57 protein-coding genes are annotated in these 50,055 nt (G+C 30.1%); 19 read left to right on the top strand and 38 right to left on the bottom strand.

The genetic code is table 11. The annotated features are described in order from the left end of the window. Positions 1 to 57 precede the first annotated feature (57 nt). The 5 genes from lgt to mnmA all read right to left on the bottom strand — a co-directional run bounded on the left by lgt (position 58) and on the right by mnmA (position 4,467). The gene (lgt, locus tag HMPREF1984_RS02680) at positions 58 to 936 is read right to left on the bottom strand and encodes a prolipoprotein diacylglyceryl transferase (protein WP_021766342.1); all 879 of its coding nucleotides are present in this window, start codon (positions 934 to 936) and stop codon (positions 58 to 60) included. 8 nt (positions 937 to 944) lie between these two features. Beyond that, on the bottom strand, positions 945 to 2,033 hold the full coding sequence (locus HMPREF1984_RS02675) for an alanine--glyoxylate aminotransferase family protein (RefSeq protein WP_021766341.1): 1,089 nt from the start codon (positions 2,031 to 2,033) through the stop codon (positions 945 to 947). A 21-nt stretch (positions 2,034 to 2,054) separates the two neighbouring features. Next, positions 2,055 to 2,891 (bottom strand): 3-deoxy-8-phosphooctulonate synthase, encoded by an 837-nt coding sequence (kdsA, locus tag HMPREF1984_RS02670; protein WP_021766340.1) that lies wholly within the window; start codon positions 2,889 to 2,891, stop codon positions 2,055 to 2,057. Between the two features lie 75 nt (positions 2,892 to 2,966). Beyond that, entirely contained in the window at positions 2,967 to 3,314 is a 348-nt protein-coding gene (locus tag HMPREF1984_RS02665) for a DUF6176 family protein (protein ID WP_036099519.1), read from the bottom strand. Positions 3,315 to 3,366: 52 nt separating this feature from the next. Next, positions 3,367 to 4,467 carry a tRNA 2-thiouridine(34) synthase MnmA gene (gene mnmA / locus HMPREF1984_RS02660; protein ID WP_021766338.1) on the bottom strand — a complete coding sequence of 367 codons (1,101 nt, stop codon included), beginning with the start codon at positions 4,465 to 4,467 and terminating at the stop codon, positions 3,367 to 3,369. 124 nt (positions 4,468 to 4,591) lie between these two features. On the opposite strand from mnmA, the gene HMPREF1984_RS02655 reads away from it, so the two are divergent. Next, positions 4,592 to 5,173: a TetR/AcrR family transcriptional regulator gene (locus HMPREF1984_RS02655; protein WP_021766337.1), complete on the top strand. Its 582-nt coding sequence runs from the start codon at positions 4,592 to 4,594 to the stop codon at positions 5,171 to 5,173. A gap of 77 nt (positions 5,174 to 5,250) precedes the next feature. Here HMPREF1984_RS02655 and HMPREF1984_RS02650 read toward each other — a convergent pair whose 3' ends face one another. The 9 genes from HMPREF1984_RS02650 to HMPREF1984_RS02610 all read right to left on the bottom strand — a co-directional run bounded on the left by HMPREF1984_RS02650 (position 5,251) and on the right by HMPREF1984_RS02610 (position 12,694). Beyond that, on the bottom strand, positions 5,251 to 5,544 hold the full coding sequence (locus tag HMPREF1984_RS02650) for a hypothetical protein (RefSeq protein WP_021766336.1): 294 nt from the start codon (positions 5,542 to 5,544) through the stop codon (positions 5,251 to 5,253). Then, complete coding sequence (locus HMPREF1984_RS02645; protein ID WP_021766335.1) at positions 5,544 to 5,759, bottom strand: hypothetical protein; 216 nt, start codon at positions 5,757 to 5,759, stop codon at positions 5,544 to 5,546. The genes HMPREF1984_RS02650 and HMPREF1984_RS02645 overlap by 1 nt, the downstream gene beginning before the upstream one ends. A gap of 20 nt (positions 5,760 to 5,779) precedes the next feature. Then, positions 5,780 to 6,784, bottom strand: a complete 1,005-nt coding sequence (locus HMPREF1984_RS02640; protein WP_021766334.1) for a bifunctional oligoribonuclease/PAP phosphatase NrnA — start codon at positions 6,782 to 6,784, stop codon at positions 5,780 to 5,782. Between the two features lies 1 nt (position 6,785). Continuing rightward, positions 6,786 to 7,604 (bottom strand): hypothetical protein, encoded by an 819-nt coding sequence (locus HMPREF1984_RS10870; RefSeq protein ID WP_021766333.1) that lies wholly within the window; start codon positions 7,602 to 7,604, stop codon positions 6,786 to 6,788. Positions 7,605 to 7,694: 90 nt separating this feature from the next. Beyond that, positions 7,695 to 8,372, bottom strand: a complete 678-nt coding sequence (locus HMPREF1984_RS02630; RefSeq protein ID WP_021766332.1) for a 5'-methylthioadenosine/adenosylhomocysteine nucleosidase — start codon at positions 8,370 to 8,372, stop codon at positions 7,695 to 7,697. Positions 8,373 to 8,573: 201 nt separating this feature from the next. Next, positions 8,574 to 8,906, bottom strand: a complete 333-nt coding sequence (locus HMPREF1984_RS02625) for a hypothetical protein (protein ID WP_021766331.1) — start codon at positions 8,904 to 8,906, stop codon at positions 8,574 to 8,576. Positions 8,907 to 9,038: 132 nt separating this feature from the next. Then, a complete protein-coding gene (glmS, locus tag HMPREF1984_RS02620; RefSeq protein WP_021766330.1) occupies positions 9,039 to 10,868 on the bottom strand; it encodes a glutamine--fructose-6-phosphate transaminase (isomerizing) in 1,830 nt (609 codons plus the stop codon). A gap of 425 nt (positions 10,869 to 11,293) precedes the next feature. Next, entirely contained in the window at positions 11,294 to 12,040 is a 747-nt protein-coding gene (locus HMPREF1984_RS02615) for an SH3 domain-containing protein (protein ID WP_021766329.1), read from the bottom strand. Between the two features lie 51 nt (positions 12,041 to 12,091). Next, entirely contained in the window at positions 12,092 to 12,694 is a 603-nt protein-coding gene (locus HMPREF1984_RS02610) for a hypothetical protein (protein WP_021766328.1), read from the bottom strand. Between the two features lie 194 nt (positions 12,695 to 12,888). Between HMPREF1984_RS02610 and HMPREF1984_RS02605 the strand changes: the two genes are divergently transcribed. The 7 genes from HMPREF1984_RS02605 to HMPREF1984_RS02575 all read left to right on the top strand — a co-directional run bounded on the left by HMPREF1984_RS02605 (position 12,889) and on the right by HMPREF1984_RS02575 (position 19,075). After that, positions 12,889 to 14,127: a DUF1576 domain-containing protein gene (locus HMPREF1984_RS02605; protein ID WP_021766327.1), complete on the top strand. Its 1,239-nt coding sequence runs from the start codon at positions 12,889 to 12,891 to the stop codon at positions 14,125 to 14,127. Then, the gene (locus tag HMPREF1984_RS02600; protein ID WP_021766326.1) at positions 14,124 to 14,468 is read left to right on the top strand and encodes a hypothetical protein; all 345 of its coding nucleotides are present in this window, start codon (positions 14,124 to 14,126) and stop codon (positions 14,466 to 14,468) included. Before HMPREF1984_RS02605 ends, HMPREF1984_RS02600 begins: the two co-directional genes overlap by 4 nt. A 236-nt stretch (positions 14,469 to 14,704) precedes the next feature. After that, positions 14,705 to 15,811: an SIMPL domain-containing protein gene (locus HMPREF1984_RS02595; RefSeq protein WP_021766324.1), complete on the top strand. Its 1,107-nt coding sequence runs from the start codon at positions 14,705 to 14,707 to the stop codon at positions 15,809 to 15,811. A 24-nt stretch (positions 15,812 to 15,835) separates the two neighbouring features. Further along, a complete protein-coding gene (locus HMPREF1984_RS02590; protein WP_021766323.1) occupies positions 15,836 to 16,882 on the top strand; it encodes an SIMPL domain-containing protein in 1,047 nt (348 codons plus the stop codon). Positions 16,883 to 16,995: 113 nt separating this feature from the next. After that, positions 16,996 to 17,682: a B3/4 domain-containing protein gene (locus HMPREF1984_RS02585; RefSeq protein ID WP_021766322.1), complete on the top strand. Its 687-nt coding sequence runs from the start codon at positions 16,996 to 16,998 to the stop codon at positions 17,680 to 17,682. 168 nt (positions 17,683 to 17,850) lie between these two features. Continuing rightward, positions 17,851 to 18,417, top strand: coding sequence for an alkyl hydroperoxide reductase subunit C (gene ahpC / locus HMPREF1984_RS02580; RefSeq protein ID WP_021766321.1), 567 nt, complete (start codon positions 17,851 to 17,853; stop codon positions 18,415 to 18,417). A gap of 25 nt (positions 18,418 to 18,442) precedes the next feature. Further along, positions 18,443 to 19,075: a thioredoxin family protein gene (locus HMPREF1984_RS02575; protein ID WP_021766320.1), complete on the top strand. Its 633-nt coding sequence runs from the start codon at positions 18,443 to 18,445 to the stop codon at positions 19,073 to 19,075. 125 nt (positions 19,076 to 19,200) lie between these two features. Here HMPREF1984_RS02575 and HMPREF1984_RS02570 read toward each other — a convergent pair whose 3' ends face one another. Next, positions 19,201 to 19,641 (bottom strand): hypothetical protein, encoded by a 441-nt coding sequence (locus HMPREF1984_RS02570; protein ID WP_051314438.1) that lies wholly within the window; start codon positions 19,639 to 19,641, stop codon positions 19,201 to 19,203. A gap of 187 nt (positions 19,642 to 19,828) precedes the next feature. Here HMPREF1984_RS02570 and HMPREF1984_RS02565 point away from each other — a divergent pair, with 187 nt between their 5' ends. Further along, entirely contained in the window at positions 19,829 to 20,518 is a 690-nt protein-coding gene (locus HMPREF1984_RS02565; RefSeq protein WP_021766318.1) for a response regulator transcription factor, read from the top strand. A 21-nt stretch (positions 20,519 to 20,539) separates the two neighbouring features. Beyond that, positions 20,540 to 22,078, top strand: a complete 1,539-nt coding sequence (locus HMPREF1984_RS02560) for a HAMP domain-containing sensor histidine kinase (RefSeq protein WP_021766317.1) — start codon at positions 20,540 to 20,542, stop codon at positions 22,076 to 22,078. A 228-nt stretch (positions 22,079 to 22,306) separates the two neighbouring features. Here HMPREF1984_RS02560 and HMPREF1984_RS02555 read toward each other — a convergent pair whose 3' ends face one another. Beyond that, complete coding sequence (locus tag HMPREF1984_RS02555; protein WP_021766315.1) at positions 22,307 to 22,762, bottom strand: hypothetical protein; 456 nt, start codon at positions 22,760 to 22,762, stop codon at positions 22,307 to 22,309. Between the two features lie 413 nt (positions 22,763 to 23,175). Here HMPREF1984_RS02555 and HMPREF1984_RS02550 point away from each other — a divergent pair, with 413 nt between their 5' ends. Further along, complete coding sequence (locus tag HMPREF1984_RS02550; RefSeq protein ID WP_021766313.1) at positions 23,176 to 24,171, top strand: family 16 glycosylhydrolase; 996 nt, start codon at positions 23,176 to 23,178, stop codon at positions 24,169 to 24,171. Between the two features lie 94 nt (positions 24,172 to 24,265). On the opposite strand, the gene HMPREF1984_RS02545 is transcribed toward HMPREF1984_RS02550, so the two are convergent. The 13 genes from HMPREF1984_RS02545 to HMPREF1984_RS02485 all read right to left on the bottom strand — a co-directional run bounded on the left by HMPREF1984_RS02545 (position 24,266) and on the right by HMPREF1984_RS02485 (position 33,798). Next, on the bottom strand, positions 24,266 to 24,898 hold the full coding sequence (locus HMPREF1984_RS02545) for a GyrI-like domain-containing protein (protein WP_036099514.1): 633 nt from the start codon (positions 24,896 to 24,898) through the stop codon (positions 24,266 to 24,268). Positions 24,899 to 24,917: 19 nt separating this feature from the next. Beyond that, entirely contained in the window at positions 24,918 to 25,391 is a 474-nt protein-coding gene (locus HMPREF1984_RS02540; protein WP_021766311.1) for a GyrI-like domain-containing protein, read from the bottom strand. A 132-nt stretch (positions 25,392 to 25,523) separates the two neighbouring features. Next, positions 25,524 to 26,000, bottom strand: coding sequence for a hypothetical protein (locus HMPREF1984_RS02535; protein ID WP_156894232.1), 477 nt, complete (start codon positions 25,998 to 26,000; stop codon positions 25,524 to 25,526). A gap of 25 nt (positions 26,001 to 26,025) precedes the next feature. After that, the gene (locus tag HMPREF1984_RS02530; RefSeq protein ID WP_021766309.1) at positions 26,026 to 26,928 is read right to left on the bottom strand and encodes a YafY family protein; all 903 of its coding nucleotides are present in this window, start codon (positions 26,926 to 26,928) and stop codon (positions 26,026 to 26,028) included. Between the two features lie 22 nt (positions 26,929 to 26,950). Next, a complete protein-coding gene (locus tag HMPREF1984_RS02525) occupies positions 26,951 to 27,937 on the bottom strand; it encodes a hypothetical protein (protein WP_036099512.1) in 987 nt (328 codons plus the stop codon). A 220-nt stretch (positions 27,938 to 28,157) separates the two neighbouring features. Next, complete coding sequence (locus HMPREF1984_RS02520; protein ID WP_021766307.1) at positions 28,158 to 28,736, bottom strand: hypothetical protein; 579 nt, start codon at positions 28,734 to 28,736, stop codon at positions 28,158 to 28,160. 18 nt (positions 28,737 to 28,754) lie between these two features. Then, a complete protein-coding gene (locus HMPREF1984_RS02515) occupies positions 28,755 to 29,531 on the bottom strand; it encodes a DUF1963 domain-containing protein (RefSeq protein ID WP_021766306.1) in 777 nt (258 codons plus the stop codon). Positions 29,532 to 29,545: 14 nt separating this feature from the next. Beyond that, positions 29,546 to 29,917 (bottom strand): hypothetical protein, encoded by a 372-nt coding sequence (locus HMPREF1984_RS02510; protein ID WP_021766305.1) that lies wholly within the window; start codon positions 29,915 to 29,917, stop codon positions 29,546 to 29,548. Position 29,918: 1 nt separating this feature from the next. Continuing rightward, on the bottom strand, positions 29,919 to 30,875 hold the full coding sequence (locus tag HMPREF1984_RS02505; RefSeq protein WP_021766304.1) for a hypothetical protein: 957 nt from the start codon (positions 30,873 to 30,875) through the stop codon (positions 29,919 to 29,921). Positions 30,876 to 30,883: 8 nt separating this feature from the next. Continuing rightward, positions 30,884 to 31,357, bottom strand: a complete 474-nt coding sequence (locus tag HMPREF1984_RS02500; RefSeq protein ID WP_036099510.1) for a DUF523 domain-containing protein — start codon at positions 31,355 to 31,357, stop codon at positions 30,884 to 30,886. Between the two features lie 42 nt (positions 31,358 to 31,399). After that, the gene (locus HMPREF1984_RS02495) at positions 31,400 to 31,927 is read right to left on the bottom strand and encodes a DUF3592 domain-containing protein (protein ID WP_036099508.1); all 528 of its coding nucleotides are present in this window, start codon (positions 31,925 to 31,927) and stop codon (positions 31,400 to 31,402) included. Positions 31,928 to 31,971: 44 nt separating this feature from the next. Next, on the bottom strand, positions 31,972 to 33,285 hold the full coding sequence (locus HMPREF1984_RS02490) for a hypothetical protein (RefSeq protein WP_021766301.1): 1,314 nt from the start codon (positions 33,283 to 33,285) through the stop codon (positions 31,972 to 31,974). Between the two features lie 204 nt (positions 33,286 to 33,489). After that, positions 33,490 to 33,798, bottom strand: coding sequence for a hypothetical protein (locus tag HMPREF1984_RS02485; protein WP_036099507.1), 309 nt, complete (start codon positions 33,796 to 33,798; stop codon positions 33,490 to 33,492). 325 nt (positions 33,799 to 34,123) lie between these two features. Here HMPREF1984_RS02485 and HMPREF1984_RS02480 point away from each other — a divergent pair, with 325 nt between their 5' ends. From HMPREF1984_RS02480 to HMPREF1984_RS02465, 4 genes are all read left to right on the top strand, one after another. Then, positions 34,124 to 34,801 carry a response regulator transcription factor gene (locus tag HMPREF1984_RS02480; protein WP_021766299.1) on the top strand — a complete coding sequence of 226 codons (678 nt, stop codon included), beginning with the start codon at positions 34,124 to 34,126 and terminating at the stop codon, positions 34,799 to 34,801. After that, positions 34,794 to 36,158, top strand: a complete 1,365-nt coding sequence (locus tag HMPREF1984_RS02475) for a cell wall metabolism sensor histidine kinase WalK (protein WP_021766298.1) — start codon at positions 34,794 to 34,796, stop codon at positions 36,156 to 36,158. Before HMPREF1984_RS02480 ends, HMPREF1984_RS02475 begins: the two co-directional genes overlap by 8 nt. A gap of 119 nt (positions 36,159 to 36,277) precedes the next feature. Further along, a complete protein-coding gene (locus HMPREF1984_RS02470; RefSeq protein ID WP_021766297.1) occupies positions 36,278 to 36,628 on the top strand; it encodes a PepSY domain-containing protein in 351 nt (116 codons plus the stop codon). A gap of 26 nt (positions 36,629 to 36,654) precedes the next feature. Beyond that, on the top strand, positions 36,655 to 36,990 hold the full coding sequence (locus tag HMPREF1984_RS02465) for a PepSY domain-containing protein (RefSeq protein WP_021766296.1): 336 nt from the start codon (positions 36,655 to 36,657) through the stop codon (positions 36,988 to 36,990). Between the two features lie 257 nt (positions 36,991 to 37,247). On the opposite strand, the gene HMPREF1984_RS02460 is transcribed toward HMPREF1984_RS02465, so the two are convergent. Further along, a complete protein-coding gene (locus HMPREF1984_RS02460) occupies positions 37,248 to 38,165 on the bottom strand; it encodes a DUF4299 family protein (RefSeq protein WP_021766295.1) in 918 nt (305 codons plus the stop codon). A gap of 264 nt (positions 38,166 to 38,429) precedes the next feature. Here HMPREF1984_RS02460 and HMPREF1984_RS02455 point away from each other — a divergent pair, with 264 nt between their 5' ends. Together HMPREF1984_RS02455 and HMPREF1984_RS11705 are read left to right on the top strand one after the other, a co-directional pair. Next, positions 38,430 to 38,837 (top strand): hypothetical protein, encoded by a 408-nt coding sequence (locus tag HMPREF1984_RS02455; RefSeq protein WP_021766294.1) that lies wholly within the window; start codon positions 38,430 to 38,432, stop codon positions 38,835 to 38,837. Positions 38,838 to 38,866: 29 nt separating this feature from the next. Beyond that, a complete protein-coding gene (locus HMPREF1984_RS11705) occupies positions 38,867 to 38,983 on the top strand; it encodes a type II toxin-antitoxin system RelE/ParE family toxin (RefSeq protein ID WP_084408391.1) in 117 nt (38 codons plus the stop codon). A gap of 98 nt (positions 38,984 to 39,081) precedes the next feature. On the opposite strand, the gene HMPREF1984_RS02450 is transcribed toward HMPREF1984_RS11705, so the two are convergent. The 8 genes from HMPREF1984_RS02450 to HMPREF1984_RS02415 all read right to left on the bottom strand — a co-directional run bounded on the left by HMPREF1984_RS02450 (position 39,082) and on the right by HMPREF1984_RS02415 (position 46,950). Beyond that, positions 39,082 to 40,308 (bottom strand): Sapep family Mn(2+)-dependent dipeptidase, encoded by a 1,227-nt coding sequence (locus tag HMPREF1984_RS02450; protein ID WP_021766293.1) that lies wholly within the window; start codon positions 40,306 to 40,308, stop codon positions 39,082 to 39,084. A gap of 13 nt (positions 40,309 to 40,321) precedes the next feature. After that, positions 40,322 to 41,287: a N(4)-(beta-N-acetylglucosaminyl)-L-asparaginase gene (locus tag HMPREF1984_RS02445; protein WP_021766292.1), complete on the bottom strand. Its 966-nt coding sequence runs from the start codon at positions 41,285 to 41,287 to the stop codon at positions 40,322 to 40,324. A 27-nt stretch (positions 41,288 to 41,314) separates the two neighbouring features. After that, positions 41,315 to 42,394: a M42 family metallopeptidase gene (locus HMPREF1984_RS02440; protein WP_021766291.1), complete on the bottom strand. Its 1,080-nt coding sequence runs from the start codon at positions 42,392 to 42,394 to the stop codon at positions 41,315 to 41,317. Between the two features lie 5 nt (positions 42,395 to 42,399). Beyond that, positions 42,400 to 43,389, bottom strand: coding sequence for a M42 glutamyl aminopeptidase (locus tag HMPREF1984_RS02435; protein ID WP_021766290.1), 990 nt, complete (start codon positions 43,387 to 43,389; stop codon positions 42,400 to 42,402). Positions 43,390 to 43,659: 270 nt separating this feature from the next. Continuing rightward, positions 43,660 to 44,181, bottom strand: a complete 522-nt coding sequence (locus tag HMPREF1984_RS02430; RefSeq protein WP_021766289.1) for a GrdB-related putative oxidoreductase — start codon at positions 44,179 to 44,181, stop codon at positions 43,660 to 43,662. A gap of 162 nt (positions 44,182 to 44,343) precedes the next feature. Further along, positions 44,344 to 45,693 (bottom strand): PTS sugar transporter subunit IIC, encoded by a 1,350-nt coding sequence (locus HMPREF1984_RS02425; protein ID WP_021766288.1) that lies wholly within the window; start codon positions 45,691 to 45,693, stop codon positions 44,344 to 44,346. A gap of 1 nt (position 45,694) precedes the next feature. Then, the gene (locus tag HMPREF1984_RS02420; RefSeq protein ID WP_021766287.1) at positions 45,695 to 46,021 is read right to left on the bottom strand and encodes a PTS sugar transporter subunit IIB; all 327 of its coding nucleotides are present in this window, start codon (positions 46,019 to 46,021) and stop codon (positions 45,695 to 45,697) included. Positions 46,022 to 46,053: 32 nt separating this feature from the next. Further along, complete coding sequence (locus HMPREF1984_RS02415) at positions 46,054 to 46,950, bottom strand: PEP phosphonomutase (protein WP_036099501.1); 897 nt, start codon at positions 46,948 to 46,950, stop codon at positions 46,054 to 46,056. Between the two features lie 283 nt (positions 46,951 to 47,233). On the opposite strand from HMPREF1984_RS02415, the gene HMPREF1984_RS02410 reads away from it, so the two are divergent. Both HMPREF1984_RS02410 and HMPREF1984_RS02405 read left to right on the top strand, forming a co-directional pair. After that, a complete protein-coding gene (locus tag HMPREF1984_RS02410) occupies positions 47,234 to 48,463 on the top strand; it encodes a replication initiation protein (RefSeq protein ID WP_021766285.1) in 1,230 nt (409 codons plus the stop codon). A gap of 230 nt (positions 48,464 to 48,693) precedes the next feature. Further along, on the top strand, positions 48,694 to 49,965 hold the full coding sequence (locus HMPREF1984_RS02405) for a dicarboxylate/amino acid:cation symporter (RefSeq protein WP_232219671.1): 1,272 nt from the start codon (positions 48,694 to 48,696) through the stop codon (positions 49,963 to 49,965). The last annotated feature ends 90 nt before the right edge of the window (positions 49,966 to 50,055 follow it).

Genomic DNA, 50,055 nt, shown 5'->3' with positions numbered 1-50,055 from the left:
AATAAATAGAATGTTGTTAAATAATTTGAATTTTATTTCAAATCACATTATTTTTCCTTATTTGTCAGATTTTATTTTTGAAAAATATTTTATTCCTAGTGCTGCCATAATTACCATTATAATACTTATTAAATATGGTGCCCTTATTCCAATTCCAGGAACAATAAGGTCTTCCACTCTGAATGTACTTACAAAAACTCTTATTACTGCATACATTATAAGATAAATCATTGTAAGAATACCTGGATTATACTCTTTCTTTCTAAAGTAAAACCATAATAATATAAATCCTATAAGGTTTAATACTGCTTCATAAAGCATCGCTGGGTGTAATGGATAATTAGGAAACTCCATTCCTGCCGGACTATCTTGTGGAAATACCAGTCCCCATGGAACAAGTTCCTTAAATTTAGACTGTGCCTCTAAACTCATTGATTGATACGCTGTCCACCATTCAGTAAATTTTCCGGAAAATATTACATTCCATGGAGTAAAAGTAGGTACTCCATGTATTTCTCCATTTGCCAAATTTCCAAAACGTCCTAAAAACTGACCAAATAGTAAGGGTCCTACCCCCATATCAGTCAATGTCCATAAACTTATTTTATGCTTTTTTGCATAGAGGTATGAACCTATAAGTCCTCCTATTATTCCCCCATGTATTGCTAGTCCACCTTCCCATACCTTCAGCATAGAAATGGGGTCACCTGCATATTCGTTAAATTTCATTATTACATAATATGCTCTTGCACCTACAAGGCCTGATATCATAGCAAAAAAGGCAAAGTCTTCTATCATTTTTTTATCTTTTATACCTCTTTTTTTAGCAACATCATCCTTTTCAGCGATTTTTATCCCTATAATAAAAGCCAGAATATACATTAGACTGTATATTCTAAGCTCAAAATTTCCTATTTTAAATAAAGTTGGTCTCATTTACTCTCCTAGCCAATCTGTTTTTTCAATTCTTCTTCAAAAATTACAAAGAAATCATCTACCTGTTCTTTTGTAATTTCACCTAAAATTCCTATTCTCATAAGACTTGCCGCATATTTACCTTTTCCACCTGTAACAGTAAATCCTTTTTCTTCCAGTGCATTAATAATATCTTTTATTATTACACCTTCCCTATAAACTGAAATTAAGGTATTTGTTCTATTCTTTTCTTCTTTAACAAGTAAATTGAATCCTAGTTTTTGTGCTTTTTCCTCTATATATTTTCTTAATTCATATTTTTCTTTAATACAATTTTCAATTCCTTTTGCCAATAAATCCTTCAATGAATAATTCAAAGCTATTATCAGTGATATAGCAGGTGTATATGGAGTTTCTGTCATTTCATCAAAATATTTTTCATATTGTTTTATGCTTAAATAATATTTTGGTAAATCAGATTTTTCCATTGCTTTTTTAGCTTTATCACTTGCTGTAACAAATGATAGTCCAGGTGGTATTAAAAATGCTTTCTGGCTTCCTGCAATTGCAACATCCACATGCCATCCATCAAAATCAAAGTCATTTGCCACCAATCCACTTATCGTATCAACTACAAGTAAAATATCTGTGTCTTTTGTAAGTTCACCCAATGCTTTTATATCATTTAATATCCCAACTGATGTTTCACTATGAGTAGCAAGTATCCCCTTCAAGTCCGGATTTTCTGAAAGAATTTTCTTTACATCGTCAAGTTCATATCCATCACCAAATTCATATTTCAGGTTAATAACATCTAAACCGTAAATTTCAGCTATTTTAGCAAATCTTTCTCCAAAATACCCTGTGTTAATTACAAGTACTTTTTCCCCTTTTGAAAAGAAGTTTACTACAGCAGCCTCCATGGCACCTGTACCTGAAGTTGTTAAAGTATACACATCATTTTTTGTTTTGAATACTTTTTTCAGGTTTTCATTGTTTTCTTTTAAAATTCTTCTGAATTCAGGTGTTCTATGATGTATGATATCCTCCCCAAATATTTTCAGATATCTTTCCGGTATATTTGTAGGTCCCGGAGTTAATAATAACTTCGAACTCATAATTTCCTCCTTATAATATATTTAATATTCTTTTGTTAATTTATCATATGCTATCAATTTTTTCAATATTTCTTCAACATCATCAAGTCTCAACATATTCGGACCGTCTGAAAGTCCTTTTTCAGGTTCCGGATGAACTTCAGCAAAAATACCGTCGACTCCAACTGACACTGCAGCTCTTGCAAGAGGGTAAACATATGCTCTGTTTCCTCCTGAAGTTTCTCCTTGACCACCAGGTATCTGTACTGAATGTGTTGCATCAAAGACAACAGGATATCCGAATTTTCTCATTTCAAGTAATCCTCTCATATCTACTACAAGATTGTTATATCCGAAACTTGCTCCACGTTCACACAGCATTATATTAGGATTTCCTATTTCTTCAAATTTCTTCACAACATTTTTCATATCCCAAGGTGCTAAAAATTGACCTTTTTTAATGTTTACAGCTTTTCCTGTTTCTCCTGCAGCTATAAGTAAATCTGTCTGTCTTGAAAGAAACGCAGGTATCTGCAAAATATCTATTACTTTTGCGGCTTCCTTACAGTGCCATGGTTCGTGAATATCAGTGGCAAGTGCTACTCCATATTTCTCTTTTACTCTAGAAAGTATTTCAAGTCCCTTTTCAAGACCAGGTCCCCTAAAAGAACTGATTGAAGATCTGTTTGCCTTATCAAAGGATGCCTTAAATATATACTGAATATTCAGTTTATCTGTTATTTCCTTCATTTTTTCTGCAACTGTCATTACTAAATCTTCAGATTCAATAACACAAGGTCCTCCTATTAAAAAGATTTTCCCATTTCCAACAGTTATATTTTCAGTGATTTTAACTTCTTTTACTTTGTCTATAAGCATTTTCTCATCCTTTCACTGTTTATTTTATTGATTTCTATTCTTATTTTACCATTTATAATATAAGATAGCAAATAATTATTTCATTTTTTCCTGTATTTTTTCAGGTATCATAACTACCTGCACATCTAAATCTTTTGGTTTAAAATCCTTATCTATACATTCTTCCCAATATTCAAGATGACGTGTATCAATCCAGCTTTCTGAATTTTCAACCTCTATGCCCCCTTCTCCCTGAACAGAATACCAGTAAAGATATTCTTCACCGTCAAGTGTTTCACGAAAAATTGTTTCTATATACATTTTTTCACCTTCAAGAGTCAGAAGTACATCCTTCATATTATCATTTAGAAATTTCATCCATTCATCAACTTTTTCACTTTTTCCTTTTATTACTCTAAACCTTGTCAACTCAATATTAATCATAGACATATTTCCCTTTCATGTTTATAAATATAATAACTAACCTGATTGTTTATTACTTTATTATTTCATCAATTACTCCACCACCAAGGCAGACTTCATCTTTATAAGCAACTACTATCTGACCTGGCGTTACTGCTTTCTGAGGTTCATCAAATAAAACTTCATATTTTTCATCTGGAAGCTTTTTTATTACAGCCTTTGAATCAGACTGTCTATATCTAAACTTTACAGTACATTCCAACGGAAATTCCATATCTTCCATATTAATAAAATTAAAATCTGTTGCAATAAGTCCCTTCGAATAAAGTACTGACCTATCTCCCTGAGTTACTATAAGTTCATTCGTTTCAAGATTTTTATCTACTACAAACCACGGTTCCCCTGTACCTTCTTTACTATTTCCAATACCTATTCCTTTTCTCTGTCCAATTGTGTAATACATAAGCCCGTTGTGTTTACCGAGTATTTTTCCTTCTGTATTTACAATGTTTCCACCCTTTGCAGGTAAATATTTTGAAAGAAACTCATTAAAATCCCTTTCTCCAATAAAGCATATCCCTGTACTGTCTTTCTTTTTTGCTGTTGCAAGGTTATACTTTTCTGCAATTTCCCTAATTTGAGGCTTTGTGTATTCCCCTATTGGAAATAACACTTTTTCCAGCTGTTTCTGGCTTAACTGGCATAAAAAGTAGGTCTGGTCTTTATTGTCGTCTATTCCTCTCAACATTACTGATTTTATTTCTCCATCTTTTTCTTCATGAACTATTCTCGCATAATGCCCTGTTGCCACATAATCTGCCCCCAGTTTTATTGCATAATCAAGAAATGCCTTAAATTTTATTTCCTTGTTACACATAACATCAGGATTTGGTGTCCTTCCTTTTTTATATTCATCTAAAAAATATGTAAACACCTTATCCCAGTATTCTTTCACAAAATTTACCGAATAATAGGGAATATCAAGCTGTTCCGCCACAGCAATTACATCTTTATAGTCTTCTTCAGCCATGCAGTTTCCATTGTCATCCTTTTCTTCCCAGTTTTTCATGAAAACTCCTATTACTTCATAGCCCTGTTCTTTTAATAATATTGCCGCAACTGAAGAATCTACACCTCCAGACATTCCTAAAACTACTCTTTTATTTTTTGACATAATGATTTCCTTCCTGATAATAATTGTTTTTATCTATTTGTTTTTTTATTTTCATTAACATATTGACAATATTGTTTTTAAATTATAAAATTAGTTATAATATAATTTTTTAATGAGGTAAAAAATGAATAAAACATATCTAAAAAAGAACAATGTTATTCATCAAAGCGCAAAGCTTTTTTATTACAAAGGTTACAAAAATACTTCTGTAGCCGATATTCTAAATGAATGTAAAATCCCAAAAGGATCATTTTACTATTATTTTAAATCAAAAAACGATTTACTTATGACAGTAATCGATCATCATACAGACAATCTGATACGTTTTTTTAATATAACAGTTGATGATTTATCAATACTCAAATTAAAAATCTTTTTTAAAAATTTTTTTAATAATATTGAACTTAACAAATTTCATGGTGGAAGTCCTTTGGGAAACCTTGCCATTGAACTTTCAGATATTAATGATGAAGCAAGGGATAAACTGCTGGAATCCTATAAAAAAATCGAACAGAGAATCTCGTTTTTCCTTGGTGCATTAAAGCATTTTAACCCGGAAGAATATTCTGAAGTAGAGCCTGAACTGTATGCAAGAATTCTTGTTTCCCTTCTGGAAGGAACTATGCTTAAAATAAAAACTGAAAGAAACAACAGTTCCATAAACGACTTTCTTAATTTTTTCGATAAAATTTTTAAGCTGTCGTGATTTATATAATTATTATTTCTAATATACTAAAAAGGGACTTTCCTTTGGAATTCATCCAAGTCAGTCTCTTTTTATTGTTATTTGTAATCTTCTTTTGAGCTTGAAACTACCTTTCCGTCTTCTGTTACATTGACAATATAATAGTTATCTTTTCCATACATGACTAATTTCCAATTTCTATAACCTCTTTTATATACTCCTATATTTTTTCTGCTGACTTCTTCTCCAAACTTTTCAGATACTTCTTCAACTCCTTTTTCAACTACAGTATTTTTTGATACTACTTCAGACTCTGCAACCGTTCTTTTCCCAAGAGAAGAACAGCTGAATAAAAGTATCATCATTAAAAATAGTAAGTATTTTCTTTTCATTAGCTATTCACAACCTCTATATTAATATCAAACTGAATATTCTTTTTCTCTTTATCTAAATAAGTGACTTTAATTTCCTTTAAAATAGCTCCTGGATTTTTTTCAAGTATAGAATTTATATTTTCATTTGTTTCATCTATTTTTTCAAAATGCTTTGCCAGTTCAGAATTATCAAGTCCTTTTAATTTTAGATAATTAAACATATTAAATTCCATTTTCCCTCCCGTATATTAATTTAAAGTTTTTTGTATATTTTACTAATTATTTCCTCAACAGACAGTTCTGTTTTAAATCCTGCAGCCTTAATATGTCCTCCGCCGTTAAAAATAGAAGCTATTTCATTGACATTATATTTATCGTTACATCTTAGGCTACCTTTTCTTTTACCTTCCTCTTCCCTTAAAAATAGTGATAACTCCATACCTTCTATTTTTAATAGAAATTCCGCTATTCCATCTGTATCATCTTTTGTTACATTCAATTTTTTTATTTTTTCTTCTGATAAGTAATAATAAATAAATCCATATTTATCATCTATGACTTTATTTTCGTATACATCTCCAAACAAGTCCGATTTCTCTTTACTCATTGAAAAGAGAATATTTGCAATTTTATGGTTATTTACTCCTGCTTTTATTAATTTACTGCAAATTTCGAATGTTTTTTCAGTTACATTATCATGTCTAAAATTTCCTGTATCATTTATTATTCCCAAATAAATGTACTCAGCTATTTTCTTATTAAGTTCTATTTTGAATATTTCTAAAAATTTATATATCAGTTCTGCTGTTGAGCATACATCTTCCACATAATTATAATCAGCATGTTCTGTATTACTTACATGATGATCTATATTTATTGAAGTTTTGGATATTTTCTTAAGTTCAACCGTTCTTCCATATCTTTCTTCATTTGCACAATCCAGACTTATGAAAAGGTCATACTCTGAATCGGAAGAAAATCTTTCATATGTTTCAAGAAAAATATTTTCCTGAAATTTCCCAATATACTTAGGAAGCTTGTCATCTATTACAATTTTAACTTTAATAAAGTCTGAGACATTTTTTATATATTTTCTGTTATACTCATCAATCATCAGAAAAAAAGCTAAAACTGAACCAAGTGCATCTCCATCAGGAGAAGTATGCACTGTTAATATTATGCTTTTTGAATTTACAATTTTTTCTACTATTTCTTCAGGAGTTATATTTCCTCTATACTTCTCTACTCTTTCAGTCATATTATTTTCCTGCCGTTCTAACTATATATTTCGATGAAGGTAATTTACTTTTCACCTGATTTTCTAAAGAACTTAACGTTGCCTGGTTATCAGTACTTACTGAAACTATTACATATAATGTTTTTCCTTTTCCTGCAATTTTCTGGTAACTGAAACTTCCACCCAATTTACTTACTGCACTTCTTGCAGCAGCTTCTGAGCTGAGGGTTGCAACCTGAATATATTTTCTTGGAATTTTCTTCACTTCATTATTTTTTTTCTGTGCCTGCTGAGCCAAAGCTTTTTCTTTAGCTTTTTTCTCAGCTTCCCTTGCAGCCGCTTCCTTCTGTTCCTTTGCTTTTTTAGCGGCAGCTATTGCTTCAGCTTCTCTTGCTTTCTTTTCTGCCGCAGCCTTTTTCTGCTGGGCTATCTGATCAACTATTTTTCTTTGAGCTTCTTCTTCTGCTTTTTTCTGTTCCTTTACTTTTTTCAGTGTCTCTGTCTTTTCCTTTTCTACTTTCTGCTGTGTTTCATCTATTTTCTGAGGTTCTTTATTTGCTTCTGAAATTTCTACAGCTACACCTGACTGATCTGTTTCTGTTTTTTTATTACTACTAGTTATAACTGTTATTTCATTTCCAGTATTTAATATTTTTTCTTTTTCCTCCGGTGAATTATAAAAATCTTTTTTACGTATATTTAAGGTTTTTTCAACTTTTCCTGTTTCCTGCGTTTTCTTTTTTCTAAATTCAGAAATTTCAACAAAACCATAAGAAAGTACAACTATTAGCCCCACTAATCTTATTATTTTATAAGGATTTATACGAAAACTCATACTCATCTTGAACCTTATTGAAAATATACTAATACATATTTTCCTCTTCAGGTTCTCTCCTTTCTACAATTTTTCTATCTAGTAAATTATAAATTTTTAATTTATTATCTTTTTCAATATCTTTTTTGAATTTTCTGCAGCAAGTTCTGCAAACTTGTCATATTCCATTGAAGATTCATCCGTAACAGAATCAGAAATGGATCTTATAATGAGAAATTTTACATTCATTAGATAACATACCTGAGCAACTGCCCCACTTTCCATGTCTACACATAACGCTTCAAATTCCTTACCTAAATCCAGCTTTTCTTCTCTTTTATATATGAACTGGTCTCCGGTAAGAATTCTTCCATAATGTAATTTTATTTCATCATCTGATGCTTCCTTAACTTTTTTTATTAAATCCTCATCCCCTTTAAACGACCATACTTCCATTTGAGGTATCTGTCCTTTTCTATAACCAAATGCTTCAACAGCAAAATCATGCTGAACTACATCATCAGCTATTACAATATCCCCTATTCCCACTACTTTATCAAGTGCACCTGCAACTCCTGAAAATATTACTTCATCAATATCATATTTTTCTATCAGAAGTGTAGCAGTAACTGCCGCATTTACCTTTCCTATACCTGATTGGACAAAAACAATATCTTTATCATTAAATTTTCCTTCAAAAAATGTGATTCTGCCTATTTTATTTTCCTTGATATCCTCTATTTCATTGATTATTGCTTTCATTTCTGTTTCTGTGGCACATATTATTCCAGTCATTTACTCTTGTATAGATAAATACATAAAGTATCTATCTGTACAATCTCCTTTCATAATTTATTTTATTTATAACACTTTTTTTCTAAAGTTATATAATAAATTATATTATATTATCTTTTAATTTTCAATAACTTTTTTCTTTATCCCTGTTTTTTATATAACGAAATAAAAAGCCCATTTTCAGGGCTTTCCACTATACTATTATTTTTTAAATTTATCTGTTACCTTATCTGCTAAATCTTTTGCTCCATCTACTGTTTTGCTAAGGGCATCTTCTGCTCCTTTTTTTATATCCTGAGCTACTTTACTGTCTCCTAATTTTTTTGCTTCGTCAACAGCTTTACCGGCTAAGTCTTTTGCTCCATCCACTGTTTTGTTAAGGGCGTCTTCTGCTCCTTTTTTTATATCCTGAGCTACTTTACTGTCTCCTAATTTTTTTGCTTCGTCAACAGCTTTATCCGCTAAATCTTTTGCACCTTCTACAGTCTTGTTTAGTGCTTCTTCTGCTCCTTTTTTTAAATCATTAAAGTTCATAGCATTCCTCCCAGTTTTTATTTCATTTTTATGTGCTAATATTATACCTCATTTTTCTATTTTTTTAAACATATTTTTTAAATAATGCTATAAATTCATTATTTTTTTAAATTAGATATATTCTTTTTTGAATTATTCCACTGTTACTGACTTAGCAAGATTTCTTGGTTTATCAACATCATTTCCTTTAAGCTTTGATAAATGATATGCCAATAGCTGATGAATTATTATTGAAAGGAATCCAGTATAGTCATCTTCCACGTTAGGAATGTAGAAAACTTCATCAGCCACTTCTTCAGCAAGTGTATTTCCTTCCTTAGCAATAGCAATTACATAAGCTCCTCTTGCAGCAACTTCCTTTATGTTTGATATTGACTTTTCAAACAGATCCGACTGAGTAACATTAATTACTACAGGTATACCTTCCTCAATCAATGCAATAGTTCCATGCTTTAATTCCCCAGATGCAAAGGCTTCTGAGTGAATATATGAAATTTCCTTTGATTTCAGGGCTCCTTCAACTGCTATAACATAATCAAGTCCTCTTCCAAGATAGAACATACTTGTCTGATCCTTAATTTTATCAGCCACTTTTTCTATTCTGTCAGAATATTCAAGCATTTTCTTTATATCTGTCTTTAATCTATAAAGGGATTTTATATCCTTTTCATAATCTTCCCTATTAATTTTTCCAAACTTATAAGCCATATCAGTGGCAAGCAAATAAAGAATTACCATCTGTGTAGTATACGCCTTTGTTGAAGCAACTGCAATTTCAGGCCCTGCCCAAGTATAAATTACATGGTCAGCTTCCCTTGCTATAGATGAACCTACAACATTTGTTATAGCCACAACTCTTGCCCCGTTTCTCTTTGCTTCCTTCATTGCTTCAAGAGTATCCAGAGTTTCTCCTGACTGACTTAAAACTATTACAAGTGTCTTGTCATCAATTACAGGATTTCTGTATCTGAATTCAGAAGCAATATCCACATCCACTTTTACTCTTGTTTTCTTTTCAATAATAAATTTACCTACTAATCCTGCATGATATGCAGTTCCACAGGCAACAATGTAAATACTGTTTACCCCTTCCAAATATTCCTTAGTAAGTCCGGCATTGTCAAAATTTATATTATTATCTTCATCTACTCTACTATTTAATGTTTCAATTAATACTTCAGGCTGTTCGTGAATTTCCTTTTCCATGAAATACTCATATCCACCTTTGGAAGCAGCTTCCATATCCCATTCAACATGTGTAACTTCCCTCTTTATTTCTTTTCCTTCTGTATCCATAACCTTAACTGAATCTTTTTTCACTTCAACTATTTCGTTATTTTCAATCAGATATACATCTCTTGTATATTTAAGTATTGCAGGTATATCAGAAGCTATATAATTTTCTCCTTTTCCCAACCCGATTATAAGAGGACTTTCCTTTCTTACAGCTATTATTCTGTCAGGCTCATTTACAGCCATAATTCCAAGTGCATATGCACCTTTTATAATCTTGATAAGTTTTTTTGTTGCTTCAAGCAAATCACCTTCATACAGTTCATCCAGCAAATGAGTTACAACTTCAGTATCTGTTTCAGAGTTGAATTTATAGCCTTTTGCAATAAGTTCCTTTTTTAATTCAAGATAGTTTTCAATAATTCCATTATGAACAACTACCAATGTTTCATCCTTATTAAAATGTGGATGGGAGTTTTCATCAGAAGGCTTTCCATGAGTTGCCCATCTAGTATGACCTATTGCCATTGTTCCTTTTAATGGCTCCTTTTCCAGTATATCAGCCAGATTTTTCAACCTTCCAACTTTTTTCACAATATGAAACTTGTCTTCTCCAGTATTTACAGCTATACCTGCTGAATCATAACCTCTGTATTCCAGTTTTTCTAATCCATCCAATACAAAATCTTGGGCGTTTTGCGACCCAATATAACCTACTATTCCGCACATATCTATTCTCCTCGTAATATTATTTTCAGGGAATAATCACTACAGTACTTTTGTTCCCGCAATTACTTACGATTTTGTATACTGTTCAGGTTGTGATCACCTAAAGGGCATCCGCCGAAAATTCGATAACCCTTTTTCCTCGTCATCTTTAAGATTTAAATATATATGAAAGTTTAGGGAAATATAAAATTATATTTAAACCTAAAGATTCAGGCGCTTTTTAATTTTTTATTCTCTGATTTGAATGAATTATACCAAATTTATTTTTATTTTTCAATTTTTATTTTTGTTTTTTTGAAAAAAATTCATATTATAAAAACATGTATCTTCTAAACCTTCTAATTTATCAAGTTTCTAATACATGTTTTATAATTTTTTATTTTTCTAATTTGTATAATTTTCATTATATCTGTCTAGTTTTTATTTTATTTCTTTTTTATTTGTGAAACATGAACAAATCCTTCTTTTGTCTGATTATTGACTGTGTAGGATACACGATACCATTTTCCTTCTTTTCCGATAAATTTCAGAACTACTCCATCAGGCAGTTCATCCTGAAGCGAGCTATTTTTTGAAGAAGTTTTTCTTATATTTACAGGACCTTTAGTTGATTTCGTATAATATTCTGTTCCTTTTTTGATTTCCTCTTCCGGTTTAGCCTGTTGATTTCCCTGTGCTGCTGCATCTGAAACTGGAGTTTGAGGAATTACCACATTAGGATCTGACGTATTTTGCCCTGTCCCCTGCGTAGCAGTTCCTGGTGCTTGAGGTGTGCTCACCACTACCTCTATATCACTTTTCTGATTATCCTCTTTTTCTGTTTTTTCTTCCTGAGACTGTACATTTTCTATTTTTTCAGCTATCTTCTTACTTTCCTTATTTATTCTAAAAACAGTAATTCCGATAATTATAATCATGACCACTGCCAGTGCTGATAATACCACTGTCAGCATTCCTTTCATTTTCCCATTGTCTTCTTCTGAATCATCATCTTCCCTGTTGTCACTTTGAATACTATTTGCAGTAGGATTACTGTATTTACCATTATTGTCAGCCTTAAGCTTTTCCCTAAGCTCATCTCTTTCTTTTCTTAATCTTTCCAGTTCAACCTGTTCCTTCAACTTTTCTATTTCTCTTTCCAGTTCTTCTTTCTGGTTATTTTTTTCTTCCATGTTCCCTCCATTTTTACAATACCTAAAAAATATAAAAATTTTCCCCCATTTTTAAAATAATCCCAGTGCTTCCATTTCCCATTGACTGTTATTACTTTTATTAACTTTTACTGTTTCGTTAAGTGAAGTAAAGTGATTTATTTTTCCTATTTCTTCACCTGTTATTTTCATATAGACAGGCAATAACTTTTCAATTTCAGACTTTGTCAGATCCCTATTTTTTATTTCTTCAATTGTATATCCTATTTTGCTTTTAAAAGCCTCTGACAATCTTTCTTCATACCTTTTCTCATCAAATTTTTCTATTGAAGGAATTACTATATTTAAACTCACTTCCGCCTGATTATCTGATAAATATTTAATTTCTTCAATATCAACCTTAATATACTTTATTGTTGCCAAAGTTATTCCAATAAGGCTCATTTTTTCTATTGAATCTTTATTATAGGATTCTCCGCTGTTTATCTGATTTTCAAGTATTTTTAAAAATGTTTCCTGACTGTAACCCTTTTTTATTGCCTTTTCAATTTTTCCATTATTATTTCCTATTTCTGATAAACTTATATTTACATTTTCTTCCTTAAGCGTTCTGTACTTTCCTCCAAATGCCTGCAGTGACATGGCAAGCAGGAATAACACTGCTATTTTTTTCATATCCACCTCTTTACACCTTTCATAGTTTTTTAAATTTCGTACATTATATCACTAATCCTATTAAAATACAATTAGAGTTTATCTGTATTTTTCCTAATTTTATTATTATTTCAGAAACAAAAAATCAAAAATTCTTACTATTTTTAAAAAATATGTTATAATTATTATAACTAAAAATATGAGAGGAATATATTATGACAAAAGAAAAAAAGAAGGAGTACCTTATTATTTCACTTTTACCCTTTATTATGCTGGTTTATTCAATAATTTTCACAAACCCTGCCGATTTAATAAAGGGAATGAAAGATATTTTTTTATCTGATGGCGTTCTTCTGACTGATTACTTTGTGGTTGGTGGTAAAGGAGCGGCCATGTTTAATGCTTCAGTCATTGCACTGCTGAATATTTATCTTATATACAGGATGGATATGAAAATCAATGGCCTGCTTATATCTGGAATTTATATAATGCTTGGATTTGCCTTCATGGGAAAAAATCTGCTTAACATTATTCCATTTTACCTAGGTACCTATGCCTATGCAAAATTTGAAGGAAGAAGCTTTAAGACAGTTATAACAGGTTGTATGTTTACAACTGCACTTTCACCGGTTGTCAGCAGTATTTCAAAAGCCTTTAATTTTTCCATTTTTGGAATTATTCTGGCAATTGGAGCCGGATTCCTTATGGGATTTATTGTACCGGCAGTTTCCATACATGTAATAAACTTCCATAACGGTTATACACTGTATAACACAGGACTGGCTGCAGGACTTATTGCCATTATTATTTATGCAATACTGGAGGAAGTTGGGCTTAAAGTTGCACCAAATAAAACATTTGTTGAAAAAATGGATTATCCTATTTTAATTTTACTTATACTGGTTTTCACTTTTTACATTATTTATGGTTATTATGCAAATGGCCGTTCATTCGAAAATTTTGACAGCCTGCTTAAACATTCAGGGAAACTTGTAACAGACTTCACTGTTACTGAAGGTTTTCCAATGGTTATGATAAATATGGGAATTTTAGGATTTATTTCCATTGCTCTTATTTTTCTTATGTTTCCTTATATTAACGGACCTATTTTATCCGGTCTTTTTACTCTTATAGGGTTTGCAGGATTTGGAAAACATCTGAAAAATGTTCTTCCAATAATAGCCGGAGTTTCACTTTCCTATATAATGTTTGGTATAAATATTCCACTTACAACTTTTGCCATAACTTTATTTTTTTCCACATGCCTTGCACCAATCAGTGGAAAATTTGGAATTATTCCGGGAATTATTGTTGGATTTACAAATTTTTGTCTAGTTTTAAATATGGGGGCACTTCATGGCGGATTGAATTTATATAATACGGGGCTTTCCGCAGGAATTGTTGCAAGTGTAAGCGTTCCTATATTACAATTATTTTATGGAGGAAAAAAATGAAAGCAAAAAAGATGAAAATTATTTCAAAAATTACAAATGAAATCACTTCTTTCTATTTAGAAAAAGGAGCAGAAAAAATAGAAATTGATATCGCTATAAACGACGCTAAAAATGGGTATGACATTTATACTTACGGGACGGTTGAACTTAGTGCCGCTGAAGTAAAAGAAATGAAAAAAAGCATGGAAGTCCACCAGGACATAGAGTACTCAGAGTATTGGGAACTTATTGGGGAGGGAGAAACTTCTGACGAACTTACTCTTGTCGCTAAAATATGTGATTCCATATATATTAATTATGAAGAAGGTGTTTTAGAAATTATTCTGAAGAAAGTTCTTTAATCATCATTTGAAAATTTTTGAAAAAATAAGATTTATGTACAAAAGGTGTCATCTCAAAAAAGAAATTAAAAATTGCTGTAAAACTGTATTCAGCAGTTATCTGTTTTCTATTTTGGGAGGGCACCATTTTTATATGATACAAAAAAATTTTCTTTTCATTTTACTTTAAGGTTTAAATGATAGAATAATTACATAAAATTATTTAAAAACTAGTAAAATTAAATTGGAGGTAAGATATGAAAAAGAAATTAATCGCTTTATTTCTTATCCTTTCAGCATTTTCATTTTCAGAAAATGTAATAAGAAAAGTAAGCGTAACCGGAAATTATGAAAAGGAAGTAATGCCTGATGTTGCCACTATAACATTCCAGATAAAAACTAAAAATGGAAATCTCAGTGTGGCAACAAAGGAAGCAAATGACAGAATTGAAAAATTTAAGTCTGCTCTGAAAAACAGGAATATTGATTTATCACAGCTTGAAACACTTTCTTTCTACAGCAGAAAACAAAAAGATTATGATAATGATGATTACAATGACAGTAAAGGGAAAAAAACCGCCGTTTCAAGTACTGAAAGTAAAAAACCTGACTCATATACTGCAAATATAGCTGTACTTATTAAGAACACTGACTTCAATCAGATAGCAGGTCTTGTAGAGTTTTCTGACGGGGAAAATCTTCAAAGTATAAATAAAAATTTTGATGACAATACATTCGAATTTAACATAAAAGCAACAGATACAACCTTGGAAAAAGCTCTGAATACTGTATTTGCCAAACTTAATTCTGCAAAATCCAAAATTCAGTCTTTAAATGTTCCAGCAAGCAATATTGTTCTGGGTGACTATAACATTACAGAAAACTTTAATGGAAAAAGTAAGGAACAGAAGGATGTTTATTATGTAATTCATAGTTTTAAAATAACTACTAAAAATATTAAAGGATTGAATTCTATCATTTCCCTTGCTGATGACAATGGAATAAATATAGACGGAAGTATCCATTTTGATATTTCCAATAAGGATCAGATAGCTTCAGACATGTATAACGAAGCATTTAAACAGGCAAAAAATAAAGCTGAAAGCATTCTGAAATCAAGTGAACTAAAACTTGCTTCTCCAATTGTTGTAAGTGAAGATGTTGAGTTTCAGCAAAAAATGATTGATAAAATTGATGAATCGTGGAGTTTTGACAGCAGCAAAGAAATAGCTGAATTTTCGGCTCCCAGTGTAAAATTTGCTGTTGCAGAACGTTCATCCGGAGCAAAAAAATCTAGAATTGATTATACTCCAAAACCAATAAAATTAATACAGAATATATCTGTAATGTATGAAATGAAATAATATTTTTAGAAAGGAAATAATAATATGAAAAAAATTATATCTATACTATTTATAATCTTTTCTGTCTTCAGTTTTTCTGATGTCGTTTCAGGAAAGAGAATACAGGTAAGGGGAACCGCAACAAAGGAACTTCTTCCAAACAGTGCAAAAATAACTCTGGAAATTATCACTGAAAATGATAATCTTGATAAAGCAAGCAAGGAAAACTCTGAAATTCTTGAAAAGTATAAAAATCTTTTGAAAAAGACAAATACAAAATATGAAAAAATTAATTCTTCAGACTATAACACTTCGGAAAATTACTGGTGGGATACTGAAGTACAGAATGAAGGGGAAAAGGAATTCAGAACTACTCTTACAGTGGAAGCTGTTTCAATCGATTTGAACAGTTTAAAGGAGTTTATGGCTGTCCTTGCAAATGAGAAAATTTTCAGTCTTCAGAGAAATATTGGAGGAAATCATGTTTTCAAAATAGTTGAACAGGATAAGACTAATAAAGGTGCTTATCAGAAAGCTGTCAATAAATTCAATGAGTTACAGAAAAAACTTTCTGCAAGAGGAATAAGTTCAGATAAGATAAAAATTGCAGGTTATAACAATCAGGAAATCAACATGGAAAAAAGAACAAGTGTTAAAAAAGTTAAGCAAAGAGTTTCCCATACTATAGAAGTTACTACAAGGGATATGAAAAGTATTGGAAATATAATTAATCTGGCGCATTCATTAAAAATCGGTTCAACAGGATATATTGAATACAATATAGATAATAAACAGAAACTGGAAGACGAACTATATGAAAATGCTTACAGGGAAGCTGCAAAAAAAGCACAGGTTATGCTTAATAAAACTGACCTTGCCCTAAAAAAACCTGTTACTATAACTGATAATTCCAACGGAGCAATAAGACCTTACTACGGTTATTACAGTGGAAATTATGCTGTATATGACGAAAAGATACTGAAGGAAAATGACCAGACTTTCATAAACAGTCTTTCTGAAAACAGTATTGTTATAAATCCTCAGAAAGTTTCATTTTCAAAAACTGTATACATTGAATTTGAAATGGATTAATATTTTAAATTTTTAAACAATATGCTGAAAAACTATTAGAAAAAAATTGTTAAAGGGAGTATAATAATAACAGGTACTTAGCTATAAAACAATCTATAGGAGGTATTTCTGTTATGAAAATTATTATTAATAGAAGCATTGCGGTACTTGGTATTAAAAGTGTCGTGATTGGCATTGCAAAAAATATTAATCCAAATGCAAAATTATCAGATTCATTTTTGAAAAAACAGAAAAAAATGGAAGAATGGGCTTTGAACTGTAATATTGACGAAGTATTTAATCATCCTGTAATTCAAGGCTACAAAGATTTGCTGCAAAGCGTCGGACGTAGTGTAAAGAAAAATCCACCTACTGTTCCTGCACTTATAAGAAATATTCAGCATCGTGGTTCTATACCCTGTATTAACAGCATTATCGATATTTATAACGTAGAAGCCTTAAATTCATTTTTAGCAATAGGTGGACATGATTTTGATAAGATACATGATTATATAGAATTTACAGTCAATGAAAGGGAAGATATTTTTCTTCCAATACTGTCCACTGAAAAGCATGTTGCCAAAACAGATTATGTCTACCGTGATGAAAAAGGAATATTGGCATGGCTTGATGTGCGTGACGGAGAAAACTATAAATTTGATGATAAAACGAAAAATGCAATTTTTATTATTCAGGGTAATCTAAATACATCTGTTGAAATGCGTATGGAGGCACTTAAAAGAATTCAGAATGACCTGGCAGAATGTATGCCAGATATGGAATTTGAAATACGTGTTATAGACATTGCTACAGAAATCTAAATTTTTATTCAATATTTTCCTGAATCTCAGATATATACTGAATATTCAGAAAATATTTCATGCTATGAAAAAGTTTCTTGACAAAATACATAATATCCTATATAATATAATTATCATATTTTTGTAATGATTTCAAATTTAAAAAAATTAAAATAGGAGGAATTAGAAATGTCACTAATAGGAAAAAAAGTAGAAAACTTTACAGTACAGGCATACCAAAACGAAGAATTCAGAGAAATTAACTTTGAAAAAGATGTATTAGGAAAATGGAGCATATTCATGTTCTATCCAGCAGACTTTACTTTCGTATGTCCTACAGAACTTGAGGATTTAGAAGATCACCATGAAGAATTGAAAAAATTAGGATTTGATGTATACTCTGTAAGTACAGATACTCACTTCACTCACAAAGCATGGCACGATCATTCTGAAGCTATTAAAAAAGTTACTTACACAATGATAGGAGATCCTACAGCTGCTGTTTCCAGAATATTTGAAGTATTAAATGAAGAAAGCGGACTTGCTTACAGAGGAACTTTCATTGTAAACCCTGAAGGAAAAATAGTTGCTTATGAAGTAAATGATGAAGGAATAGGAAGAGATGCTTCTGAACTTGTAAGAAGAGCTAAAGCTGCTAAGTTCGTAGCTGAAAATCCTGGATTAGTTTGTCCTGCAAAATGGAAAGAAGGAGAAGCTACTTTAAAACCTGGATTGGATTTAGTAGGTAAAATATAATCCGAAATCAGAAAGGAGTCTAAAAATGGCATTACTAGACGCAAATATAGTTGAACAGTTGAAAGTTTATTTCGATAAAATAGATGAACCTATTGAATTAGTCGCTTTCTTAAATGACAGTGATAAATCAAAGGAACTTGACAGTTTCTTACAGGAAGTTGATGCAATTTCAAATAAAGTAAACTATACAAAAAAAAATTTTGGAGAAGATAAAGCTCTTGAAGAACTTGCAGGTATTACAAGACCTACATCTTTCACATTACTTAAAAATGGAAAGAAAACTGGAGTTAACTTTTACGGAATTCCAGGAGGACACGAATTTAACAGTTTCATACTTGCTATCTTAGGATTAGCAGGATTAGGTAAAAAACTTGAAGGAGAACAGCTTGAAAAAGTTGCTTCAGTTCAAAAACCTTTAAATATTGAAACTTTTGTTTCTCTTTCTTGTACTCACTGCCCTGAAGTTGTACAGGCGTTAAACCTTATTTCTTCTCACAATGAAAATATAACAACTTCAATGGTTGACAGTGCAGTTTACTTTAATGAAGCTAAAGAAAAAGATATTCAGGCAGTTCCTGTAGTATTTATTAATGGAAAGGTTGCTTCTGTTGGAGAACAGACTTTAGAACAGCTTATTACAACTATAACAAACGCTTAAATAAAAAAACATACACACACAATAATTGAATATAAATGAGAATATAAAAGAGACTGGTTATAGATTTATTCTATTTCCAGTCTTTTTTTAGATTGTTATATTCTTAAAATTTTTGGATTTATTAATTAATTTGATGTTTTAGTATCATTGCTTGACTGATTATTATTTAGCTGTGGCATATTACCATGTTCTCCTGATTTACCAGGTCCTCCCGGTCTTCCTCCATGAGGTCCTTTCCCTTTCATTTCAATAAGTTCTATAATTTCAGCAGCTTCTGCTTTTGTAACTTTACCTTTATTCAGTATTTTCTTCAATTCTTCTATTCTTTCAGGATTCGGTCTCTTAAAGTTTTTATCCATTTTTCCATCTTTTCCATTTCCTTCATGCCCCGGATGTCCTGGTGGCATAGGACATTTATCTTTGTCAAACTCTTTTTGATTATTTTCTATCATTGTTTCTGTATTACCTTTTGAGTTTTTTAGATTACTTGTTGTTGCTGCACCTGCATAAACTGATAATGCCATAATTAATCCTAAACCTATAAGACTTTTTCTTTTATTTTTCATATTAATTTCCTCCATTGTTTTTATTTTTTAGAGATTTCCTTTTCTCTATGGAAACATAATATCATCTAATTTTGACAAAATTATACCTTTTTTCTTTTTCTTAAATTTGAAAAGTATTTTATGCTAAATATTCTTTTTTTATTGAATCTATGATAGAATTAAAAATAAAAATGTAAAGGATAAAGAAATGTATAATGTTTTAATTGCCGATGATAATAGACAGATTGTGTCTATTTTAAGTGAATACTGTAAAAAAAATAATTTTAATGTTTTCTTTGCACACGATGGTGAAGAAACCCTCAATAAAATAAAAAATGAAAAATTTGATATTGTTCTTCTTGACATTATGATGCCTAAGAAAAATGGTCTAGATGTATGTAAGGAAGTCAGAACCTTCTCAAATATCCCGATTATAATAATTACTGCAAGAGGTGAGGATTTTGAAAGAATAATGGGGCTTGAAACAGGTGCTGATGACTATATTGTGAAGCCTTTCTCTCCTGGAGAAGTTATTGCGAGAATTCATGCCATTTTGAGGCGGGTTATTCCAAATGAAAATCTTAATCAGGAGAAAGTTTTTTCATACGATAATCTTACAATCAATTTAAGTGATTTTACAGTAAAAATAAATGATGAGGAAATTTCCCTTACAAAAAAGGAAATAGAACTTCTCTGGCTTCTTTCTACTAATCAGAATAAAGTTTTTACAAGGGAAACCCTCCTGGATTCCATATGGGGATATGACTATTTTGGAGATAGCAGAACTGTTGACTCGCATATAAAGAGACTTCGTGCAAAACTTGATAACTATAAACATGAAGCATGGAATATAAAAACCATATGGGGTGTCGGATATAAATTTGACATTCATGAATAAAAAATTATAAGGATAACCGATATGAATATTTTTAAAAATATAAAATATATAAAAAATGAAAAAATAAACTTTAAAAGTAGAATTTTTCTTAAACTGGTATTCTATTTTGGAATTTCACTGCTCCTTTTTTCTGTTGTTACTGGAAGTGTCTTTGCTTCAATGTATGTGAGAAATACTATCAATCTGAATAAAAGAAATCTTGAAGCAAGAGCCACAAAGTTATCTGAAACAATCTCAAAACTGTGGTATAATGATGACCATCAAGAGAATTTTAAAGAACAGGGTGACAGAAGAAAACACAGGAAAAATATGCGGATGATTGAAGATATTGCAATGGCAAAAGTTTGGGTAATTGAAAAGGATTCAGGCTCCATTATTCAGGAAAAGGATACTCCTGAAAGAAATGTTCCTGAAACATACAGAATTTTACCTCCAAATGCTGAAAAAGCTGTAAGTACAGCATTTAAAGGTACAGTTAATACAACCGAAGATTTCAATGAATTCTTAGATAAAAAAGCTCTGACTACTGCAGCTCCTATTTTTAAAAATGGGGAAGTTGTCGGAGTTGTTTTACTCCATTCTCCTGTTGAAAATCTTTCTACAGCATTAAATAACGGTATTTACACCCTTATTATAAGTATCTTCGTGGCTCTTATTCTTGCAAGTATTAGTGCTATACTGCTTTCATTAAGTTTTACAAAACCTCTGAATAAGATAAAAAATACAGCTATACTGCTTTCTGAAGGTGATTATGAAGCTCAGACAGACGTTAAACAGAATGACGAAATTGGAAATCTTGCTCAAACTATAGATAAACTGGCTATACAGCTTTTTAAAAGTTCAAAGGAAAGTGAACATTTTGAAAAAATGAGACAGGATTTTATTATAAATGTATCTCACGAACTGCGTACTCCTGTTACTGTAATCAGAGGTTCAATGGAAGCACTTTGCGATAACATTATTACTGAACCTGAAAGAATTAATGAATATCACCATCAAATACTTTCTGAAAGTATTCACCTTCAGAAACTGATAAATGACCTGATTGATTTGTCAAAGCTGCAGAATACTGATTTTTCTATTGAAAAGTCACCACTTAGTTTATACGAAATTGCAAATGATGCAGCAAGAAGTATGAAACAGCCTGCCAGATTAAGAAATATAGACATTACTGTCACATGTAATAAAAATCCGGATGATTATATTTTTGAAGGAGATTATTTCCGTATAAGACAGATGATAATCATAATTTTAGATAATGCGATTAAATTTTCTTATGAAAATACTCCTATTAAAATTAATATTGGAAAAATTATATCAGAAAATGGAATAGATAAAATTAAAATGGATATTTCAAATAAAGGAAGTGGAATTGCTGATAAGGATATTAATAATATATTTGAACGTTTTCATAAAACTGAAGGAGAAAATAATGAAAGTGGAATGGGATTAGGACTTGCAATTGCTAAACAGATTGCAATAAGACATAATATTGAAATATCTGTTTCCAGTATTCCTGAAGGAGAAACTGTTTTCTCATTCACTTTTCCTGTAAAATAGAAATATATATAACTTAAAAATGGAACGTATCTCTAATCTTACATTCAAGATTATGTAGAGTTCCATTTTTATGTACTATTCATACTTTCTTTCCTCTTCTTTTTTCATAATTAATCCTTTCATTCAACATCTTTATTTGTGAAATCACATCTCTTCAACTGCTCCATTGCATGTTCTCTTATCATTTCTTCATCACTTTGTAATAATAATTCCAATTTTTCTTTCGCCTTAGGAGTGTTTATGTCTCCCAAAGCAAAGCAGCATTTTCTGACCAGTACAAAATTTATCATCCCAACGGTATTTTTCAAAATTTGAAGTTGCTAGTTCATATATGTAGTCTATTGTTTGAGGTAGGTGAAATCTTTGAAAATATGACGCTATAGTCTCATGTTCTTCATGAAATTCTTCTTTTGATAATTTAATGTAATCTTCAATAAATTCAGATCTATCATATAATCTAAAAAAACTAATTGAAAGCATCAAATTCTCTATTTCAGATGAATTTTTTCTTTGGCATGCTATTTTTATTCCCTCTTTTATTATATTTATTTTTTCTTCATCTGTAACATCAGAAAAATGTGAGATTAATTCCTCATTTCTCAGTTGAAAATTTACAATATAAGTTTTCTTGCTTAATTCAAACAATTTTTTTATTTCTTTTTCATATTTTGATGATATTTTCATTATTTACTCTCCTCTATTACTTCGTATTTTTTATTTCCATAGTTTTTCTTTAATATTACACAATAAAATCCATCATAATTTCTCCTATAATCATTTGTTACAGCATTATAAGTTGGTACAGAATCCAATCCTCATATTCAACTCCCGAATTAAAATCATTCTATACTCTACCTCAATTTTTGTCAAGTTTCTGTCCATTTCTAATTTTTTATAAAAATTCTCCCTTCTAAAAGCAAGTAAAATAAATTATTCTAAACAACACTTAAATTTTAAAGTGATATCAAATGAAATTTACTCTCTCTTTATAAATATTTCTATTATTTATGATGTATAATAAATAATAGGAAAGACATAAAATCAAAAACTTTTTGCAATATCTTTTAAAATTTACATACTTTGAAAGGAAGATTATTATGAAAAAATTTTTTTGTATAAAATTATTATGCCTTGCATCTATATTGCTGAGTATAAGCGAATCTAATTCCAACACCTTACAAAATAAAAAAGCAGTAAAACCATTACCACCTGCTAAAAATTCAGCAATACGTGCTTACACCGAAAGTGAACGTTGGACGTACTATGGCGGAGACGAATTTAATGATAATCATGTTGATACTAATAAATGGTCTTTGTATGACAATAATAATACCTATGGTCATCCCCAGGGAATGATTCAGTTCTACAATGCAAGCCAAGTTTTAGAAACAACAGACTCTCAGGGAAATGGAGTCTTAGTAATAAATTCAAAAAGAATGAAAGGTAAAACAATTACAACTCCTGACGGAGCATCTTATGAGGCATGGAATTCAGGATTTATTACATCAGGTGGCAGATATGCCCCTAATCCTGCAAAAGTTTTCTATCCTCTGTATTTAAGAATTGATGTAAGAGCAAAAATTGCAAATGAAGAAGGTTTCTGGCATGCTCCTTGGATAACTCATTATAAAGGAGCTTCTATTGCTGAACTGGATATAGGAGAATTTTTTACACCCACAAATGGAAAAAATGTAGTTACACAGTCAATTCATCTGCACAACAAAAAAACTGGAAAGCTTCAAAAAAATCTAGTGAATGGAAGTAAAAAAAACTATGCTGTAAAGTCCAGCGTTCAGAATGATTTTCACGTTTATTCTGTATCGGTGGAGCCATCTTCAAATCCTAATGAAGCAATTATTACTTATTGGGTTGATAACAAGAAAACCTATTCCTTTGCTACAGATTTACATGGAACTGGGGTATATAATAAATTTATTGAAGATTCAATATCCGACAATAGATTAAATTCTACATGGAATATTATGTTTCAAGGCGGAGTAGGTGGAAATGGCTATCCCTCAAAGAAAATAAATTCTGCAAAAAGCTATATTGACTATATTCGGGTGTTTGTTCCTTCTAAAGTTCCCCAATAAAAATTTATCCATTCCGGCTGATAATCTATCAACTGGAATGGATTTTTACTTCTCTATACTTTTTCTATTTTTATCTTTTAATTGCTTGAATTCTTTATTTTTTAACAGGTTGTCTTATTACAGTCTTCAATTTATTTATATCTGTCTTTCTTGGGTCACCTAAATAAATTTCGTGATGATATCTTTTTTCTGTTAATTCTATATTATATTCATTATTTTGTGCAAATTCATTCATTCTTTGGATAGTTTCAGGTTCTTCATTGTAGCTTCCTATATGCATACATTGTACGCAAAGTCCTTCATTATAGCTGAAAAATTCAACTTTTGAAAAATCCTTTTTCTTTTTTTCAGTAGCACACTTTATAGCCCATTCCACATCTTCCTTTTTAATAAAATCAGGTACTCTAATTAAAGAGATCCAGTTAAATAATTCCTTGTTTAGCAGATAATTTTCATGCTTTACATTTTCCTGCCACCAGAGCCCTTCCAACGGAGGAACAACATATTCAAAAAATCCTTCAATTTTGTATTGTGTCTTATAACTCATTTTAAGGGTATATGCAACTCCGTATAACATTTCAACAGCTTTCTGATATTCCCCTTCTTTCTCATTGGGATTTCCTTTTCCACGCACTGCTATAAAATTCATTTTAGGAATTTCTATAATTTCAGGTTTTTCTGATGGTTTATAAAATTTTTTAAATTCCTTCTTAAAATCAAATGCCATAACTATCATCTCCTAATGATTATTTTATGCTGATATAAATTTGGATTTCTGTATTTTCATAATCACTACCTGCTATATATTCTTCAAAATCATAGGTATAATTTCTTATATCAGATTTTTCCTTCCCAAATTCTTTCCAAAATTTATTCCAAAATTCTCCAACAGCCTTTTCAGGATTTCCGATAATTATAAATTTTGCATATTTTCCTTCTGGAATTTCTAACTTTATCATATTTTCAGGAATCTCATCAATTTTATTTTTCACTTCACAACCTGTAAGGCAGTCATACTCAAATCCATTTTCGTTATTGTAGTTATAGTAAACACCTATAGTATTGTCATTTATTCTATTTTCTATATTTTTAGCACCTTTTTCAGAATACAGTTTTTTCCATAAATCTGAAATTTTTTCAGACATTGTTTCATCATCTTTCACTCTTGTTTTAAATCCAACAAAAGTTTTTTCTTTAATTTCTACTATTTCATATTTCATAATTGTACCGCCTTTATCAATTTATTTGTATTGTTTAAAATTTTCTATAGCTATTATAATACAAAAAATGTGACATCAGTGTGTCATATTTATAATAATATTATTTATTTATTTTAAAACAATACTGTGTATTTATTCTTCAGTATGGTTCTCTAATTTTGCAATTTTAGGTTCTTCTGCTGAAATAATGTCAATTACATGATTCCATGAAAAAATCCCATAGTGCATATATTTATCATCAAAAATATCATTATAAAAAGTAATATTTTTTACCATTTTAAGATATGAGGAATTTTTAATTATCATGAAATATTTTCCCAAAATTTTGCTATTTTCATCAGGATTTGCAAAGGATTCATTTCTAATTTGATACATTATATAGTTCTCAAATACTATCTCATAAATTTCATTATAGTTGATTAAAACAGGATAAGACTCCTTTAATATTTCATCAAGTTCTTTATTTCCAGTATTACTTACTTCAGAACCTTTTTCTCCTAAAAGAGGAAGAGTAACTATTATTTTTAATATATTATTTGTACTATCACATATCTTTAAGATATACGGTAAAATATCATCATTTTTATATTTTTCACCAAATTTTATCATTATTTCTACTCCCATAAAAAATTAATCAAGTTTTTTTAAAATAATTCTCCTTCATTTTCTCAATTTTCTCAAATAAAATTCTTTTTATTCTTTCAGGTTCTTTCACTTTCAAATATTCTCCAAAAGACAAAAGATATCCATAAAGCCATTCATTTTCAGGATATTCCATTATAATTTCAAAATTTCCATTTTCCATTTTACTTATATTTTCTTCCGAACATTCATCATAAACACGATATGCCTGTGATTTATCTATTTCAACTACAACTCTTACATCTTTTACTTTAGATTTTTTATCATCAAACTTAAAATTTTCTAGCGATTTTTCAAAATGTTCTTCTGTAAGAATCAACTCTTTTATTCTATTTATTTTAAACTGCCTGATGTCTTTTTTATCATGACAATAAGCAAATAAGTACCATGCCTTTTCTTTAAACCATATTTTCAGTGGATCTGATGTCCTATAAGACTTCTCTCCTCTTAAATTAAAATATGTAAATTTTATTGTCAATTTTTTAAGTATAGCCTGCTTTATATTTTCAAATAAAACATTATCGTCACTTCCATATCTGGAAAAATCAACTTCTATCCAGTTATCTGACGATTTATTAAAAATCAAACTCAATTTTTTAAGAGTTCCTTCCGATTCTGGATAATTTGCAGCCTTCAGACTTTGCAATGCATACATTATTTCATTCTGCTCATCCTGAGAAATCAGCGATTTATTCAAAGTATAACCTTCCAGTAATCTAATTCCGCCATTTTTACCTCTTAAAGAATATACAGGGATGCCTGCAGAAGCTAAAGTTTCTACATCCCTGTATACGGTTCTTAAAGATACTTCAAAATATTCTGATAGTTCTTTTGCTGTAATATTTTTCTTGTTCAGCATCATATGAAGCATCTCAAATAATCTATTTATTTGCATAATTTGTCAACCTATTTTTATATTATATATTTTCTCCTGAAATTTCCTCTTCTTCATCATTATCATTTTCAGGTTTAATTTCGTTATCCTCTGAAATTTCTGTCACTTCTCCAGAAATTTCATTTACAGCTTCTTCTATTTTTTCCTTTTCTTCTGCTGCTTCCTTTTTTTCCATTTCATCCTTTGCTTCTTCAGCAAATTCATCATACTCGTCCTCTTCAATTTTTTCCTTATTCTTTTTCTTCAGTGCAAATACAGCTGCTCCTATCGCAATAATGGCAATAGCTATTCCCACACCTATTAAAATTGGAAGTAAAAGATTGCTGTCTTTATATTTGAACTCAGCCTTGTCTCCTTCATAGAATGTTATTTCATCTTTAGCGTCTGAAACTATACCTTCCTGAATAGAATCAGCTATTATTTTACCGTGTACTTTTATAACTAACTTATTTATTTTAACTGTACCCATATTTACAGTTACAGTTCCGTGTTCCTTAGTAAAAATACTCTTTTTTACTTTTTCTTTGCTATTTTTATCAACATTTTCTTTGTCTTTATCCTTATCTTTTGGCTTAATTTCAACAGTTTTTGATTCATCTTTTTTCTGATGCTCAGGATTTTCCACATTTTCCTTATTTTTACCCTTATTTCCACCATTTGGAGATACTATTGGAGAATTTAATTCAGACATTGTCATCCCGGTATTAATAAACGCAAGTATTTTCTCAAGTTCTTCTTCTGTTTTCCATTCAAGCTTTACATTGTACTTATCAACTGAATTATCATCTGATTCTATTTTTTCAAATTCAAATTTTTTTACACCCAGTTTTTCAATTTCCTTTTTCAACTGTTCTTCAGGCATCAAATTTTTCATAATTGAAACTTCTGAAGTTGATGTTCCTGATAAATCAGAGTTTATATTCATGCTTGTTTCGATTTTTACACAGCTTTGCAGTATAAAAAATATCATTGTAAATAATATAACTTTTATTATTTTTCCTATTTTCATCCCTATTTTTCCTCCTATACATTTTTTACCAGATGACAACCTCTTTTCAAGTAAATTATTATATTACTATTTAAAAATCTGAATTTTTTATAATTTTATTTCCCTTGAAAAAGTTCTCTAGTACTGGTATTTTACCATATATAATTTCATTTATACAAGTTTATTTTACAGATTTTATAGATTATAACTATTAATTTTAGTAATTTTTATCAGATTATATTTAATCTTTTATAAAAATTGTCATAATATAAACGGCAATTGGAAAAATCATAGATAATATTATTCCGATTTTTGCTACCTTGAATACGAATAATTTATCCTTATCATTAAGAATTTCATGCTTTTTAGGATCATCAATATCATATTTTACTATTATGCTTTCTCCTTCATGATATTTTGTTCTGCTAGTTCCTCCATGCTTTCTCCTATATGTAATACAAGTTATATCTTCACTGTCATGATATTTTTGATTTAACTTAGATCCAAAAATCAAAAAAAGAGGTTTAACAATATATTTATGATTATTCACTTCATACTGGTATATCGGAAAAGTCCCGGCCATTGCTCCTTTATCAGAATTCAGAACTTCTACAATCTCCCCCTCTACTTCACCTTTATAATTTTTTACACGGTTTTTATACATTGTTTCTATCACAATTTCAATTACTAAAAGTATTAAAATAAATCGGAAAATACTCCCCGCAATCATTGAAAATATCATTTTCCCACTTATTTCCCCGGCCGCTACTGATCTGGCCATTTTATCAATATCTAATCCTGGTGCTATTAAGTTAAACATTCTATTCCCTCCTATTAATTAATAAAAATCGTAATACATCATCCATTTATCTTCATTTTCATTATAGAAAAACATTAAACTTCCTGAATCTACTACATTGTATTGTGCAACATCATCACTTGAGATTTGGAAAACAAAATTATAGCCTTTTTCAACCTCTAATCCTAAACCTGGTTGGCAATATGAAGGATAACCTCCAAATTTATGTAAATATGTATGATCATTTCCAATATCTTGATAGTAACTTACTTCATCATCAAATTCTTCTTCTAAATCACATATTTCAATTTCTAAATCTTCATCAAGTCCTCCACCATCCCAAACAGGATAGTCTTCAGCATGAAATTTAGCTTCTAATGGATAAGCCTTTGGACAAAATTTATCATCTCTTAGGTATTCATTTTTAACTAAGACATCATCCTTAGTATAAGTTCTCAATAGCCAACCATCTCCATTTTTTGAAACTCCTTCATTTTCTTCATTATATTCTGGAAAATCTTCTCCCATAAATACAGTTATATATTCAAACTTTTTTAAAGCTTCTGGTATATAAGGAAGATTAGAAAGATAAAATTGTGCTAAAGGATACATAGTTTCTCCCTTATCGTCTTTAGGTCTTTCTTCAACTTCATTTTCTTTACATAGAAATACTCTACCTATCCAACTAACTTTATTTTCATCATCGTAGTCAAAATTCTTAGTTTCAAACTCTGTACAAGGTCTTACAATTTTTTCTTTTATTTCTTTTATTTTTTCTTTAAGAAAATCAGATTTTTCTTTTATTATTTCATCCATATAAAAACTCCTTTTTATTTTTGTCTAATAAGATGTAATTCTCTAACATATTTTCCAACCTCAGTATTTCCTGTCCCTTTGATAAAAAGATTTTCATCTTTTTCTATGTTTATCCAAACATACCAAGAAAATTTATCTTCTGGAAATTTTAAAGTAAAATAGGCTAGGCTATTTCTTTCTTTATCATAACTTAAGTCATTAGCTTGTTTTAAGAAAATAAAATTATCTTCTTTAATCTTTCCAGTATATTCTCCATCTTTATTTTTATAGATTTCCACTATTTTTCCATTTTCTTTAATAAGCCAAGTTCCAAGTACATCATCTGCTTTAGCATAACTGATGATTCCTAAAATTAACATGAGTAATAACACAAGTATTTTTTTCATTTTACTCTCCTATTCTTATAATTCTACGATAAAAATTGAAATCACCATTGAGATCTTCTTCCTCATAGTCAATAACTTGATTAAAGTATGGCGAACATGGGAAATAACCTAAAAAATCTCCATAGCCTCCACAAATATTGCATCCTCCATCTCCACCTTTAGAGAAAGATTTATTGTCAATAATTTCCATTTTGTATGGATCATAAGCAATGCAAAGTCCAAAGAAATTTGGCTCTTCTAAGTCATATTTATCATTGCCTTCTTTAGAGAAATATAGCAAGTTCATATTGTAGTCTAAGTCATCTCCCCAAGGAAATAAAGTTCTACAACCTCCACCACATAGATATTCCCACTCATCTAAATTAGCTAAAGAAAATCCTTCCTCTTTTAAATTTTCACAAAGCTCCTCGTAGCTAATATCATCATATAGCTCTATTTCTATATCATCTTTAACCTTTGTAAATCTAGCCGTTTCATCCAGTGTCAGCCTATTGTAGTCAGAACTTTTAAACTCATTATAGTCCTTTAGTAAGTCGCTGTCAAAGTCTTTTAATTCTTCTAAATTAGATTTTCTCCAAGCCACAGTTTGTAATTCTCTTTCAACTAGCATAGGTTTTATAGTAGCTTTCCTAAGTTTACTAAAGTTATCTCTGATATATTCTCCTAAAACTGTATTTAAGTCTTCAGTTTCATCTAAACAATATTTTAAACCATTTAAAGTTTCATCAGATAAATTCTTAGGTAATCCTTCATAGCCTAGAGTTACAGTATCTCCTGGAACAAAAATAAACTCACTTTCCTTATATTTAAAAACAGCTGTAAAAGTTGATTTTGAATACTTGAAAAAAGTTTCAAATCTTAAAAGCTCCATATTGTACTTCTTAGCTAAATTTTCTAAAATCTCTTTCTTCTCTTCTATAGGTAAAAGGGAATAAACCTCATTGCATAGATTTTCCATAAGACCTCCTAATTTTTATCTAATTCTACTAAATATTTTTCAATTTCTTCTAAATTTTCTTCAGAGAAAACTTTTATCTTTTCTTCAGTCAATTTTTTAGCTGTAATTCCCTGTCCTAAAATAATATTTCCTGAAAAGCTCCCATCATAGATATGTGTACTACCACAAGAAGGACTTCTTTCTTTTAAGATAACAAAATCAACTTCATTTTCTTTAGCTACTTTTAAAGTTTTCTCAGCTCCTTCTAAAAACTCTTCAGTAATATCTCTATTATCCTTACTAAAAACTTTATTCTCTCTAATTTCAGAGGGTACTCTTGGTATAGGTAGACCTCCAAAACACTCAGGACAAACTTTTATAATATCCACATTATATTTCTCTAACAATGTAACAAGTTCTGGTGTAAGATTATTTCCACCAGAATATTTCACATTGTCTCCCAACAAGCAAGCACTTATCAGGACTTTTATTTTCTTTTTCATATAGCTCCCCTGCATCTATTATACTTAATTTTGTAATTTATTTTAACTATTAACCTGTCCCTTCACAAAAAATGATATGATAAGGAAAATTAGTGGGAGAATCATAAGTATTTTTCCCACTATTTTGAAAACTTTAGATGCAAATATTTTATCTTTATCATTAAGAATTTCGTGTCTCTTAGGATTATTAGAATTATATTTTACTATAATATCTTCACCTGTACGATATTTTGTTTGGCCACTCATACCATGACGACCCATATAAGTAATACAAGTAACATTTTCAGAATCAGTATATTTTAGATTTATATCTGCATTTTTTAATAAAATATAAGGTTTAACTATATATTTATGATTATTTACTATGTATTGATATATGACATAAGTATCTGTTAATCTACTACCAAAATTAAGTTTCGTAACTTCTAAAACTTCTCCTTCTACTTCCTTATCACAATCTTTCATATTATTTTGATATATTTTTTCATATATAATTCCAATTATTAGAAATATAGAAGCAAAAACAAAAGAAACTCCAGCAATCAATAAAAACAAAACTCTACTACTCATTTTACACCTCTCTTTTTTAGTTAGAAACATCAAAAATTTATTAACTATTCAGAAAACTTTTTAATTTTATCCAAATTTGAAGTTGAAATTCTATATATTTTCAATCCATGACTTTTCAGCTTGTAATACGCCGAATGTGAATTATAGGATGTATCAAAAATTATAATATCTGAATTTTTTAATTTATCTGAATTTCTGAAAACTGCTGTGGCATGGATAAACTCAATTCTAAATCCCTTTTCTTCTGCATATTTTTCAGCTTTTTCAATAACTTTTTGACTCCATCTCCCACCAATCACCTTTACATTCTGATTTGTCAAATCTATCTTTTTCTCTTCAGAAAGCTCTTTTATATTTATATTTTCAACTACTTCTAGATTTTCATCCTGTTCCATATTTTCAATTTCCTGTTCAAGATGTTTTATCTGTAAATTCAATTTTTCAATTTCTTTTTTCTGTTTTTCAATTGTCTTTTCAGCTTCTTTATTTCTATGTTTTTTCAAATCTTCCTTCAATTTCCTGTTTTCTTCTTCAAGCCTGTCATTTTTCAAATTTAAAAATCTATTTTCCTGCTCCGTTCCTTCTATTTCAGTGATTATTTCTTCTAAGTCCCTTTCTTTTTCGCTGACTTTATACGAATTTATATTAAAAAATTCAAATCCCCTCCTGAAAGTTTCCCTCATTGAAAAATATTCCTTCATCTTTTCATCAAAAAAACTTAAAAAATCTGCCGAGACAATGAAGTTTTTATCTTCCTTTTGAAATTCCAAATTATATTTTTGTGATAATTTTTCCAAATTTCTCTTTTTTACATTCTTATACTTCGTATCTATATATTCCTGAAATTCCTTCTCAAAAGTGTCATTTTCCAGTTCTTCCAGAGCCTGCTTCAGAAACGGCTCCTTTTCCAATATTTCCTGCCTATTTTCCTCCAGTTTTTCTAAATATTTAGAATATTCTTCCTTGAAAAACTCCAAAAGATCAGTCAGATTATCTGTACTTAAAACATACATTATCATCTGTTCGGGATTTAAGCCCCTTCCATTCACCCTTAATATTTTATCCCTCTGGAATTCCTTCAAATAATCTTCTTTTGTAAAATCCAAACATTTCTTTTCAACATATGAATTATTCATTTCTATCAATTTTTTCAGAAAATCCTTATTTGATTCATCAATTTTTCCAACAATATCAATTTCCCTTTCAAAGAAAATCGAATTTTCATTAAATGGCTTTCCAAATTTCTTTTCTAACAATTCATTATTAAAATTATCAATTACTAAATCAAAAAAAATATTTTCATTTATAGATTTCAGTTTTTCTATCAGTAACATAACTTTTTCATTCTTTTTCAGCATTTTCTAACCCCACTCCAAAATAATTAATCGTATTTCCATACTACTGTGCCAAAGTAATTCTCTATAATAATAAAACCAGATAATGAAGATAGCTATTCCATCATCTAATTTTTAATTTTTTTTAATTAAATAAAACATAATAATCATCCGATATCCCAGAAAACCATTATGTTTCAACTTATTTATTTCTATATGTTTTTATTATTATTTCCCAATTATATTTTTTTCTTCTAACAACAGTCTGTTTTCTTCTCCTACAGGATTCCATCCTTTTTCAATAAGATCTTTTATATATATTTTGTTATATACAAAACTCATTACTATTCCAAGAACTGCTCCTCCTATACCTAGTGTTGCAAATCCTAAAAGAATAGTACCAAAAAACATTATTGCTGCCCATTTTAAATCTCCTCTAAATAATGGAACAAAAAGACCAAAGAAAAATACTGTCCATGAAAAACCTACTTTCACTTCCTTTCTTAATCCATTTTTTTCTAATACTACAAAATCCATCTCTTTCACCTCTCTACTTTCCAATTGTTTATTTAATATTGTATCTAACTTTCATAAAAGTTTTTTATGAATTATTTATATTTTTTTACTTTTATTAGTATACCCTTTATTTTTTCTTTTTTCAATTTCATATTATTAATACTACATATTTCTTTTATATATAGCAGTTATAATTTAATACTTCCCTTAAGTAATTTTCTTTTTTGTTATACCTGCTTCTAAACTCCATACCCCTCCCCTCCTTGCTTTTATTCCAGCCTTACTGTATAATAAAGAAAAACATATGTTAACTTTATAATATAAAGCGAAAGGAGACTGTTTTCAAATGCGGATACTTGTAGTTGAAGATGAAGTAAACTTAAATGATATTATCGTCAAAAAATTAAAATTGGAACACTATGGCGTTGATTCATGCTTTGATGGGGAAGAAGCACTTGATTATATTTTTTCTGTTGAGTATGATGTCATATTGCTGGATATTATGCTCCCTAAATTAAATGGTTTTGAAGTTCTTAAAAAGATAAGAAGTCGTAATATTAAAACTCCAGTTCTTCTCCTTACAGCACGTGACGGAATAGAAGACAGAGTTCAGGGGCTTGATTTTGGAGCTGATGACTATCTTATAAAGCCTTTTGCCTTTGATGAACTTCTGGCGAGAATTCGTGTACTTCTTAGAAGAAATACAAATAATGCAAGTAATGTCTTTACTATTGCAAACCTTAGCGTTAACTGTGATTCCCATGAAGTGTACAGGGATAAAACTCCAATAAAACTCTCAACAAGGGAATTTACTATACTGGAATATATGATCAGAAACAAGGAAAAAGTTCTTCCAAGGGAAAAAATTGAACAGCACATATGGGATTACAACTATGAAGGTGGTACAAATGTTGTTGATGTGTATATAAGGTATTTAAGAAAAAAAATTGATGATAATTTTTCACCAAAACTGATTCACACCATAAGGGGGATTGGATATATTCTGAAGGTGGACAATGAATAAAATTTCTATAAAACTGAAAATAATGCTATGGTATATGGGATTAATGACAGGTCTTGTAATACTCTTTCTTCTGATTATTTTCTATATGAGTGAAAAGATTATCCATTCTTATGAATATGGATATCTTAAAACTACAGTGGAAAGCAGCTTTAAGGAGATATATGTCAAAAATGGGGAAATTATCGTTGACAATGATATGGAAACCAAAATAAACACAATACAGATTTCAGTATACAATAAAAATTTAGGATTTGTATACGGTAATAATCCTCTAAATTTTGAATATGACGATACTTTTTCAGACAAAAAAATTATTAAAACTGTTAAACATCAGCATGAAAAATGGTATGTATATGAAAGTAAAAAAAATTATGAAGGATATGGAGAAATCTGGATTCGTGGTGTAATGTCTGCAGTTGGAGCAAGTCAGGCCATAGAAACTGTAATTTCAATCTCTCTTATTATATTTCCATTTTTCCTTATTTTTGCCGGAATAATTGGATATATTATAACCCGAAATGCTTTCATACCTATTAAAAAAATTAGGTCTGCCGCTGAAAAAATAAACGAAGGAAACGACTTATCACAAAGGATAAACCTGGGTGAAGGAAATGATGAAATTTATACGTTAGCAAATACATTTGATACAATGTTTGACAGACTGCAAGATTCTTTTGAAAGGGAAGTACAGTTTAATTCAGATGTATCTCATGAATTACGGACACCAATTTCTGTCATAATGTCCCAGTCGGAATATGGAAAGGAAAATTTAGTTTCTGTTGAAGAAGGTAAAAATATCTTTAACATAATCTTTAATGAAGCTCAAAAAATGTCACAGCTTGTTTCTCAGCTTCTAACCCTTTCAAGAATGGACAGGGGACATCAGAAATTAAATCTGGCTAATGTCAATATTAGTGAACTGGCAGAAATTGTTATTGATTCCAGAAGGGAAGATGCCAAAAGAAAAAATATAAATATCTTTTCTAAAATTACCCCTGATATTTATGCTGATATTGATGAAATAATGATAATGAGAGTTTTTATAAATCTTCTCTCAAATGCTGTTACATATGGAAAAACTAACGGAAATATTTATGTTGATTTAGATGTGCAGGAGAAAACAATTGTAATCAAAATTGCTGATGACGGAATTGGAATAAGTGATGAACATATTAATAAAATATGGACAAGATTTTACCAGGTTGATCCTTCACGTAACAGTGAGGGAACAGGACTTGGCCTTTCAATGGTAAAATGGATTGTGGAAGCTCATAGTGGAACTATTTCGGTTGTAAGTAAACTTGGTGAAGGAACAATTTTCACAATAAAAATTCCACTTAAAATCCATTTACTATAAATTTTTTATTAAAAATTATTTTGAAAAGTCTTTTTTCTCATTTTTCTTTAATGAAAATTTGCTATTATAGAATTACAGAAATAAATATGCTATAATAAGACAAATAAGGAGGTATCGATATGAAAAAGAATTATTTAAAATGGGCTTTGTCTAGTCTTCTGATTATAGGAAGTATTGGATTTGCTACAGGTAAACCTGATGTAGCAGTAAAAACTCCAAATCTTGTTATTGAAAATCAGACTGGAAATTCAGAAATTAAAAGTGCAAAAAATGATAGAACAAAACTTTCACATGACAGGGTTAAACAAATTGTTACAGCCAGAGTTCCTGGTTCAAACGTATCAGAAATTAAAGATTTCCGTGGAGAAGGAGATTCATTTAAAGGTAAACTGATTCATGCCGGAGTAACGTATGATTTTGAAATTGATGCTTACACAGGAAGAGCTATAAAATGGAGCTCTAATAAGTAAAATTGAAATAGGAAGGGAGAATAAAATTGAAAAAAATATTTTTAAAATCAATAGTAATTATTTCTCTTTTGCTTGAAATAACAGTATATTCTGCTAACATTAATTATAATGATTTTATTCTTAATCAGAATAATACTGCTGAAAAAATTAGATTTTCTGCAGGAAAAAATATCTCTTCTGAAAAAGCTAAACAGATTGCGTTATCTCATGCAAGAGTGGCAGAACGTGATGCTAAAATTACTAAAATTCAGCTTGGGGTAGAAAATGGTGTTGCCGTATATGAAATTGAATTTTACGTAAACGGAAAGAAGTTTGAATACGATGTAAACAGTAATTCAGGGGAAATTGTAAAAGTTAAATAACTTGAATTAGAAAAAATAATATTAAATAGGTAATTTAAAACTAAAAATCTCTGTAAACTTTATCTTCTACAATCAAAATTTTCTTATATTTTGATGTATAAAAAAAGAGACTTTCTCAAAAAACTATAAAATTAGATAAAAAAACTATATTTTCGAATTAAAATTTCACAATGTAAAATAGGAAATGATGAAAATATAGTTTTTTATGTTGTTTTTATATTTTTGAAACAGTCTTTTTTATTTCAGTTATTTTTAAACTATTTTACTAATCCTAAAAGTTCTTCCCTGTTTAATGGTTCAACCATAATATACGAAGCATCTATAAATCTGTATTTATTTTCTGGCAAATTTTTAATAAAATCATCATAATTTAAATATGCCGCAACATTATAACTGTCTTTATCGTTTTCATCTCCGTCAATAGTTACTAATCCAATATCCCAGAAGGCAATATCTTCATTTTTAACTATATCTGAATTTTCAAATTCAACACTAGGCTTGTAAGGAAGTATTGTTCTAATATTTTGTGTAAGAGTATAAGCTCCTCTTATTCTTCCATCTTCCTTGTTTTTGAAAAATCGCTGATTTGCCGAATAGGCATCTAAATACTGTATTTCCTTTACCATATTAGAAAAAGTATCAATAGGGCTATCTGAATTTTCTATTTTATCAATCATTTCCTGATTAAAGGACACAACTCTATTTATGCCAAAAATACTGTAAAGAGTCGGCTCATCACCTTTAACTCTTGATGAAATTACTTCTATTCCATAAAGTATATCTCTTTCATAGTCAAATTTATCAATATTTTCAGCTGTATATTCTTCTCCTGTTTCACTTATAATTTTTGAATCAAATTTCTTAGCCAATGCTTTTATATATTCCAATGCCAAAAGCCAATCTTCCCTGGATGACGGAGTAAAAACCCGCACACTATAATACTTATCTTTATTATCATAAAATAATTCAAATCCTCTTGAACTATCTTTACCATCTCCTATTAATAGACATTGATAATTAGAAACTGGAGATAACAGCAAATCGTTAATATCAATATTTCCAGTATTATAGCTGTAAAGCTCCTTATCCAGTAAACTCAATGCAGTTTCAACATTTAAAACTGGCTCATAACCTAAAAATTTTTTCTTGTTTTGCACATAAAAGCTTACACTCATTTTTCCTCCATAAATTTTTGATTTATTCTAATTTAAACAATTACATATATTATCAATATTACTACTTCCCTAAATAATTTTTATAAATAACTCTTCTTTTTCATATTTTACTTCAGTAATACAATTATATAACTTAACAGTAGAATAGTCAATTTTTTATTACATAATTTCCATATTTTTAAAAAGAAATATTTAAATTTTTTTTTGCTTATGATATAATTTTTATAGTAAAAATTAATTTTATTTAATAAGAAGGAGAAAAAAATGTTCGGTTTATTTAATGGAAAAAAGAAAAAAGAATTTATGAGTGACAGTACGAAGGCATATTTTCATATTTATTGTGGTAAAAAAATTACAATTGATGGTCAAAATTTTTCTGAATTTGAGCATATGAAAGGCTATGACTTAGAAGATGTTGTAAAAGTATCACCTGATGCACATGTAGTTACTGCCAACTATGAATTACCTGCCAATAGTGTGCTTAATTCAAGAATAAAAGCAAAAAGTATCTCTATTACTTGTCCTCCAGTTGAAGCAGGAAAACACTATGTTATTTCAATTTTTGAAGTCACACCTGAAGTAGCTGCAGCTGAAGAAAATACTCTTATGGATTTCATTCATGCTGAGGAATTGGAAAAAGGATACAGTATTTGCCTATATAGAAAAAAATAGGAGGAAACTGAAATATAATCTAATGTACTCTGAAAGGATTTTGGAGATATAGAGTTAAAAACTATAGGATTATTGCAAAAATTAAAAAGGAAGAATTAGTCATTTTAATTGTTCAAATAGATAGAAGGGATAAAATTTATATTTAGAATTATTTCTAAATTTATTGGGTTAATTGAGAATTGAAAATAATAAAAACTGTCTGATACTCTTATTTTTAAGAATAAAAGGCAGTTTTTTTACTTTATTATTTTCTATTTTTCAACTTACTTATTTCATATAATGAAAGTGCATAAATTTCCGTTATTTTCTGTAAATCTGACAAATCAAACCATTCATCAGGTAAATGTGCTATATCCTTCTGACCAGGAAAACTTGGACCATAAGCAATAATATTAGGAATTATTTTTGCATAAGTACCTCCTGTCGTTGTTACAGGTTTAGCATCAAAGCCTGTAACATAATTATATACCTTCTGTAAAGTCTGCACATATTCAGAATTTTTATCATATAATACAGGATTCCAGTTGGCAATTTCCTCCAATTCTGTTCCTTCTGCAAGGCTGCTTCTAATTAAATCCATAAGCTGTTCTTTTTTACATACTGCAGGATAACTCATTACAAATTCAAAAAAATGTCTATTTTCAGAAATTCCAAATCTGTAACCTCTTAATATCATTTCTCCAAAGTCATCATCTCTAAAATCTATCTTCAATTTCACTCCATTGTTGGGAGCTGATAAAATATAGTTATTTACAAAATCATATAATTTGTCTAAATCCTTCATTTCTGAATATATTCTTACTTTGAGCCTTCCTCTTTCTCCATACACAACTGGCCACTTACAGTCAGGAGTCCATCCAAAAACAGGAGGTTTCTCCTTTGTGAGATAATGTTTTACACATCCGAAGCCCGTTTCTTCATTTGTTCCAAAAACTACTCTTACAGGGACATCAAATTTTATCCCTAATTTCTTCAAAATATGAAGGGCAAACAGATTTGAAAGAATAGGCCCTTTATTATCCAGAACTCCTCTTCCATATATACGGTTATTTTCTATTTCTCCGCCTAATGGAGAATGTTTCCACCCTTCACCAAGAGGAACTACATCCACATGACCGAAAACTCCTATATATTCATCACAATCCTTAATTCCTTCTGACACATATTCTGCATAACCTATTTTATTGTCTATATTCACTGTGGTAAATCTAAATCTTTCTGATATTTCCAAAGCTTTATCCAGTGCTTCGGCAGGCCCTTTTCCAAATGGGGCATTTTCTTCAGCTTCCATCTGAATACTGTAAATCGAAACTAATTCACGTATTGTTTCTATTAATTCAGGCTGTATTTTCTTTACCTCTTCCTTTATTTCCATAATTATTTTATCATCACAGAAATTTTCAGAATTACTTTTCTTCATTTTACTTTCTTTTTCACAAATACTTCCTTTATTTTTTAAAGTATCATCCATTTTTTTACCTTCCTTACTTTTCTACAAGAGGTTTTGTTCTTTCATCTATGTATTCCTGCAGCCATTCTTTAGTTGCTTCTTCATGCACCATTTTATCGCCTTTTCTTTTTGTCCTGTATACTTTTACAGGATTTGTTTCATTTCCGGCAACAAAGGAAAAATTCTCAATATTTGTAGCTGCTCCCCATTCTCCTTTATTATTCATGGCAATTACAGAAATATCCCCTGCTCTTCCCCTTTTTCCTATTAATTTTTTTTCAAAACTGAATACAGCCTTTTCACATGCTTCCTGAGGAGATAGTCCATTTTCCATAAGTTTTACTATTTCATATGAGATTATTCCCTTCATTATATCTTCTCCAAGCCCTGTTGCACTTGCTCCACCGATTTCACTGTCAGCATAAAGTCCTGATCCGATTACAGGGGAATCTCCCACTCTACCTTTCTTTTTCATGAAAAGTCCACTTGTAGAAGTTCCTGCAACTATATTTTCATCTGTATCAAGACATACCATACCTACCGTATCATGTCCTGAATAAGGTTTTATCGCCATTTCTTCTATATGCGCCATATCCTTCAATCTATTTTTATAATGAATTTTTGCCCTGTCTGTCAGCATATTTTTTCTTTCAAATCCTCTTTTATGAGCATATTTTTCTGCTCCTTCACTTACTAACATGCTATTTTCATTTAAATGACTCAAATCCTTTGCAATAGATATAGGATTGGCAAAATCCTTAATGGCACAAACTGCACCAAAATCAAAGTTGCTTCCATCCATATATGCCGCATCCAGTTCCACTTCCATTTCTTCATTTGGAAGGCCACCATAGCCTACAGATTTATAAAAAGGAAAATCTTCAACATTTTTTATTGCTGTTTCTATTGCTTTTCCTGCATTCCCATCATTTTTCAGTATTTCTGCCGCTTCTTTGACACCGTCATGTGCCATACACCATGTTGCAATTATTCCCCACATTTTCTTACCTCCTCAAGTTTTATTGTTCTATTCGCTGTAATGATAGTTTTCCTTTAGTATTCTTTCATACTTTTCAGGAGTCAGGTCTTCTATTATCAGTTTTAGCAGTTTTAATGCTGAGATAATATCATCCTTATGCACAACCCCAAGATGAGTATGCATGTATCTCATCGGTATGGATAAAGTTGTTGCAGGTATTCCTATTCCAGATTTATGAATATTTCCTGCATCTGTTCCACCGTCTGTAAAACAGCTCAGCTGATAAGGGATATTGTTTTTTCTGCATAAATTTTCCATGTAAATGAGAAGTCCCCTGTTCATTATAGTCATTGAATCAATAACATTAATAGCTACTCCTTTTCCAAGCTTTATATTATTTTTATTTAAAGGTGTATCCCCCGCCAAAGTAGTATCTACAGCTATTGCCAAATCAGGAAATACTTTATGTGCTGTCGTTCTTGCACCTCTTAGCCCAACTTCCTCCTGTACTGTTGCTGCCAATGTGACTTTGTTCCCTGTATTTTCATTTTTCAGCATATTCATAAGCCATATTCCCGTTGCAACGCTTACACGATTGTCAAAGGATTTTCCAGCAAGATATCCTTCCTCATTAAGTTCCATCATTTCTGCATATGGACATATCATGTCCCCTACTTTTATTCCCAGTTCTTCTATCCTTTTCTTACTGCTGACTCCCATATCAATATACAGTTTATCAATCGGCAATACCTTTTCTCTTTCCTTTTCCTTTATTGAATGGACTGCCGGTCCACCAATAACACCGTAATAAATCTTTTTTTCCTCATTTATAACTGCTACCTTCTGGTTAAGCAGAACATGTGACCACATATTTCCTACATTCTGAAAATATAAGTACCCCTGTTCATCTATTTCCCTGACTACAAATCCTACTTCATCCATATGAGTTGCTATCATTATGGAAATTCCGTTTCCTTCCTTTGTGAAAAGGCAGGATCCAAGTCCATCCTGAGAAAATGGAAAATTTATATTCTTTTTCAACATATTGGTAATATCCTCTTCAAAGCCTGAAATTGCATAAGTTTCTGTCAGCTCCTTCAGAACTTCCCATTTAATATCAAAATCCATTTTTCTCACCCTTTAAATCCGAATTTTTCTATTTTTTCTACAGTCAGTCCCTTAATAAATTCTATAATTATGTCACTCAAATTATTTATATGCTCTATTTTTAACGAATTTAACATAGCCTGTTTATGTTTTAAAGGTAGTACAAGTACAACTGTTGGAGTCCCTGCCAATGATTTATGGATAAAAGACCCGTCTGTCGCTTCCAGCTGAACATGGCCTTCAGGAATATATCCTTTTTTCTGTGCCACTTCATAAAATTCCTTCTTTAACATTTGATTTGGAAGCATTGATTTATCAAAACTTCTAATATATACTGTATTTTCTTTAGGCTCTTTCACATATGCCGTATCAATAACGACAGCTATATCCGGTTTTAATGCAGTTGTTGCTGTTATTGCTCCACGCTGACCTGTTACCGAATGGGATATCCCTCCTATTACCACATCAAATGGAGGCATTTCCTTATTTTCTTCCATCTTATCTAATACTGTAAGCCCTGCTTCAAGTCCTGCCCTGTTGGAAAGATTTTTAGAAAGTATTTCTTCATTTGGAAGAAATAAAGTAGGAATATCTAGCACAAACATATCTCCAATCTGTATTCCTGCCCCTAAAACTTCTTCTTTACTTCCATACCCTACGTCAATCAGCAGCTCTTTTTCATTTTTTATTACAAATCCTGTATATTCTTCATGTCTTCTATTTAAAACTTTCACTATTCTCTGCTCAAAAAGACTTTTTTCATAAAGCCCTATTGTCAGAAATTCCATTAGTCCGTCTTCCCTGATATCTGAAATCATTCCTCCACTTTCATCAATATTTGAGCTTATCATTATTTTATATGATGAATCGTTCCCTTTTTTTAAGCCAAAAATAGATCCGAGTCTATCCTTTATTATTGAAAGATTTCTTTTTTCATATTCTTTATGCAGAAAATCATGTACTTCCTTTTCATCTCCTGAAACTCCCCTTAATTGACATAATTCCTTTAATCTCATATCTTCTCCATTTCTTGATATATAGATAAATTAACAGTTTAAACTATCTTAAAATAAGACTTAAAACACAATATGAAAAATTATATTTATGAGTTATTTAAAATTTTACAATATAAAACAGGAAATGAATTTAGAAAAAGTCAACAGCCTAAATTTGGCGATTTTTGACTTTTTTTTAATGAATGACTGTTTTATATAAGAAAAATTTTAACAAATGAATAAATATAATTTTCATAATTTTTATTTCTATTTTCAGACAGTTTTTTCTAACTATTTATATATATAATCACTTACTTCTGATAAATCTGATCCTTCATACAGACATTTTATTACATCTGCCATATTCTGTAATGATTCACGCAAGCCTACCCCACCTTTTTTCGGCATTTTTATCATTACCAGATTATTTTTATATTTATCTATTATTTCCTTATTTTCTTCCGAACATACAACTACCGGTTTACAGCTTGTTTCCTTCTTTACGTGCTCTGCTAAAATGGAGGACATTTCTGCATAATTGTAATAATTAAAGCATGGCCCGCATAAAAGAATATCAGCCTTTACTTTATTTAAAAGTCCTGTCATTTTTTCCAGAACAAGCTCCTGATTTTCCTTAAAATAACTGTCACTGCAATATGTAGTGGCAAGTACAGTTCCACCTATATTTTTTATATATTCAGAAAACATCATGTATGAACCCATTCCACCTTTTTCCAGTGCAAGTTCCACATTAGCTCCTTCTTTTCCACCTGTTCCCGATTGAATCTGGTCAAAAAATAAAACTATTCTCATTTATATATCTCCTTTGCTGTAAAAAATTTGCTTAAAAGCTTTATTATTAGCTATCCTGTCACTTTTATATTAAAACTGTCTCCATAATGAACAAAACTGCTCCAAAATTAAAATTTATAAATTAATTTTGAAACAGCCTTATTCAACATAAATTTATATTTTCTAGAAAGATATATCATCAAGTGAAATGTCTTCTAAATCATCTTCTTTACTTTGTTCTACAGGTTTTGTTTCATCTTGTAAATACTGGTTATCCAATATTTTAAAGAACGGATAGTAAATCATACATCCTATCGCTACCTGTACTATTTGGAAAAGCCCTGCAATTATACTTCCTGTAGAAAGCCATCCTGAAAAGAATAAAGGCGTTGTCCAAGGTAATAGTGTTCCTGTAGTACGAGGAATAATGTGTAACATTGTTGCCAGTGTACCTAAAATTGTATTAACAAGCGGTGTTAATAAAAACGGAATCGCAATAATCGGATTTAATACAACTGGAAGTCCGAAAATAACCATTTCATTTATTCCAAAAATTCCAGGAACTATTGATAGTTTCCCTAATTTTTTCATACGTTCAGATTTTCCTTTAAACATCATCAGTAATACTAAAGATAATGTACTTCCTCCACCACCGAAGTTACAGAAGAAATCAGAGAATGAACCTGTAAATATATGAGGTAATGGCATATGAGCCGCAAACGCTTCCTGATTTCCTGTTGTCATAGCCAGGTGTAATGGAGAGAAAACTGTATTTGTAACAGCAGGACCGTTAATACCAAAGAACCAGAACAATGTTGATAAGAACTGATAAATTGGTTCAAAGAAGAAATTCTTTCCTAATCCTTCAAGAGGCCCTTGCAGAACTTTATAAATAAAGTCATGTGCATACTGATCTTTTGTAAAGAAATAGAAGAAAAGTCTCAATGCAAAAAATAGAAGCATTACAAACATACTTGGTATTAATGCCGCAAATGAATTCATTACTGCAGGTGGTACTCCTTCAGGAAGTTTTATTGTCCAACCTCTGTTTTTAACTGCAGCAAATACTGTTACCGCAAGTAATGCTGTAATCATTGCAAGGAATAAACCTTCTGTACCTAAGTTTCTAAGTGCAAAACCTCTGAATGCTTTTCCTTCTGCATTTACGAATAAATCATGAGATTGAGGACTTATAATAAGGAATGCTACTAATGATACAGCTGCCCCGGAAATCCCTTCCACTCCCTTTGCCTTCGCATAATAATATCCAATACCAATAACACCAAGAAGGGCTATTACTCCAAATGTTGAACGGATAACAGCATTAAGATATCCGTCCCATCCTTCTCCTAAAAATTTCGCAACAAATGCTTCATATCCTTCAATAGGAAAATTTCCAATAACTAGAAATATTGAAGCCGCTATAATTAACGGTGTACCTACTAAAAATCCATCACGTATTGCCGCCAAAACTTTATTACTGCTCAATTTAGATGCCAAAGGGCCTAATACTTTTTCCAACTTATCAAACATGCTATTTCCCTGCCTTTTCCTTCAATATTTTTATAGCTCTCTTTAAAATACGTTCTCCATCAACTCTTCCATAATCTTCAAGGTCAATTACTGCTACCGGAATACCTTGTGGTTCGTATTTTGAAGCTGTCTGTTCAAGCTTAAATTTTACCTGCGGTCCCAATAAAATTACATCAGGATGAAATTCCTCAACAATAACATCAATCTTATTATCAGGAAAAGCTTTAACTTCAACTGGAAGGCTATGCTTATCTGCCACTTCCTGCATTCTTTTGGCAACTAAGCTTGTAGACATTCCAGCACTGCAAAATAAGTATATTCTTTTCATAAAATCCTCCTTATATATAATATTTTTTATTTTTATCTGTCATTTGAAGCCGCAATCATTCTTATTGTATGTCTTACTCCTCTTATTGCTATAGAAAGTTCTAAAATGTTTTCGAAGTTTGCAACTCCCGCATATCCTGCATCTCCAATATGCTGAATATCCACTCCTGCGATTTTATTCATTATTGCAATCTGTCTTATTGTTTCCTTTGTAGAACTTTCCTGGCTTGTTCCTATTGCAGACATTGAAAGAGCTCCATTTTCCTTGATATATTTTACAGCTTTTTCCATTTCACTCTGAGTAAATCCAGGTACTGTCCCCACAGCCGGAAGCATGATGACATCTGCACCACTTTCAATAAAGTCCTTCACAACATCGAAATTTGCAACCGGTTCATCAACTCCTGATGAGTGCATTTTACCTGCTATTATCATTCCGGAAAAATATTTTTTAGCCAGCTTTATACCTTCAGAAATCTGATGGTTTGTAACTCCTGTACCAGGATTCCCTGTCAGGCATACAAAGTCAAATCCCATTTCTTCTATCTTTTTCAATGTAGCTTCTGAACAAATTCTTCCTTCAGAAATAATTTCTATTTCCTCCATCATATCGGCATTTAGATCTACCGGTTCCAAATTAAGTCCTACCGGTCTTCCTGTAAGTTTTTTTACAAGTTTTATAGGCTCATCTGATTCAGGAAGTGCATCTATATATGGATTAAATACATCCAATCCATTCAGTAATATAAGATCTGCTCCGAAAGCCCTTGCTAACTCACTATTTGTAACATCCCCTGCAACACTTTTTCTTCCTACAACATTTTCTGACAACACTGTTCTACCTTCACTTGCCTTAATGGCATTTTTCAAATCCTGACCGGACATTTTATTAAAATCACTAGTAAAACAGCTAAGCAATCTTTTTCCCATTTTTTTCCTCCAACTTAAAATTTTATCTTTTATTGTTTTCACTATCGTTATACCTCACCTTTTCCATTTTGTCAAAAAAATGTTTTTTAATTATTTACTTAAGTTTTTTATAACAATTATTTCTATTTTATTGATTTTATAGTTTATTTTAGGTATAATTATAAAAAAGCGAAAAATTTATTTCTTTTTTCGTTACTCGTTATATAATTGATAAATATTAAAATTATCTATAAAATTTAAACGAAATAAATATCAAATTTTTTCGTTAGTTAGGAGTTTATAAATGAACATATATTTTTCCCACAAATTTACAAATTTACAGAAAAAGGATATTAAACTTGAATTTTCTAAAAAAATAACAAAAGATGAAAAGATATTTTTAAAATTATTATTTTTTAAAATTGTTTCAGATTCCACTTTTTTGGAAAAAGCTGAAATCAGATTTGAAGAAATTCTTTCCATACCTGAATTTTCTTCCATTAATAATTTCACTTCATTTTTTAAAACTCTGTCAGAAAAATATATATCTTTTTATGTATTTTCTCCAAACGATAAATTTTCCGGTTCTTTTGGAATACTTTCATCTTTTATTTTACATACTGATTATTGTCAATTATTTTTTACTGAAGAATTTAAAAATTGTTTCTCATTAAAAAAGAGCTTTTTTTCCCTACTTGAGATTGAAAAATTTATTTTTATGACAGATTCCTTCTCATTTGGCTTTTACAATAATATTATTAAAAATGCCAAAGATAAAAACGAAGTCTGCCTTCCACTTTCATCAGTAAAAATCTATCTTAATGCTGACAATAAATATGAAAGGTTTTTTGATTTTGAAAAGCATATTTTAAAAAAAGCTGTAATGGACATAAATACTTTTACTGATTTTTCTGTTGCATACGAAAAAATTAAGGAAAGTGGAAAACTGACAAATAAAATCGTATCTATTAATTTTCTCATAAATAAAGCAAGACAGCCTTACAGCCCATACGACAATACAATTTATAAAATGCTTGAACTTGTTAAGGATAAAGTTTCCAATCCTGAAGAAATTTATCGTCTGTTTCTACTTTATGTGGCAAAAAGAGGATATAAATACGTACACGACAATCTAAATTATGTAAAAGATTCCTTTTCTGAAGATTTGGAAAAGAATTTAAAGAGGGCATTGATGCTTAATCTAGCATCAGATAACCTAAAACTTTATGTAAACGAATTTAAGAGAGTTAAATCGCCGATAGTTCTATTTTATACCCTCACCAGAAAACTAAATGAAATAAAAAGATATTATCCTAAAATTGAAGAACTTCTTCGTACTTCCAAATTAAAAGACATTGATTCCATAAGCTATTTTAAGGATAATGGCTCTTTTAATTTTTCAAATGAATATATAAAAATCTTTGTCAGATATTATTCTGATAAAAAATCTGTTATTGAAATATATCTTCCGGAAAATATTATTGAAAAAATAGAAAGTACTCCAAAAGCAGCTACATATTTTCAGGATAAATAGAAAGAAGGATAGAAATAACGCATAAAAGTTTCCGTCAATACTAATTCTGACATAGACACAAGCTCAATAATTATATTAAGGAAAATAATATCAATTTAGGACAAGTAATTTTAGATTTAATTTTTGAAAAAATCTAAAAGGATAAACTGATTATTTTAAAAAAAAAAGTTGTAAATTTTTCCATAAAAAGTTAAAATATAAAATATTTAAAAATTTGGGGAAAGGAGATAGTGTTTTATACTATTAGAAAATTTATGAAAAAACTTGGTTTGACAACCAGAATTATGATTGGACTGGCACTTGGGATTATATTCGGGTTGATACTTAGCCCTTTTGCACAAAATTCATTTGTAAAAGAGGTTGTTATAGATTCTGTTCTTGCATTTTTTGGAGGAATGTTTATTAATCTTATGAAAGTTATGATTGTGCCACTGGTTTCCATTTCTCTTGCAATGGGGGCCGCTTCCATCGGAGATGTAAAGAAACTTAGAAGAATTGGAACAAAGGTTTTAGGATTCTATTTTGCAACTACTGCAATTGCCGTAGCAATTGGATTATTTGTTGCAAGAATTTCCGGTGTTGGAAAAGGAATGGTCCATGGGGAACTTCCAAAGGGAGAATTTAAACTTGCTGAACAGGGAAAACTTATTGATATATTACTGGATATGATTCCTAAAAATATTATTAATGCAATGTCAGAAGAAAAAATGCTTGCCATTATAATATTCTTCTTACTGTTAGGAGTAGCAATTACAGCTTTGGGGGATAAAGTAAAAAATTTGAAAATTTTACTTGAAGAAGCTAATGAACTTGTCCTAAAAATGGTGGAACTTATAATGCAAGTTGCTCCAATTGGGGTATTTGCACTAATTTCAAAAGTAGTCGCTTCTACTGGAATAGATGTGCTGATTAAATTAGTAGGATTTGTTGTCGTGACATTAATAGCTTTTGTAATTCATACGGGAGTTTATCAGATAATGCTTGTAAGCATGGCAAAAATGAGCCCTGTTAAGTTTTTAAAAAAATTTTTAAATGTTATTTCAGTAGCATTTTCTACATCAAGCAGTAATGCAACAATTCCTGTAAATATTGAAACATTGACAGAAAAATTTGGAGTTTCAGAAGAAATAAGTTCCTTTACAATTCCATTAGGAGCTACAGTAAATATGGATGGAACTGCAATAATGCAGGGAGTTGCCGCTGTATTCATTGCAAACCTTTACAACATTCATCTGGGACCAACGCAATACATTGGAATTATTTTAACAGCCGTACTGGCTTCAGTAGGTACAGCCGGAGTTCCAGGTGCTGGTATGTTAATGCTTTCACTTGTGTTAAAACAGGCTGGACTTCCATTGGAAGGACTTGGTGTTGTAATTGGTGTTGATAGAATTATCGATATGTTCAGAACAGTGGTGAATATTACAGGAGATGCTGTCTGTACAATTGTTGTAGCAAAAAGTGAGAATGAAATTACAGATGTGGAAAAATTTTATAATTAATTTTTCTAATTTTACATTTGTTTTAAAATCAGATTACTAAAAAAATTATTTCAAAAAAAAGGCTCTATAATATATATGGGGGTGGAAAAA

This window comes from Leptotrichia sp. oral taxon 215 str. W9775 (genome assembly GCF_000469505.1).
In the GTDB taxonomy this organism is placed as follows: domain Bacteria; phylum Fusobacteriota; class Fusobacteriia; order Fusobacteriales; family Leptotrichiaceae; genus Leptotrichia_A.
This window is presented reverse-complemented; position numbering and strand designations above follow the sequence as displayed.

Coding starts and splice junctions, on each gene's coding strand:
- HMPREF1984_RS02610 (WP_021766328.1), bottom strand. CDS start 12,694: ATGAAAAAAATAGCAGTGTTATTCCTGCTTGCCATGTCACTGCAGGCA.
- HMPREF1984_RS02510 (WP_021766305.1), bottom strand. CDS start 29,917: ATGAAAAAAATACTTGTGTTATTACTCATGTTAATTTTAGGAATCATC.
- HMPREF1984_RS02430 (WP_021766289.1), bottom strand. CDS start 44,181: ATGAGAATAGTTTTATTTTTTGACCAGATTCAATCGGGAACAGGTGGA.
- HMPREF1984_RS02540 (WP_021766311.1), bottom strand. CDS start 25,391: ATGAAATATGAAATAGTAGAAATTAAAGAAAAAACTTTTGTTGGATTT.
- HMPREF1984_RS02570 (WP_051314438.1), bottom strand. CDS start 19,641: ATGAAAAATAAAAGAAAAAGTCTTATAGGTTTAGGATTAATTATGGCA.
- HMPREF1984_RS02480 (WP_021766299.1), top strand. CDS start 34,124: ATGCGGATACTTGTAGTTGAAGATGAAGTAAACTTAAATGATATTATC.
- HMPREF1984_RS02445 (WP_021766292.1), bottom strand. CDS start 41,287: ATGTGGGGAATAATTGCAACATGGTGTATGGCACATGACGGTGTCAAA.
- HMPREF1984_RS02575 (WP_021766320.1), top strand. CDS start 18,443: ATGGCATTACTAGACGCAAATATAGTTGAACAGTTGAAAGTTTATTTC.
- HMPREF1984_RS02545 (WP_036099514.1), bottom strand. CDS start 24,898: ATGGCATTTGATTTTAAGAAGGAATTTAAAAAATTTTATAAACCATCA.
- HMPREF1984_RS02420 (WP_021766287.1), bottom strand. CDS start 46,021: ATGAAAAGAATATACTTATTTTGCAGTGCTGGAATGTCTACAAGCTTA.
- HMPREF1984_RS02460 (WP_021766295.1), bottom strand. CDS start 38,165: ATGAGTGTAAGCTTTTATGTGCAAAACAAGAAAAAATTTTTAGGTTAT.
- HMPREF1984_RS02590 (WP_021766323.1), top strand. CDS start 15,836: ATGAAAAAAATTATATCTATACTATTTATAATCTTTTCTGTCTTCAGT.
- HMPREF1984_RS02565 (WP_021766318.1), top strand. CDS start 19,829: ATGTATAATGTTTTAATTGCCGATGATAATAGACAGATTGTGTCTATT.
- HMPREF1984_RS02435 (WP_021766290.1), bottom strand. CDS start 43,389: ATGAGATTAAAGGAATTATGTCAATTAAGGGGAGTTTCAGGAGATGAA.
- HMPREF1984_RS02505 (WP_021766304.1), bottom strand. CDS start 30,875: ATGGAAAATCTATGCAATGAGGTTTATTCCCTTTTACCTATAGAAGAG.
- HMPREF1984_RS02475 (WP_021766298.1), top strand. CDS start 34,794: ATGAATAAAATTTCTATAAAACTGAAAATAATGCTATGGTATATGGGA.
- HMPREF1984_RS02655 (WP_021766337.1), top strand. CDS start 4,592: ATGAATAAAACATATCTAAAAAAGAACAATGTTATTCATCAAAGCGCA.
- HMPREF1984_RS02600 (WP_021766326.1), top strand. CDS start 14,124: ATGAAAGCAAAAAAGATGAAAATTATTTCAAAAATTACAAATGAAATC.
- HMPREF1984_RS02410 (WP_021766285.1), top strand. CDS start 47,234: ATGAACATATATTTTTCCCACAAATTTACAAATTTACAGAAAAAGGAT.
- HMPREF1984_RS02485 (WP_036099507.1), bottom strand. CDS start 33,798: ATGGATTTTGTAGTATTAGAAAAAAATGGATTAAGAAAGGAAGTGAAA.
- HMPREF1984_RS02675 (WP_021766341.1), bottom strand. CDS start 2,033: ATGAGTTCGAAGTTATTATTAACTCCGGGACCTACAAATATACCGGAA.
- HMPREF1984_RS02490 (WP_021766301.1), bottom strand. CDS start 33,285: ATGCTGAAAAAGAATGAAAAAGTTATGTTACTGATAGAAAAACTGAAA.
- HMPREF1984_RS02440 (WP_021766291.1), bottom strand. CDS start 42,394: ATGGATTTTGATATTAAATGGGAAGTTCTGAAGGAGCTGACAGAAACT.
- HMPREF1984_RS02665 (WP_036099519.1), bottom strand. CDS start 3,314: ATGATTAATATTGAGTTGACAAGGTTTAGAGTAATAAAAGGAAAAAGT.
- HMPREF1984_RS02615 (WP_021766329.1), bottom strand. CDS start 12,040: ATGGAAGAAAAAAATAACCAGAAAGAAGAACTGGAAAGAGAAATAGAA.
- HMPREF1984_RS02555 (WP_021766315.1), bottom strand. CDS start 22,762: ATGAAAATATCATCAAAATATGAAAAAGAAATAAAAAAATTGTTTGAA.
- HMPREF1984_RS02625 (WP_021766331.1), bottom strand. CDS start 8,906: ATGAACTTTAATGATTTAAAAAAAGGAGCAGAAGAAGCACTAAACAAG.
- glmS (WP_021766330.1), bottom strand. CDS start 10,868: ATGTGCGGAATAGTAGGTTATATTGGGTCGCAAAACGCCCAAGATTTT.
- HMPREF1984_RS02470 (WP_021766297.1), top strand. CDS start 36,278: ATGAAAAAGAATTATTTAAAATGGGCTTTGTCTAGTCTTCTGATTATA.
- kdsA (WP_021766340.1), bottom strand. CDS start 2,891: ATGCTTATAGACAAAGTAAAAGAAGTTAAAATCACTGAAAATATAACT.
- HMPREF1984_RS02560 (WP_021766317.1), top strand. CDS start 20,540: ATGAATATTTTTAAAAATATAAAATATATAAAAAATGAAAAAATAAAC.
- mnmA (WP_021766338.1), bottom strand. CDS start 4,467: ATGTCAAAAAATAAAAGAGTAGTTTTAGGAATGTCTGGAGGTGTAGAT.
- HMPREF1984_RS02650 (WP_021766336.1), bottom strand. CDS start 5,544: ATGAAAAGAAAATACTTACTATTTTTAATGATGATACTTTTATTCAGC.
- HMPREF1984_RS02535 (WP_156894232.1), bottom strand. CDS start 26,000: ATGATAAAATTTGGTGAAAAATATAAAAATGATGATATTTTACCGTAT.
- HMPREF1984_RS02585 (WP_021766322.1), top strand. CDS start 16,996: ATGAAAATTATTATTAATAGAAGCATTGCGGTACTTGGTATTAAAAGT.
- HMPREF1984_RS02640 (WP_021766334.1), bottom strand. CDS start 6,784: ATGACTGAAAGAGTAGAGAAGTATAGAGGAAATATAACTCCTGAAGAA.
- HMPREF1984_RS02530 (WP_021766309.1), bottom strand. CDS start 26,928: ATGCAAATAAATAGATTATTTGAGATGCTTCATATGATGCTGAACAAG.
- HMPREF1984_RS02500 (WP_036099510.1), bottom strand. CDS start 31,357: ATGAAAAAGAAAATAAAAGTCCTGATAAGTGCTTGCTTGTTGGGAGAC.
- HMPREF1984_RS02455 (WP_021766294.1), top strand. CDS start 38,430: ATGTTCGGTTTATTTAATGGAAAAAAGAAAAAAGAATTTATGAGTGAC.
- HMPREF1984_RS02495 (WP_036099508.1), bottom strand. CDS start 31,927: ATGAGTAGTAGAGTTTTGTTTTTATTGATTGCTGGAGTTTCTTTTGTT.
- lgt (WP_021766342.1), bottom strand. CDS start 936: ATGAGACCAACTTTATTTAAAATAGGAAATTTTGAGCTTAGAATATAC.
- HMPREF1984_RS02630 (WP_021766332.1), bottom strand. CDS start 8,372: ATGACTGGAATAATATGTGCCACAGAAACAGAAATGAAAGCAATAATC.
- ahpC (WP_021766321.1), top strand. CDS start 17,851: ATGTCACTAATAGGAAAAAAAGTAGAAAACTTTACAGTACAGGCATAC.
- HMPREF1984_RS02415 (WP_036099501.1), bottom strand. CDS start 46,950: ATGGGAAAAAGATTGCTTAGCTGTTTTACTAGTGATTTTAATAAAATG.
- HMPREF1984_RS02525 (WP_036099512.1), bottom strand. CDS start 27,937: ATGAAAATAGGAAAAATAATAAAAGTTATATTATTTACAATGATATTT.
- HMPREF1984_RS02515 (WP_021766306.1), bottom strand. CDS start 29,531: ATGGATGAAATAATAAAAGAAAAATCTGATTTTCTTAAAGAAAAAATA.
- HMPREF1984_RS02645 (WP_021766335.1), bottom strand. CDS start 5,759: ATGGAATTTAATATGTTTAATTATCTAAAATTAAAAGGACTTGATAAT.
- HMPREF1984_RS02520 (WP_021766307.1), bottom strand. CDS start 28,736: ATGTTTAACTTAATAGCACCAGGATTAGATATTGATAAAATGGCCAGA.
- HMPREF1984_RS02450 (WP_021766293.1), bottom strand. CDS start 40,308: ATGGATGATACTTTAAAAAATAAAGGAAGTATTTGTGAAAAAGAAAGT.
- HMPREF1984_RS02550 (WP_021766313.1), top strand. CDS start 23,176: ATGAAAAAATTTTTTTGTATAAAATTATTATGCCTTGCATCTATATTG.
- HMPREF1984_RS02605 (WP_021766327.1), top strand. CDS start 12,889: ATGACAAAAGAAAAAAAGAAGGAGTACCTTATTATTTCACTTTTACCC.
- HMPREF1984_RS02425 (WP_021766288.1), bottom strand. CDS start 45,693: ATGTTTGATAAGTTGGAAAAAGTATTAGGCCCTTTGGCATCTAAATTG.
- HMPREF1984_RS02595 (WP_021766324.1), top strand. CDS start 14,705: ATGAAAAAGAAATTAATCGCTTTATTTCTTATCCTTTCAGCATTTTCA.
- HMPREF1984_RS10870 (WP_021766333.1), bottom strand. CDS start 7,604: ATGAGTATGAGTTTTCGTATAAATCCTTATAAAATAATAAGATTAGTG.